67 protein-coding genes and 1 tRNA gene (2 of these 68 running past the window's edge) are annotated in these 51,862 nt (G+C 66.9%); 46 read left to right on the top strand and 22 right to left on the bottom strand.

Going from position 1 to position 51,862, the window contains the following annotated elements; all coding sequences use genetic code 11:
* A protein-coding gene (locus H3309_RS06140) for an A/G-specific adenine glycosylase (protein WP_243453861.1) crosses the window boundary here: on the bottom strand, window positions 1-649 show its 5' portion. Its footprint begins 392 nt before the window's first position; only the first 649 of its 1,041 coding nucleotides appear in the window; the start codon lies at window positions 647-649; its stop codon lies beyond the left edge, outside the window.
* A 26-nt stretch (window positions 650-675) separates the two neighbouring features.
* Here H3309_RS06140 and H3309_RS06145 point away from each other — a divergent pair, with 26 nt between their 5' ends.
* From H3309_RS06145 to H3309_RS06165, 5 genes are all read left to right on the top strand, one after another.
* Window positions 676-1,176, top strand: a complete 501-nt coding sequence (locus tag H3309_RS06145) for a DUF721 domain-containing protein (RefSeq protein WP_243453862.1) — start codon at window positions 676-678, stop codon at window positions 1,174-1,176.
* Between the two features lie 99 nt (window positions 1,177-1,275).
* Window positions 1,276-1,596: a DUF1476 domain-containing protein gene (locus tag H3309_RS06150; RefSeq protein WP_182297865.1), complete on the top strand. Its 321-nt coding sequence runs from the start codon at window positions 1,276-1,278 to the stop codon at window positions 1,594-1,596.
* Entirely contained in the window at window positions 1,596-1,844 is a 249-nt protein-coding gene (locus H3309_RS06155; protein ID WP_182297866.1) for a BolA family protein, read from the top strand. The genes H3309_RS06150 and H3309_RS06155 overlap by 1 nt, the downstream gene beginning before the upstream one ends.
* Before the next feature lie 11 nt (window positions 1,845-1,855).
* Window positions 1,856-2,176, top strand: a complete 321-nt coding sequence (gene grxD, locus H3309_RS06160) for a Grx4 family monothiol glutaredoxin (protein ID WP_182297867.1) — start codon at window positions 1,856-1,858, stop codon at window positions 2,174-2,176.
* On the top strand, window positions 2,169-3,041 hold the full coding sequence (locus H3309_RS06165) for a glycerophosphoryl diester phosphodiesterase membrane domain-containing protein (protein ID WP_182297868.1): 873 nt from the start codon (window positions 2,169-2,171) through the stop codon (window positions 3,039-3,041). The genes grxD and H3309_RS06165 overlap by 8 nt, the downstream gene beginning before the upstream one ends.
* Before the next feature lie 93 nt (window positions 3,042-3,134).
* Here the strand turns inward: H3309_RS06165 and hemF are convergent, their stop codons facing one another.
* The gene (hemF, locus tag H3309_RS06170) at window positions 3,135-4,028 is read right to left on the bottom strand and encodes an oxygen-dependent coproporphyrinogen oxidase (protein ID WP_182297869.1); all 894 of its coding nucleotides are present in this window, start codon (window positions 4,026-4,028) and stop codon (window positions 3,135-3,137) included.
* Window positions 4,021-4,470, bottom strand: a complete 450-nt coding sequence (locus H3309_RS06175; protein ID WP_182297870.1) for a tRNA (cytidine(34)-2'-O)-methyltransferase — start codon at window positions 4,468-4,470, stop codon at window positions 4,021-4,023. Before H3309_RS06175 ends, hemF begins: the two co-directional genes overlap by 8 nt.
* Window positions 4,471-4,527: 57 nt before the next feature.
* Between H3309_RS06175 and H3309_RS06180 the strand changes: the two genes are divergently transcribed.
* The 3 genes from H3309_RS06180 (at window position 4,528) to H3309_RS06190 (ending at window position 5,980) form a co-directional block, all read left to right on the top strand.
* Window positions 4,528-5,430 carry a haloalkane dehalogenase gene (locus tag H3309_RS06180; RefSeq protein ID WP_182297871.1) on the top strand — a complete coding sequence of 301 codons (903 nt, stop codon included), beginning with the start codon at window positions 4,528-4,530 and terminating at the stop codon, window positions 5,428-5,430.
* A 59-nt stretch (window positions 5,431-5,489) separates the two neighbouring features.
* The gene (locus H3309_RS06185) at window positions 5,490-5,861 is read left to right on the top strand and encodes a VOC family protein (protein ID WP_182297872.1); all 372 of its coding nucleotides are present in this window, start codon (window positions 5,490-5,492) and stop codon (window positions 5,859-5,861) included.
* A 42-nt stretch (window positions 5,862-5,903) separates the two neighbouring features.
* Window positions 5,904-5,980, top strand: a tRNA-Asp gene (locus tag H3309_RS06190).
* On the opposite strand, the gene H3309_RS06195 is transcribed toward H3309_RS06190, so the two are convergent.
* The gene (locus H3309_RS06195) at window positions 5,959-7,377 is read right to left on the bottom strand and encodes a UdgX family uracil-DNA binding protein (protein ID WP_182297873.1); all 1,419 of its coding nucleotides are present in this window, start codon (window positions 7,375-7,377) and stop codon (window positions 5,959-5,961) included. The two genes, H3309_RS06190 and H3309_RS06195, sit on opposite strands and share 22 nt — an antisense overlap.
* A gap of 62 nt (window positions 7,378-7,439) precedes the next feature.
* Between H3309_RS06195 and H3309_RS06200 the strand changes: the two genes are divergently transcribed.
* Complete coding sequence (locus H3309_RS06200) at window positions 7,440-8,123, top strand: lysozyme family protein (protein ID WP_182297874.1); 684 nt, start codon at window positions 7,440-7,442, stop codon at window positions 8,121-8,123.
* Window positions 8,120-8,626, top strand: coding sequence for a hypothetical protein (locus tag H3309_RS06205; RefSeq protein ID WP_182297875.1), 507 nt, complete (start codon window positions 8,120-8,122; stop codon window positions 8,624-8,626). The genes H3309_RS06200 and H3309_RS06205 overlap by 4 nt, the downstream gene beginning before the upstream one ends.
* Window positions 8,627-8,719: 93 nt before the next feature.
* Here the strand turns inward: H3309_RS06205 and H3309_RS06210 are convergent, their stop codons facing one another.
* Together H3309_RS06210 and H3309_RS06215 are read right to left on the bottom strand one after the other, a co-directional pair.
* Entirely contained in the window at window positions 8,720-9,949 is a 1,230-nt protein-coding gene (locus H3309_RS06210; RefSeq protein ID WP_182297876.1) for a putative DNA modification/repair radical SAM protein, read from the bottom strand.
* Window positions 9,950-9,972: 23 nt separating this feature from the next.
* Window positions 9,973-10,473: a DUF2306 domain-containing protein gene (locus H3309_RS06215; RefSeq protein WP_182297877.1), complete on the bottom strand. Its 501-nt coding sequence runs from the start codon at window positions 10,471-10,473 to the stop codon at window positions 9,973-9,975.
* 57 nt (window positions 10,474-10,530) lie between these two features.
* Between H3309_RS06215 and H3309_RS06220 the strand changes: the two genes are divergently transcribed.
* From H3309_RS06220 to H3309_RS17210, 3 genes are all read left to right on the top strand, one after another.
* Window positions 10,531-12,267: a DUF885 domain-containing protein gene (locus H3309_RS06220; protein WP_182297878.1), complete on the top strand. Its 1,737-nt coding sequence runs from the start codon at window positions 10,531-10,533 to the stop codon at window positions 12,265-12,267.
* A 208-nt stretch (window positions 12,268-12,475) separates the two neighbouring features.
* The gene (locus tag H3309_RS06225; protein ID WP_182297879.1) at window positions 12,476-13,141 is read left to right on the top strand and encodes a TrmH family RNA methyltransferase; all 666 of its coding nucleotides are present in this window, start codon (window positions 12,476-12,478) and stop codon (window positions 13,139-13,141) included.
* Between the two features lie 134 nt (window positions 13,142-13,275).
* Window positions 13,276-13,365: a hypothetical protein gene (locus H3309_RS17210; RefSeq protein ID WP_243453863.1), complete on the top strand. Its 90-nt coding sequence runs from the start codon at window positions 13,276-13,278 to the stop codon at window positions 13,363-13,365.
* A 363-nt stretch (window positions 13,366-13,728) separates the two neighbouring features.
* Here H3309_RS17210 and H3309_RS06235 read toward each other — a convergent pair whose 3' ends face one another.
* Entirely contained in the window at window positions 13,729-14,610 is an 882-nt protein-coding gene (locus H3309_RS06235; protein WP_182297880.1) for an OmpA family protein, read from the bottom strand.
* A gap of 235 nt (window positions 14,611-14,845) precedes the next feature.
* Here H3309_RS06235 and H3309_RS06240 point away from each other — a divergent pair, with 235 nt between their 5' ends.
* From H3309_RS06240 to fghA, 4 genes are all read left to right on the top strand, one after another.
* The gene (locus H3309_RS06240) at window positions 14,846-15,511 is read left to right on the top strand and encodes a hypothetical protein (RefSeq protein WP_182297881.1); all 666 of its coding nucleotides are present in this window, start codon (window positions 14,846-14,848) and stop codon (window positions 15,509-15,511) included.
* Window positions 15,512-15,663: 152 nt separating this feature from the next.
* Window positions 15,664-16,773 (top strand): S-(hydroxymethyl)glutathione dehydrogenase/class III alcohol dehydrogenase, encoded by a 1,110-nt coding sequence (locus tag H3309_RS06245; protein ID WP_182297882.1) that lies wholly within the window; start codon window positions 15,664-15,666, stop codon window positions 16,771-16,773.
* Window positions 16,774-16,997: 224 nt separating this feature from the next.
* Window positions 16,998-17,372: a VOC family protein gene (locus H3309_RS06250; RefSeq protein WP_182297883.1), complete on the top strand. Its 375-nt coding sequence runs from the start codon at window positions 16,998-17,000 to the stop codon at window positions 17,370-17,372.
* Window positions 17,373-17,377: 5 nt separating this feature from the next.
* Window positions 17,378-18,223: an S-formylglutathione hydrolase gene (gene fghA / locus H3309_RS06255; protein WP_182298537.1), complete on the top strand. Its 846-nt coding sequence runs from the start codon at window positions 17,378-17,380 to the stop codon at window positions 18,221-18,223.
* Here the strand turns inward: fghA and H3309_RS06260 are convergent.
* A complete protein-coding gene (locus tag H3309_RS06260) occupies window positions 18,201-19,538 on the bottom strand; it encodes an amidohydrolase (protein WP_182297884.1) in 1,338 nt (445 codons plus the stop codon). The two genes, fghA and H3309_RS06260, sit on opposite strands and share 23 nt — an antisense overlap.
* Before the next feature lie 138 nt (window positions 19,539-19,676).
* Here H3309_RS06260 and leuD point away from each other — a divergent pair, with 138 nt between their 5' ends.
* The 10 genes from leuD to H3309_RS06310 all read left to right on the top strand — a co-directional run bounded on the left by leuD (window position 19,677) and on the right by H3309_RS06310 (window position 27,927).
* Entirely contained in the window at window positions 19,677-20,279 is a 603-nt protein-coding gene (leuD, locus tag H3309_RS06265; RefSeq protein ID WP_182297885.1) for a 3-isopropylmalate dehydratase small subunit, read from the top strand.
* Window positions 20,276-21,328: a 3-isopropylmalate dehydrogenase gene (gene leuB / locus H3309_RS06270; RefSeq protein ID WP_182297886.1), complete on the top strand. Its 1,053-nt coding sequence runs from the start codon at window positions 20,276-20,278 to the stop codon at window positions 21,326-21,328. Before leuD ends, leuB begins: the two co-directional genes overlap by 4 nt.
* On the top strand, window positions 21,325-21,990 hold the full coding sequence (locus H3309_RS06275) for a DUF502 domain-containing protein (RefSeq protein WP_182297887.1): 666 nt from the start codon (window positions 21,325-21,327) through the stop codon (window positions 21,988-21,990). Before leuB ends, H3309_RS06275 begins: the two co-directional genes overlap by 4 nt.
* 64 nt (window positions 21,991-22,054) lie before the next feature.
* On the top strand, window positions 22,055-23,098 hold the full coding sequence (locus H3309_RS06280; protein ID WP_182297888.1) for an aspartate-semialdehyde dehydrogenase: 1,044 nt from the start codon (window positions 22,055-22,057) through the stop codon (window positions 23,096-23,098).
* 67 nt (window positions 23,099-23,165) lie between these two features.
* Entirely contained in the window at window positions 23,166-23,420 is a 255-nt protein-coding gene (locus tag H3309_RS06285; protein WP_182297889.1) for a hypothetical protein, read from the top strand.
* On the top strand, window positions 23,410-23,814 hold the full coding sequence (locus H3309_RS06290; protein ID WP_182297890.1) for a type II toxin-antitoxin system VapC family toxin: 405 nt from the start codon (window positions 23,410-23,412) through the stop codon (window positions 23,812-23,814). Before H3309_RS06285 ends, H3309_RS06290 begins: the two co-directional genes overlap by 11 nt.
* On the top strand, window positions 23,811-24,242 hold the full coding sequence (locus H3309_RS06295; RefSeq protein ID WP_182297891.1) for a GFA family protein: 432 nt from the start codon (window positions 23,811-23,813) through the stop codon (window positions 24,240-24,242). Before H3309_RS06290 ends, H3309_RS06295 begins: the two co-directional genes overlap by 4 nt.
* Window positions 24,239-24,979 carry an alpha/beta fold hydrolase gene (locus H3309_RS06300; protein WP_182297892.1) on the top strand — a complete coding sequence of 247 codons (741 nt, stop codon included), beginning with the start codon at window positions 24,239-24,241 and terminating at the stop codon, window positions 24,977-24,979. The genes H3309_RS06295 and H3309_RS06300 overlap by 4 nt, the downstream gene beginning before the upstream one ends.
* Window positions 24,980-25,033: 54 nt before the next feature.
* Complete coding sequence (locus tag H3309_RS06305; protein WP_182297893.1) at window positions 25,034-26,836, top strand: M2 family metallopeptidase; 1,803 nt, start codon at window positions 25,034-25,036, stop codon at window positions 26,834-26,836.
* A 62-nt stretch (window positions 26,837-26,898) separates the two neighbouring features.
* Complete coding sequence (locus H3309_RS06310) at window positions 26,899-27,927, top strand: LacI family DNA-binding transcriptional regulator (RefSeq protein ID WP_182297894.1); 1,029 nt, start codon at window positions 26,899-26,901, stop codon at window positions 27,925-27,927.
* 6 nt (window positions 27,928-27,933) lie between these two features.
* Here the strand turns inward: H3309_RS06310 and H3309_RS06315 are convergent, their stop codons facing one another.
* The 3 genes from H3309_RS06315 to ychF form a co-directional block, all read right to left on the bottom strand.
* The gene (locus H3309_RS06315) at window positions 27,934-28,797 is read right to left on the bottom strand and encodes a dienelactone hydrolase family protein (RefSeq protein WP_182297895.1); all 864 of its coding nucleotides are present in this window, start codon (window positions 28,795-28,797) and stop codon (window positions 27,934-27,936) included.
* A gap of 79 nt (window positions 28,798-28,876) precedes the next feature.
* Window positions 28,877-29,296 carry a hypothetical protein gene (locus H3309_RS06320; RefSeq protein ID WP_182297896.1) on the bottom strand — a complete coding sequence of 140 codons (420 nt, stop codon included), beginning with the start codon at window positions 29,294-29,296 and terminating at the stop codon, window positions 28,877-28,879.
* A gap of 315 nt (window positions 29,297-29,611) precedes the next feature.
* Window positions 29,612-30,712, bottom strand: coding sequence for a redox-regulated ATPase YchF (ychF, locus tag H3309_RS06325; protein ID WP_182297897.1), 1,101 nt, complete (start codon window positions 30,710-30,712; stop codon window positions 29,612-29,614).
* Window positions 30,713-30,980: 268 nt separating this feature from the next.
* Between ychF and H3309_RS06330 the strand changes: the two genes are divergently transcribed.
* Window positions 30,981-31,232, top strand: a complete 252-nt coding sequence (locus H3309_RS06330) for a hypothetical protein (RefSeq protein WP_182297898.1) — start codon at window positions 30,981-30,983, stop codon at window positions 31,230-31,232.
* 9 nt (window positions 31,233-31,241) lie between these two features.
* Here the strand turns inward: H3309_RS06330 and H3309_RS06335 are convergent, their stop codons facing one another.
* The 8 genes from H3309_RS06335 to H3309_RS06370 form a co-directional block, all read right to left on the bottom strand.
* Window positions 31,242-31,772 carry a GNAT family N-acetyltransferase gene (locus tag H3309_RS06335; RefSeq protein ID WP_182297899.1) on the bottom strand — a complete coding sequence of 177 codons (531 nt, stop codon included), beginning with the start codon at window positions 31,770-31,772 and terminating at the stop codon, window positions 31,242-31,244.
* Window positions 31,772-32,344 (bottom strand): aminoacyl-tRNA hydrolase, encoded by a 573-nt coding sequence (gene pth / locus H3309_RS06340; protein WP_182297900.1) that lies wholly within the window; start codon window positions 32,342-32,344, stop codon window positions 31,772-31,774. The genes H3309_RS06335 and pth overlap by 1 nt, the downstream gene beginning before the upstream one ends.
* Before the next feature lie 2 nt (window positions 32,345-32,346).
* Window positions 32,347-32,949: a 50S ribosomal protein L25/general stress protein Ctc gene (locus H3309_RS06345; RefSeq protein WP_182297901.1), complete on the bottom strand. Its 603-nt coding sequence runs from the start codon at window positions 32,947-32,949 to the stop codon at window positions 32,347-32,349.
* Window positions 32,950-33,024: 75 nt separating this feature from the next.
* Entirely contained in the window at window positions 33,025-33,240 is a 216-nt protein-coding gene (locus tag H3309_RS06350) for a DUF4170 domain-containing protein (protein WP_182297902.1), read from the bottom strand.
* A gap of 91 nt (window positions 33,241-33,331) precedes the next feature.
* Window positions 33,332-33,916 (bottom strand): gamma carbonic anhydrase family protein, encoded by a 585-nt coding sequence (locus H3309_RS06355; RefSeq protein ID WP_182297903.1) that lies wholly within the window; start codon window positions 33,914-33,916, stop codon window positions 33,332-33,334.
* 10 nt (window positions 33,917-33,926) lie between these two features.
* Window positions 33,927-34,535, bottom strand: a complete 609-nt coding sequence (locus tag H3309_RS06360; RefSeq protein WP_182297904.1) for an MlaC/ttg2D family ABC transporter substrate-binding protein — start codon at window positions 34,533-34,535, stop codon at window positions 33,927-33,929.
* Between the two features lie 223 nt (window positions 34,536-34,758).
* Window positions 34,759-35,127: a dihydroneopterin aldolase gene (locus tag H3309_RS06365; protein ID WP_182297905.1), complete on the bottom strand. Its 369-nt coding sequence runs from the start codon at window positions 35,125-35,127 to the stop codon at window positions 34,759-34,761.
* Entirely contained in the window at window positions 35,127-35,888 is a 762-nt protein-coding gene (locus tag H3309_RS06370; RefSeq protein ID WP_182297906.1) for an SDR family oxidoreductase, read from the bottom strand. The genes H3309_RS06365 and H3309_RS06370 overlap by 1 nt, the downstream gene beginning before the upstream one ends.
* A gap of 84 nt (window positions 35,889-35,972) precedes the next feature.
* On the opposite strand from H3309_RS06370, the gene H3309_RS06375 reads away from it, so the two are divergent.
* Window positions 35,973-37,082, top strand: coding sequence for a mechanosensitive ion channel family protein (locus tag H3309_RS06375; RefSeq protein WP_182297907.1), 1,110 nt, complete (start codon window positions 35,973-35,975; stop codon window positions 37,080-37,082).
* Here the strand turns inward: H3309_RS06375 and H3309_RS06380 are convergent.
* Window positions 37,045-37,989: an NAD(P)H-binding protein gene (locus H3309_RS06380; protein WP_182297908.1), complete on the bottom strand. Its 945-nt coding sequence runs from the start codon at window positions 37,987-37,989 to the stop codon at window positions 37,045-37,047. The two genes, H3309_RS06375 and H3309_RS06380, sit on opposite strands and share 38 nt — an antisense overlap.
* Window positions 37,990-38,120: 131 nt before the next feature.
* Here H3309_RS06380 and H3309_RS06385 point away from each other — a divergent pair, with 131 nt between their 5' ends.
* The 6 genes from H3309_RS06385 to H3309_RS06410 all read left to right on the top strand — a co-directional run bounded on the left by H3309_RS06385 (window position 38,121) and on the right by H3309_RS06410 (window position 42,097).
* Complete coding sequence (locus H3309_RS06385) at window positions 38,121-38,579, top strand: MaoC family dehydratase (protein WP_182297909.1); 459 nt, start codon at window positions 38,121-38,123, stop codon at window positions 38,577-38,579.
* A gap of 11 nt (window positions 38,580-38,590) precedes the next feature.
* Window positions 38,591-39,160 carry a GNAT family N-acetyltransferase gene (locus tag H3309_RS06390; protein ID WP_317983340.1) on the top strand — a complete coding sequence of 190 codons (570 nt, stop codon included), beginning with the start codon at window positions 38,591-38,593 and terminating at the stop codon, window positions 39,158-39,160.
* Between the two features lie 37 nt (window positions 39,161-39,197).
* Window positions 39,198-40,376, top strand: coding sequence for an acetyl-CoA C-acyltransferase (locus H3309_RS06395; protein ID WP_182297910.1), 1,179 nt, complete (start codon window positions 39,198-39,200; stop codon window positions 40,374-40,376).
* A gap of 95 nt (window positions 40,377-40,471) precedes the next feature.
* The gene (locus tag H3309_RS06400) at window positions 40,472-40,930 is read left to right on the top strand and encodes a hypothetical protein (RefSeq protein WP_182297911.1); all 459 of its coding nucleotides are present in this window, start codon (window positions 40,472-40,474) and stop codon (window positions 40,928-40,930) included.
* The gene (locus tag H3309_RS06405) at window positions 40,923-41,327 is read left to right on the top strand and encodes a phage holin family protein (protein WP_182297912.1); all 405 of its coding nucleotides are present in this window, start codon (window positions 40,923-40,925) and stop codon (window positions 41,325-41,327) included. The genes H3309_RS06400 and H3309_RS06405 overlap by 8 nt, the downstream gene beginning before the upstream one ends.
* Window positions 41,324-42,097, top strand: coding sequence for a DUF3618 domain-containing protein (locus H3309_RS06410; protein ID WP_182297913.1), 774 nt, complete (start codon window positions 41,324-41,326; stop codon window positions 42,095-42,097). Before H3309_RS06405 ends, H3309_RS06410 begins: the two co-directional genes overlap by 4 nt.
* Before the next feature lie 4 nt (window positions 42,098-42,101).
* Here H3309_RS06410 and H3309_RS06415 read toward each other — a convergent pair whose 3' ends face one another.
* Window positions 42,102-42,923, bottom strand: a complete 822-nt coding sequence (locus H3309_RS06415) for a hypothetical protein (RefSeq protein WP_182297914.1) — start codon at window positions 42,921-42,923, stop codon at window positions 42,102-42,104.
* A gap of 212 nt (window positions 42,924-43,135) precedes the next feature.
* On the opposite strand from H3309_RS06415, the gene H3309_RS06420 reads away from it, so the two are divergent.
* The 5 genes from H3309_RS06420 to H3309_RS06440 all read left to right on the top strand — a co-directional run bounded on the left by H3309_RS06420 (window position 43,136) and on the right by H3309_RS06440 (window position 46,051).
* On the top strand, window positions 43,136-43,789 hold the full coding sequence (locus H3309_RS06420) for an energy transducer TonB (RefSeq protein ID WP_182297915.1): 654 nt from the start codon (window positions 43,136-43,138) through the stop codon (window positions 43,787-43,789).
* Between the two features lie 51 nt (window positions 43,790-43,840).
* Window positions 43,841-44,563, top strand: a complete 723-nt coding sequence (locus H3309_RS06425) for a MotA/TolQ/ExbB proton channel family protein (RefSeq protein ID WP_182297916.1) — start codon at window positions 43,841-43,843, stop codon at window positions 44,561-44,563.
* A 27-nt stretch (window positions 44,564-44,590) separates the two neighbouring features.
* Complete coding sequence (locus H3309_RS06430) at window positions 44,591-45,061, top strand: ExbD/TolR family protein (RefSeq protein ID WP_182297917.1); 471 nt, start codon at window positions 44,591-44,593, stop codon at window positions 45,059-45,061.
* A gap of 62 nt (window positions 45,062-45,123) precedes the next feature.
* Window positions 45,124-45,540 (top strand): ExbD/TolR family protein, encoded by a 417-nt coding sequence (locus H3309_RS06435; protein ID WP_398400255.1) that lies wholly within the window; start codon window positions 45,124-45,126, stop codon window positions 45,538-45,540.
* Between the two features lie 97 nt (window positions 45,541-45,637).
* Complete coding sequence (locus tag H3309_RS06440) at window positions 45,638-46,051, top strand: ExbD/TolR family protein (RefSeq protein ID WP_182297919.1); 414 nt, start codon at window positions 45,638-45,640, stop codon at window positions 46,049-46,051.
* 49 nt (window positions 46,052-46,100) lie between these two features.
* Here the strand turns inward: H3309_RS06440 and H3309_RS06445 are convergent, their stop codons facing one another.
* A complete protein-coding gene (locus tag H3309_RS06445; protein WP_243453864.1) occupies window positions 46,101-47,195 on the bottom strand; it encodes an NAD(P)-dependent alcohol dehydrogenase in 1,095 nt (364 codons plus the stop codon).
* A gap of 69 nt (window positions 47,196-47,264) precedes the next feature.
* Between H3309_RS06445 and H3309_RS17215 the strand changes: the two genes are divergently transcribed.
* The 6 genes from H3309_RS17215 to H3309_RS06475 form a co-directional block, all read left to right on the top strand.
* Window positions 47,265-47,501 carry an exodeoxyribonuclease VII small subunit gene (locus H3309_RS17215; RefSeq protein WP_243453865.1) on the top strand — a complete coding sequence of 79 codons (237 nt, stop codon included), beginning with the start codon at window positions 47,265-47,267 and terminating at the stop codon, window positions 47,499-47,501.
* Complete coding sequence (locus H3309_RS06455) at window positions 47,501-48,397, top strand: polyprenyl synthetase family protein (RefSeq protein ID WP_182297922.1); 897 nt, start codon at window positions 47,501-47,503, stop codon at window positions 48,395-48,397. The genes H3309_RS17215 and H3309_RS06455 overlap by 1 nt, the downstream gene beginning before the upstream one ends.
* Before the next feature lie 22 nt (window positions 48,398-48,419).
* Window positions 48,420-48,956: a hypothetical protein gene (locus tag H3309_RS06460; RefSeq protein ID WP_182297923.1), complete on the top strand. Its 537-nt coding sequence runs from the start codon at window positions 48,420-48,422 to the stop codon at window positions 48,954-48,956.
* Window positions 48,953-49,447, top strand: a complete 495-nt coding sequence (gene coaD / locus H3309_RS06465; RefSeq protein ID WP_182297924.1) for a pantetheine-phosphate adenylyltransferase — start codon at window positions 48,953-48,955, stop codon at window positions 49,445-49,447. Before H3309_RS06460 ends, coaD begins: the two co-directional genes overlap by 4 nt.
* Entirely contained in the window at window positions 49,444-50,184 is a 741-nt protein-coding gene (locus H3309_RS06470; RefSeq protein WP_243453866.1) for a peptidylprolyl isomerase, read from the top strand. The genes coaD and H3309_RS06470 overlap by 4 nt, the downstream gene beginning before the upstream one ends.
* Before the next feature lie 131 nt (window positions 50,185-50,315).
* Window positions 50,316-51,862, top strand: the 5' portion of a protein-coding gene (locus H3309_RS06475) for an alpha/beta hydrolase family protein (protein ID WP_243453867.1). Its footprint extends 349 nt past the window's final position; the window shows 1,547 of its 1,896 coding nt (coding positions 1-1,547); the start codon lies at window positions 50,316-50,318; the stop codon falls past the right edge of the window.

The following is a 51,862-nucleotide window of genomic DNA, read 5'->3' on the forward strand; positions in this document are numbered from 1 at the left end:
AATCCGTCTCCCGTCCCAATGCATGCGCCACGCACCCCTGCGCCAGCGGGCAGAGATCGCAGCGTGGGGCACGCGGCGTGCAGACGGTCGCGCCCAGGTCCATCATCGCCTGCGCGAAATCCCCCGGCCGATCCGCCGGCGTCTGCGGGTCGAGCGCCGCGCGCAACCGCGTCCTCGCCGCCGGCAGGGGCGCATCCACCGCGGCCAGCCGCGCCACCACCCGCTCCACATTGCCGTCCAGCACCAGCGCCCGTTCCCCGAACGCGATCGCCGCCACCGCCGCCGCGGTATAGTCGCCCACGCCCGGCAGCGCCCGCAACCCCGCCGCCTCGCGCGGAAACCCGCCCGCCGCCACCACCGCCCGCGCCGCCGCCAGCATGTTGCGGGCGCGCGCATAATAACCCAGCCCCGCCCATTCCCGCATCACATCGGCATCGTCGGCCGCCGCCAGCGCCTCCACCGTCGGCCAGCGCGCCAGGAAGGCGGCAAAGCGCGGCGCCACCGTCGCCACCGTCGTCTGCTGCAACATCACCTCGCTCAGCCAGACGCGATAGGGTTCGGGCGGCGGCGTCCCCGGCGGACTGCGCCAGGGCAGCACGCGCGCATGGACGTCGTACCAGGCGAGCAATGTGGCGGCATGGACAGTCACGCGCCCGCCATGGCATGACGCCGGCGATGGCAAAACCCCCGAAACCCGCCGAGCCCCGCGCCAACCGCGCCCGCGCCGTGGGCGAGATGGTGGGCGCCGTCGGCGGCGTCGCGTTCCGGCGCTTCGGTTTCGCCCAGGCGCAGCTGATCGGCCGCTGGCGGGAGGTGGTCGGCCCGGTCTATGCCCGCTGGACCCTGCCGGAGGGGCTGCGCTTCCCGACCGGCCAGAAGAGCGGCGGGACGCTGACCATCCGTGTCGATGGCCCCTTTGCGCCGCAGTTGCAGCATGTCGCCCCCGCGATCATCGAACGCTGCAACCGCATCTTCGGCTATGCCGCGGTGGCACGGTTGCGCCTGGTGCAGGGCAGCGTCGCGCAGCCCGAAATCCCCCCGGCGCCCGTGGCGCAGACGCCCCCCGTCGCCATGCCCGGCGGCCTGCGGCCGATCCGCAACGAGGGGCTGCGCGCCTCGCTGGAAGCGCTCGCCGCCGAAGTCGCCACCAAGTCCGGGCCGCCGGTGATCAAATAGCGGCGCTGTCCCGCGCTTTGCCCCGGCAACGCCGACAGGCGCGGTTGAAAGCCCCGCCCGCCCGGCCTATGTCCGGACCACAGAATCGAAGGGGCCGTGATGACCGACCTGCATGACCGTGAGACGGCATTCGAAAACAAGTTCGCGCATGATGCCGAGGTGGAGTTCCGCGTCACCGCGCGCCGCAACCGGCTGCTGGGTCAGTGGGCCGCCGGCCTGCTCGGCCTGACACCGGCTGAAACCGACAGCTACGCCAAGTCCGTCGTGCAGGCCGATTTCGAGGAAGCCGGCGACGAGGATGTCATCCGCAAGCTGCTGGGCGACCTGGTGCGCGGTGGCCACAACATCTCCGACCTGGAGGTGCGCAACATGCTCGCCGTCAAGACCGCCGAAGCCCGCGCCCAGATCGAGGCCGCCTGATGCCGATGGCGGGCGCAGACATCGCCGCGATGATCCGCGCCGGCGTGCCCGACGCCGAGGTGACGATGACCGACCTTGCCGGCGACAATGATCACTGGGCCGCCCGTGTCGTGTCCCCCGCCTTCGCCGGCCTGCCGCGCGTCAAGCAGCACCAGATGGTCTACAACGCGCTTGGCGGCCGCATGGGCGGCGTGCTCCACGCCCTGCAACTCACCACCGCGGTTCCCGATACCGCTGCCCAGAATTGAAGGAAACGCCCATGAGCGACGTGCAAGCCCGCATCACCGCCCTCCTCAACGAACATCCTGTGGTGCTGTTCATGAAGGGCACCGCGCTGTTCCCGCAGTGCGGCTTCAGCAGCCGCGCCATCGCCATCCTGGAACATGTCGGCGTGGAACCCTTCACCGTCGACGTCCTGCAGGATCCGGAAATCCGCAGCGGCATCAAGGAATATAGCGACTGGCCGACCGTGCCGCAGCTCTACATCAAGGGCGAGTTCGTCGGCGGCAGCGACATCATGATGGAGATGTACGAGGCCGGCGAGCTCCAGGCGCTGGTGGCGGACGCCGGCCTTGCCTGAGGGTCGGCTCAGCCTCTCGGCGCTCTGGCTGGAAACGCTGGAAAGTTTCAACGCCCACCGCACCATCTTCATCACGCTGGCGGCCGCGTTCATCTTCCTGCCGCAGATGGCGCTGGCGCTGCTCATGCCGTCGCTCGGCGACACCGCGTCGGTGCAGAAGATGATGACGGAGGGCGCCCCCCCCTGGCTGTTCCCGATGATCGCGGTCATCCTCCTCATCAACCTGCTGGCCATCGTGCCCATCACCCGTGTCGTCCTCGGCCTCGTCGCGCCGCAGGAGACGGTCGGCGCGATGCTGCTGGACACGCTTTCCCGCCTGCCGCGCATGATCCTCGCCGGGCTCTGGCTGGTCCTGCTCTACCTCGGCGTCACGCTGCTGCTGTCGATCCCCTTCGCCATCATCCTCACCGTCGTCGCGATGGCCGCGCCGAAGGCCGTCACCACCACCGGCGGGCCGGTCACGGTGGTGCTGATCGCCGCCATGCTTGCCGTCCTCCTCTACCTCGGCGCCCGCGTCGCGGTCTGGTTCCCGGTCCTGATCGCGGAAAACCTCGGCGCCCGCGCCACCGTCCGCCGCGCCTGGTCGCTCACGCGCGGTCAGGCCTCGCGCATCCTGCTCATCCTGCTGGCGCTGACATTCGCCGCGATACTGGTGTCGGCGCTGTTCTTCGCGCTCGGTTCGGCGGTCGGCGTCGTGGGGCAGACGGCGGGCGGCGCCAGCATCGGGCTCCTGTTGTTCCAGCTCGTCAACTCGGGCTTCAGCGCGCTGTTCGGCCTCTTCTTCTACATCCTGTTCGCCCTGATGTACCGCCGCCTCGCGCAGCTCGACGGCTCACTCCCGCGCCACAACCCGCAGCTGCGCTAGAGTGCATCGCGGAAAAGTGGAAACCGGTTTTTCGCAAAAGATGCACGACAACAAAAGATTAGACCGCCATTTTGATCCGATCAAAATGGCGGTCTAAGCCCACCTTGCCTCGGGCGGCAGGCTCATCAGGATCGCGTCGATGTTGCCCCCGGTCTTCAGCCCGAACAGCGTCCCCCGGTCGTGCACCAGGTTGAACTCGGCATAGACCCCGCGATAGCGCAACAGCACATCGCGTTCGTCCTCGCTCCACGGCATCCCCATCCGTGCCCGCACAATCGCCGGAAACGCCCGCAGGAACGCCTCCCCCACGTCCCGTGTGAAGGCGAAATTGGAGTCGAAATCGCCCTCCAGATGGTCATAGAAAATGCCGCCCACCCCGCGATGCCGGTTGCGGTGCGGCACCCAGAAATACTCGTCGCACCATTTGCTGAACCGCTCCCAATGCTCCGGGTCATGCGCGTCGCAGGCCACCTTCAGCTCGGCCTTGAACGCCGCGGTGTCGTCGTCGCGGGGAAGGGCGGGGTTCAGGTCCGCGCCGCCCCCGAACCAGCGCCGCGTGGTGTTCAGGAACCGCGTGTTCATGTGCACCGCCGGCACATGCGGGTTCGCCATGTGCGCCACCAGGCTGATGCCGGTCGCGAAAAAGCGCGGATCCTCCTCCGCGCCATTCATGTTCTTCGCGAATTCCGGCGAGAACTCGCCATGCACGGTCGAGATGTTCACGCCCACCTTCTCGAACACCCGCCCCTTCATCACCCCCATCACGCCGCCGCCGCCCGGCGAGCCATCGGGGTTCGCCCGGTCCCACGCCGTCCGCACGAACCGCCCGGGCGCCGCCGGCGCGTTCGGCAGCAGCGGCACGGCATGCGCTTCATCCTCGCCCGCGTCATCCTCGATCGCCTCGAACGCGGCGCAGATGCGGTCCCGCAGGCTCCGGAACCAGGCCTCCGCTGCCGCCTGCTGCTCATCCAGCACAAAATCAGTCATGAAATCCGCCCGTTGCCCGCAAAGCCTCGCCCAGCACCATCGCCGCTGCCACCGCAACATTCACCGAGCGCGCCGGCGGCACAAGCGGAATTCGCACCGACGCAGCGGCCGCTTCATGCACGAACGCCGGTGCCCCCGCCGATTCCCGCCCCAGCAGCAGCACGTCGTCCGCCCGCCAGCTGAAATCCACATGGCGCCCCGCGCCGCGCGTGCTCAGCAGCACCAGCCGGCCCGGCGTCGCCGCCACGAACGCCGCCCAGTCCGCATGCCGCGTCACGTCCGCCAGCCCGGCATAATCCATCGCCGACCGCCGCACCGCGTGCAGGCTGAACGGAAAGCCGCACGGCTCGATCACGTCCAGCGCCACCCCCAGCGCCGCGCACAGCCGGATGATCGTCCCCACATTGCCCGCTTGGTCCGGCTGAAACAGCGCCATCCGCATAATGCGTATTGAAACTCCGTGAAATTCGCGCGAACCTCGCCGCAAGGGAGATTCGTGATGACCGTCCTTCGCACAGCAGATGCCGCTTTCGAAGCCCTCGAAGCCTGGCCCTACACCCCGCACTACACCATGATCGACGGCGGCGCCCTCGGCCCCCTGCGCCTCGCCCACCATGCGGACGGCCCCGCCGGCGGCCAGCCCATTCTCTGCCTGCACGGCGAACCCAGCTGGAGCTACCTCTACCGCAAGATGCTCCCCCGCTTTGCTGCCGCCGGCCACTTCGCGCTGGCGCCCGACCTGATCGGCTTCGGCCGCAGCGACAAGCCCGCCGACCAGGCGGCCTACAGCTACAACGGCCATGTCGGCTGGATGCTGGACTGGCTCGACCGGCAGCAGCTCAGCAACATCACGCTGTTCTGCCAGGATTGGGGCGGCCTCATCGGCCTGCGCCTCGTCGCCGCCCGGCCGCATCTTTTCGCCCGCGTCGCCGTCAGCAACAGCTTCCTGCCGACCGGCGAGGGCAAGCCGAGCGAGGCCTTCCTCGCCTGGCAGGCCTACAGCCAGCGGGTCGAGGATTTCGACTGCGGCTGGATCCTGAACGGCGGTACCGCGCGCGGCATCAGCGATGGCGCAAAGGCCGCCTACCGCGCCCCCTTCCCGACGGACGCGCACAAGGCCGGCGCCCGCCGTTTCCCCCTGCTGGTCCCCACCGCGCCCGACACGCCCGGCGCCGCGGAAAACCGCGAGGCCTGGAAGACCCTCGAGACCTTCGACAAACCTTTCCTCACCCTGTTCGGCGATTCCGATCCCGTCACCGCCGGCGCCGACCGGGTGCTGCAATCCCGCATCCCCGGCGCGAAGGGCCAGCCCCACCGCACCATCGCCCGCGCCGGCCATTTCAGCCAGGAAGACGCCGGCGAGGAACTGGCCGACGCAGTGATCGCCTGGATTGCGGTCTAGGATCAGACCCCGTTGACGCCCGCCGTCGATGCTGCGACGCTTCGGTACAGGAGGCCTCCATGCTCACCAATGCCCAGGCCATGACCTTCGTCCTCACCCGCGACCGCGCGCTGTCGCTGCCCTTCTACCGCGACGTCCTCGGCCTGACGCTGGTGGGGGAGGACCCGTTCGCCGCCACCTTCGATCTGGCCGGCACGATCCTGCGGCTCACCAGCCTGCCCGATCACACGCCGTCGCCGCATACCGTGTTGGGGTGGGAAGTCCCCGACATCCGCGCCGCCGTGGCGCAACTGCGGGCAAAAGGCGTGGAACCGATCATCTACGAGGGCTTCGGCCAGGATGCCGACGGCGTGTGGAGCGACGGCCGGGCGAAAATCATCTGGTTCGCCGATCCGGAGGGCAACAACCTCTCGCTGAAAGAGGCTTCTTGACACCCGCGCCCGCGCCCCATAAACGCGCCGCCTACCCAGTGCGCGGGTGTAGCTCAGTTGGTTAGAGTATCGGCCTGTCACGCCGAGGGTCGCGGGTTCAAGTCCCGTCACTCGCGCCATTTTCCCCCTCCACAAACGCCGCCGCCGCGCGCAGGTCGCTGACCAGCGCCGCCAACGCCGCATCCCGCGCCGCCGCATCCGGCACCCGCAGCACCGCGCTCGGGTGCGCCGTGATCAGCCCCGCGGTCCCGTCCGGCAGCGCGAACACCCGCCCGCGTTCCTTCCCGATCGCCACCGCACGGCCGGTCAGGCTGCGCGCCGCCACCGCGCCCAGCATCACCGTCAGCGTCGGCGCCACCGCCTTGCGTTCCGCATTCAGCCACCAGCGGCACGCCTCGATCTCGCTCACATCCGCCTTGTCGTGGATGCGCCGCGGGCCGCGCTGCTCGAATTTGAAATGCTTGACGGCATTGGTCACATAAAGCCGCGCCCGATCCACCCCGGCCGCCGCCAGCGCCTGGTCCAGCAACTGCCCCGCCGGCCCCACGAACACCCGGCCCGCCACATCCTCCTGGTCGCCCGGCTGTTCCCCCACCAGCATCAGCCGGGCATCCGCCGGCCCCTCGCCGAACACCGTCTGCGTCGCCGGGCCGAACAAGGGGCAGCGCTTGCACCGCGCCGCCTCCGCCCGCAACCCGGTCAGGGCGGCGGCCGCGCCCTCCTCCTGATCGCCTTCCGGCATTGCCCGTTCCAGCATCGCCACCGTCCGCGCCTGCGCGCCGGCGATCATCCCGGGGATCAGCGCCGCCTCCGGCATGTTCTTCCAATATTTCTTCGGCATCTCGCTGGTCATCGCCTTCACCTTCAACCGCGCCGGATTGAAGATGCTGCTGAAATAGGTCTGCCAGATCGCCTCCACCGGGTCTTCCGCCGGCGCATCCCCCCGCGCCGCGCCCGGCAGGAAGGACAGCCCGGCCCCGTCCCAGTGCGCGCTGGCGTCGGGTGTCAGGATGGTCCAGCGCTGGTTGGCGAAGCGCCGAACGAAGAACCCGGCATTGAACCGCAGGATGTGATGCTCCGGCTCGAACCAGGCGATGAAATGCCCGCCCGCGTCATCCGCCACCTCGCGGAACCGCACGAACGCCCGCATCTTGTGCACGTCCCGCCCCACTCTTTTGGCCATCGCCTCCAGCCGGTCCACCAGCGGATCGGCCCGGTCCTGCAACAGCTTCGGCGCCGCCTGCAACCGCACCAGCGCCTGGTGCAGCAGCCGGAACCGCTCGCCGTCGCGGTGGCAGACCACGCGCTGCGCCAGCTCGATGAACCCGCGCGGCACCCGCAACGCCGCCGCTGGCGCCGCGTCCCGCTCCGGCTCGGTTCCGAACAGGTCGGGCGTCGTCACCCCCGCCACCTGCCAGTCGACATCGCCGGGCGGAACGCTCTCGCCCGTCAACCGCCGCGCCGCGGCGCGCCAGCCGTCGAAATCGGCCGGATGGTTCAGCAGGACCGTGGGCATCGGCGCGCCACACTGGATTTGCCGGCAACAGGCGCTACCATGCGCCGCGAAGGGAAACGTCCATGGCCTCGATCCCGCCCGCCGTCCTCGCCGCCCGCAACGCCGTCCGCCAGCGCGCCCGCGACATGATCCGCAGCCACGAGGATTTCATCAACTACATGTACCTCGATTCCGTCAGCAAGGTGACGGTTGGCGTCGGCACCATGCTGCCCAGCGCGGCCGAGGCCGCGACGGTCAACATGGCGGACAAGACCGGCAAGCCCGCCACCGATGCCCAGGTGCGCGCCGAATGGAAACGCGTGCAGGACATCTCGCCCGCCGGCACCCCGCGCAACTTCAAGGCCAGCAGCTACCGCGACGCCGCCACGCTGTTCATCTCCGAAACCGAAGGCAACCGCCTGCTCGACCTGAAACTCGATGGCTTCATGACCATGATCCTCGGCTGGTTTCCGAAATTCCATGATTTTCCCGCCGACGGGCAGGTCGCGATCATCGACATGACCTACAACCTCGGCAACCTGAAAAAGAAATTCCCGTCGCTGGTGAAAGCCGTGCAGAAATCCCCGCCGGACTGGGCGGAAGCCGCGAAACAGTCGAACCGCCCGCAGCTCAGCGCCGAACGCAACAAGGAAACCCGCAACCTGTTCCTCGCCGCCGATAAGGCCGCCCGCGCCGCCGCCAAAAGCCCCACCGGCCAGTCGCTGCGGCCCCCTCCCGCCACCAGCACGCCGCCCCGCCTGCCATGACGGCCGCCAGAACGCACGCGCTGATCGCGCTGGCGCTGCTGCTCGCCGCCTGCAAGCCCGACACGCCGGCCCAACCGGTGTCACCGGCCGAACCGGCCAAAGCCACCACCCCGCCGACCGCCCCCGTCGCCCCCGCCCCCTCACAGGCGCCCGCCGCGATCGATCCGGCGCTGCTCGGCGCATGGCAACCCTATTCCCCCGGCAGCCAGGCGATGGGCGAACTCACCGTCACCCCCACCGGCCTCCGCTTCGCCAACGGCTTCAGCTTCCCCGTCACGCCCACCCCCACGCACCTCCTCCTGGGCACCGCCGGCGGCAAGGCGGCCATCGCCGATTTCTGCGGCAAGGCACCCCCCCGCGCCGCCACCCTGCGCCTCGACCCGCGCACCGATCGCGCCGTCCTGGCGCTCAGCCTGTACGACAGCGCCACCGGTCCCGGCCCCAACCCGGATTTCGACCCCGGCCTGTGCATGCGGGTCACCTTCGTCCGCGCCACGCCCTGACCATGCATTTTGGCGGGCCCAAAATGCATGGTCAGGTTTTTGTCGTCGTGCATCTCTATGCGGAAAACCGGTTCCCCCATTTCCGCGATGCACTTAAAATAACTCCAACTGCGGCCCGGCCGGCCGCACCGCCAGCCCCGCGCCGTCCAGCAAACCCCCCGGCTGCCACCCCTCCGCCACGATCCATGGCCGTACCTTCGATATGCTCGCCACCAGCCGGCCGACATCCTCCAGCCGCAACCGCCGCCAGCGGCGCGCGCTCAGGATGCGCCCCACCACCTTCGGCCCCAACCCCGGCACACGCAGCAGCTCCGCCTTCGCGGCACGATTGACATCCAGCGGGAACCGCCCCCGGTTCGCCAGCGCCCAGGCCAGCTTCGGGTCCATGTCCAGCGGCAGGAAGCCCGCCGGCGCCGCCGCCTGCACCTCCCCCACGGCAAAGCCATAGAAGCGCATCATCCAGTCCGCTTGGTACAGCCGATGCTCGCGCAGCAGCGGCGGCGATTTCAGCGGCAACACGGTGCTGGCATCCGGGATCGGGCTGAACGCCGAATAATAGACGCGCCGCATCCCGTATGCGTCATACAGCCCCTTCGCCCGGCCGATGATCGCCCGGTCGTCTGCCGCGTCCGCCCCCACGATCATCTGCGTCGATTGCCCCGCCGGCGCATAGCCGGGCGCGTGCCGGTATCGCCGCGTTGCGTCACGGGCGTCCAGGATCGCCGTCTTCAGCGTCCCCATCGCCCCCTCGATCCGTCGCGGCGCCTTCTCCGGCGCCAGCGCCGCCAGCCCCGCATCGGTCGGCAGCTCGATGTTGATCGACAATCGGTCGGCCCAGCGCCCCGCCTCTTCCACCAGCGCCGGATCGGCATCGGGAATGGTCTTCAGATGGATGTAGCCGCGAAAATCATGCTCCTCGCGCAATGTCCGCGCCACCCGGATCAGGCTCTCCATCGTATAGTTGGACGAGCGGATGATCCCCGAGGACAGGAACAACCCCTCGATATAGTTGCGCGCATAAAAGCCCAGTGTCAGCCGCACCACCTCCTCCACCGTGAAGCGCGCGCGCCGCACATTCGATGACCGCCGGTTGATGCAATAGGCGCAATCGAACACGCAGACATTGGTCAGCAGGATCTTCAGCAGGCTGATGCAGCGCCCGTCCGGCGCATAGGCATGGCAGATCCCCATCCCCTCGGTGGATCCCATCCCCTTCCCGCCCACGCTATTCCGCTTCGAGGTGCCACTGGACGCGCACGAAGCATCATATTTCGCCGCATCCGCCAGGATCGCCAGCTTTTCCTTCAAGTCCAATCGCGCCATTCGTTCCTTATATGTTCTCTTCTTCACCCCGTCAACCACGTCCCCAGCAGCCGCCCGAAGGGCAGGGTGAAGAACCCCGCCAGCAGCAGCGCGCCGATCACCAGCGCCTGCACCGCGCGCTGATGGCCCGCCGCATCGTGCCGCCGCGCCGCCAGCACCAGCCGCGGCACCTGCACCAGCACCAGCAGGCTCAGCGCATGGATCACCGAAAAATCCCCGCTGAACACCCCGTACCCGCTGCTCCCCACCTTGAAGAACAGGCTCACCCCCGCCGTCACCAGCATCAGCGCCACCCACAGCCAGCCCAGCCGCCGGTGCCCGCGTGTGCCCTTCGCCCGCAGCAGCATCGCCGGCGTCAGCGCCAGCGCCCCCAGCATCGTCAGCAGGTGCACCCACACCAGCGGCGGCAACCGCCCCCATTGCGCCTGGCCCCGCGCCACCGCCAGCAGCACCAGCGCCAGCAGCAGCGCCGAAAAGCCCGCCAGCACCGCGTTCATCCCCCGCCGCTCAACCGCAATTGCCATCGTCGTGCCTCCCGCCCTATCCTCGCCCGACAATGCCCAGCAGGGGAAGGCCCGACCATGAAATTTCTCACCGCAATCGCGCTCGCGCTCGCCACCCCCGCCGCCGCCGACGATTTGAAAACCATCCTCGCCGACCATTGGGCCTGGTATCTCTCGGAAAACCCCGTCATGGCCACCGCGCTCGGGGAACGCAGATATGACAGCGAGCTCGGCGACCTGACGCTCGCCGCCATGGACCGCAGCGCCGCGAAGGCCGCCGCCTTCCGCGCCCGCCTCGCCGCCCTTCCCAAAGCCTCGCTCACCCCGGCCGACGCCGTCACCGCGGACATCCTCACCCGCCTGCTCACCCAGCAGATCGACAGCAACGCCTTCCCCGCCCGCGCCATGCTCTTCACCAACCGCGAAGGCTTCCACACCGGCATCGCCGGCATGGCGCTGAACCTGCCGTTCGACACCGCCGCCGACTACAACAGCTACCTCGCCCGCCTCGCCCTCGTCTCCACCCTCTTCACCCAGGCGACCGAGACCACCCGCGCCGCGATTCAAGCCGGCTATGTCCTCCCCTGCACCGTGCTCGCCGGCTTCGACCAGTCGATCCGCGCCGTCGCCGTCACGCCCGAAAAATCGCGGCTTTACAGCCCCTTCGCCAAACGCCCCGCGACCATTGCGGAGGGTGACTGGACCGCCATGCAGGCCCGCGCCCGCACCCTCATCAGCGGCGGCGTCAACCCCGCCTACACCCGCTTCGCGGACTTCATCGCCCGCGAATACCTGCCCCGCTGCACGAAGACCGTCGGCGTCTCGGCGCTGCCGGACGGCGCCCGCTACTATGCGCTCCGCATCGCCCAGGAAACCACCACCGCCATGACCGCGGACGAGATCCACAAGCTCGGCCTGTCCGAAGTCGCCCGCATCCGCGCCGAGATGGAGGCCGTCGCCAGGAAAGCCGGCTTCCCCACCCGCGAGGCCTTCATCGCCGACCTGCGCACCAACCCCATCCATTATGCGAAAACCCCTGAGGAGCTGATGGCCGCCGCCAGCCGCCAGGCCAAGATCGCCGACGGCTGGATGCCCCGCCTGTTCGGCAAGCTGCCGCGCCTGCCCTACGGCCTGCGTGAAATCCCCGCCGAAACCGCCGCCGGCACCACGACGGCCTATTATGTCCCCGGCTCGCCGCCGTCCGGCATCGCCGGCACCTATTATGTCAACACCTCCAAACTGAACGAGCGGCCGCTCTACGAACTCCCCGCCCTCACCATCCACGAGGCGGTGCCCGGCCACCACCACCAGATCGCGCTGACCCAGGAGCTCGACCTGCCGCCCTTCCGCCAGCACGCCGCCTTCTTCACCGCCTTCGTCGAAGGCTGGGGGCTCTATTCGGAGCGCCTCGGCATCGAGATGGGCATGTACGACACGCCGGCCAAGGACATGGGCCGCCTCAGCTACGAGATGTGGCGCGCCTGCCGCCTGGTGGTGGACACCGGCCTCCACGCCAAGGGCTGGAGCAAGGAACAGGCGGTCAAGTTCATGACCGACAACACCGCGCTCAGCGCCGCCAACATCGACGCCGAAGTCAACCGCTACATCAGCTGGCCGGCGCAGGCGCTGGCCTACAAGGTCGGCGAACTGAAAATCCGCGAACTCCGCACCGAAGCCGAAACCACCCTCGGCCCCCGCTTCAACCTCCGCGCCTTCCACGACGCCCTCCTGGAAAACGGCAGCATCCCGCTCGACGTGCTGGAGGCGCACATGAAGGCGTGGATCGCGTCGCAGAAGGCCGCGCCGGTGGGCTGACTGCTCTGTCGGGGAGAGCCGAACGTCCGGTTTCGGCTGGGAAAGTCTAGGAACCGGACACCCCATGCAGAAGGCTGGAACCTGAGGCTTTCGACACAGAGCTGGTCGTTCGTCAGTGGGCTTGCGGATGACTGCTTAGTCGTGGAACGCGATCCTTGCGCAACTCATAGCGCGATCACGCAAGGGACGTTATCCTACGGCGATGGATATGAACTTTGAAAATCCGGCGGGCGAGCCGAATACCAAGAGCGCGGCGCGCAAGCGAGCCGATGCAATCCGGGATTTTCGCTGCAAGAATTTGATCGTGGTCATTGAGGACCCGGAAAATCCCCGCAACATCGGCACTGTCATTCGCAACGTGAATGCCCTTGGTGCGGAAAAAGTCTATGTGGTCGATTCACGAGGCATACTTCCGGACAGCTGGGACGAGATGCGTGAGGAACGGAAACTATCAAAGTTATCGGTTTCCGCAGTAAAATGGACGTTCGTGAAACGTTTCACTAGCACCGAAGAGTGCCTCGCTCATCTCGAAACTAATCGCTTTGTGTCGATTGTAACCTCACCCCACGTGAGGGGCAGGATCAACACGCTTCTGCACGAAGGCGATTATACCATACATGCCAAACTGGCTGTCTGGTTCGGAAACGAGGCGCGCGGTATCAGCGACCTCGCGGTCGAGCGCAGTGAAAGATGCATTTCCATTCCGATGTTTGGGATGATCGAAAGTCTTAACCTTGGGACAAGTTCGGGCATCGTTCTTTACGAAATTGCCAAGCAGCGACGTCAGTATCAGAGCCAATATCGAATGCGTCATAAACGCGGGAAACGTGACGATCCGCTACCTACGGTCATTCTCCGTGCCGACCCCGCCTAAGAGCCGCCATATTGGCGGAAATTGACATCTGAACCAGCGAACCGACCCAAAGTCGCAGCCGATGTCCAACCCAACTCTTTATGCACAAACCCACATTTGTGCTGCCCACATTCCGCAGCCGCACGAGAACCCCTATGAGCCGCCTGATCATCGACATTACCGACCAGCAGCATCAAAGCCTGAAAGCCCTCGCTGCCCTGCAGGGCAAGTCGATCCGGCAATAGACGGTTGAACGCCTGGTCCCCGCCCAACCCCAAGATGACGAAGCCTGGGACGAACTCAGGGCTTGCTCGGTCGCCGAATCGCCGATGGCTTGGCGGGCAAGCAGTCCCCCAAAAGCTTTGACGAAATCGTTGACGAGGAGATGGCGCGGGATGACATGGTTGACGATCCCTCGCCACGCATTCCCACCGGCCGAGAGACTGCTTGAGAAATCGTTCAGGCCGTCGGCGTGCCGAAGACGACCGAAGGGCAAAATGGTGATTTGCGTGTCCCCGAAGCGCAGCGACCTTGATGGTCGTGAGCATCGGAGCACAGCAAATCGCCATTTGCAGCCCGGCATGGGCGATTTATCGAGCAGTCTCCCCCTACATCCCGTCCACGCTCTTGCTCACCAGCACATTCACCGACACCCGCCGATTCTGCGCCTTGCCCTCCGGCGTGTCGTTGCTCGCCAGCGGGTCCGCCTCCGCCATCCCGGTCGGCGTCAGCATCCGATACGGCTTCCACCGGCACACCTGCTGCAGATAATTGATCACGCTCGCCGCCCGCTTCTCGCTCAGCCGCTGGTTATACGCCTCGTCACCGACCGAATCGGTATAGCCCACCACCAGCATCAGCGCATTGTCCACGCTCTCCGCCTGGCTCGCCGCCGCGCACAGGCTGGCGCGCGCCTCTTCGGACAGCACCGCCTTGCCCGTGTCGAAATTCACGTTGGTCGTGCTCTTGATATTATATTTGTCGATATCGCCCATCCGTCCGCGCAGCGCTTCCGTCGCCGCCGCCTGCTCGGCAAAACGCTCGGCCGTTCCCGTCCGGATCATGGTCGCGGTCTTCAGGTCGTTGTTCCGGAACGTCACCTGCGAAGCCAGCAGCACTGAACCCGCCTGCATCGTTTTCACCGACACTGGCAGGCCGCTCAGCAGCGCTGCGGTGCCCTGCTTGTTGCGGCTGGCGAACAGCCCGCCGGTCTTCACCTCGGTCGCCTCGTTGATGAACACCACGGTCGATTGGCCGTCCGGCGTCACCACCTTGATCCGGTCGGCCTGGCGCGCGCTGATGATGCCCTTGATCTCCGGCCCCTTGGTCATCGCACTGGTGTCGGGCAGCGCCTCGCCCTGCACCACAATGGCGGGGCTGCCCGTCTGCTGCGGCGGTTCCTGCTGCGGCGCGGCCAGGCTCGCGGAAAAGGGCACCGCCATCAGGGCGATCAACGCGCACGCGGCGCGAGGGGTGGAAATCATCGGCATCAAGAGGCTCCTCCGTCACAATGCCCCCTGCGCCCCCGGGAAAAAGCTGTTCATCCCCACCTTTCCGCCAGATGAACGAGCCGTCCGGTCCCCCGTGCCACGCCGACGACGGGTGCGCCTGCTGCGGCGAGTTGAGGCGACCGCCCCGCAGCCACCATGCACGTCCGAACCCTCAGCAAATACCATATGCGATGCCATCTTGACAAAAACAAACCATTATGGCATATGTGCGCCCATGACCCAATCCGATCCCACCCCGCCGCCCGCGCCCTCGCGCGATCTCGTCCTCCAGTCGCCGGACTTCCCGGTGCCGCTGGCCACCACGCAGGAAGAGGCACGCGATGCCCTCGACACCTACGAACTGACGCAGGACACGCGCAGTTGGGCCGGTGTCCTCGATTTCGAACCCCGCTTCCATCCAAACGGTTGGGACCGGGCAACGCAGCTTGCCTTCCTTGCCGCCGTCTATGAAACCGGCAGCATCGTCAGCGCCTGTCGCAAACTGGGACGCAGTGTCAGCAGTGCTTATGCCTTGCGCAGCGACCCTCGCGCCCGTATTTTCGCGACCGCTTGGGATGCTGCCATCGCGCTCTCCCGTCGCCACCTTTTGGAAACCGCATTTGAACGCGCCGTGCAGGGCACGCCCAAGCCGATTACGCGCCACGGCAAGGTGATCGGGCACTTCCGTCGGCCGGACAACGCGCTTTTGATGAAGCTGATCGTCCATCTCGACAAGGCACCCGATGCGCGTGCCTTCCGCCTGACCACGGAAGGCTACAGCATGACCAATCAGGGCGACACCTACGGTCGCACGCTCGATCCCGGCCTGCTCTGGGCCTGGGCCACCAACATGCTGGCCAGTGAAAACCCAGCCGGCTTCCCCGAAGCCGACGCGGAATAACCGCAAAATAGCTGCAAAACGGCTAAGTCATTGAATCAGGGTGTCACTTTTTTCGCGCAACCTTCCAGAATTCACCGCTGAAACATTTGACAGCCCTTTTCCCCCACAATTTCCCCGGCTAGACCCTGCGCATCATCCGCAGAAAGCCGCCCATGAAAACCCGCGCCGCCGTCGCCTTTGCCGCCAAACAGCCGCTCGAAATCGTCGAACTCGACCTCGAAGGGCCAAAGGCCGGCGAGGTCCTTGTCGAGATCATGGCCACCGGCATCTGCCACACCGACGCCTACACGCTGGACGGCCTCGACAGCGAAGGCCTCTTCCCCAGCGTGCTCGGCCACGAAGGCGCCGGCATCGTCCGGGAGGTCGGCCCCGGCGTCACCAGCGTGAAGCCCGGCGACCATGTCATCCCGCTCTACACGCCGGAATGCCGGCAGTGCAAAAGCTGCCTCTCCGGCAAGACCAACCTCTGCACCGCCATCCGCGCCACGCAGGGGAAGGGCCTGATGCCCGACGGCACCAGCCGCTTCAGCCACCGCGGCCAGACCGTCTTCCATTACATGGGCTGCTCCACCTTCAGCAATTTTACCGTCCTGCCCGAAATCGCGGTCGCCAAGGTCCGCACCGACGCGCCGTTCGACAAGGCCTGCTACATCGGCTGCGGTGTCACCACCGGCGTCGGCGCCGTCGTCAACACGGCGAAGGTCGAACCCGGCGCCAACGCCGTCGTCTTCGGTTTGGGCGGCATCGGCCTCAACGTCATCCAGGGCCTCCGGATGGTCGGCGCCGACATCATCGTCGGCGTCGACATCAACGACAGCAAGGAACCCTGGGGCCGCCAGTTCGGCATGACCCATTTCGTCAATCCCACCCGTGTGGAGGGCGACCTCGTCGCCCACCTCGTCGAGCTGACCGGCGGCGGCGCGGACTACAGCTTCGATTGCACCGGCAACACCAATGTGATGCGCCAGGCGCTCGAATGCTGCCACCGCGGCTGGGGCGAATCGATCATCATCGGCGTCGCGGAGTCGGGCAAGGAAATCGCCACCCGCCCGTTCCAGCTCGTCACCGGCCGCGTCTGGAAAGGCACCGCCTTCGGCGGCGCGAAGGGCCGCACGGACGTGCCCAAGATCGTCGACTGGTACATGAACGGCAAGATCGCCATCGACCCGATGATCACACACACCCTCCCGCTGGACCGCATCAACGAAGCCTTCGACCTGATGCACGAAGGCAAAAGCATCCGCAGCGTCGTCATCTTCTAACCCAACCCATTCCGTCACCCCGGACTTGATCCGGGGCCCATTCCGCACCCAACGGCTCGCAACGCCCCAACCCCGATCACCCCCAGCCTGTCGAAGCGCAAAACGCGCCAAGGCCCCTCCCCCGCCTGCGGGGGAGGTGTCAGGCGAAGCCTGACGGAGGGGGCCAGTACGCCCCCTTGCAGCCTCCCACCCATCCCCGTAACGCAAACTCGAAAGGAACCCCCATGTTCAGCCACGTCATGCTCGGCGCCAAGGACCTCGAAGCATCGCGCGCCTTCTACGATGGCGTCCTCGCCGTTCTCGGCGCGTCCCCCGGCTCCCGCCACCTCGACCGCTATTTCTGGCGCCACAACGGCGCCACCTTCGGCGTCTCCATCCCCATCGATGGCGAGCCCGCGACCCACGGCAACGGCAGCACGCTGGGCTTCGCCTGCGCCGACCCCGCCACGGTCGATGCCTTCCACGCCGCCGGCCTCGCCCATGGCGGCACCGCGTGCGAAAATCCGCCGGGCGTCCGCGACGGCAGCGCCGGCAAGCTCTACCTCGCCTACCTCCGCGATCCCGCCGGCAACAAGATCTGCGCGCTGCACCGCCTGTGACCGACATCGAAACGCTCAGCCAGTGGCGCTGCCACGGCGGCACCCAGGGCGTCTATCGCCACCATTCCACCAGCACCGGCACGCCGATGACCTTCGCCGTCTTCGTGCCCCCGCAGCATGAGGCCGGCTTCGTTCCCGTGCTCTGGTTCCTCTCCGGCCTCACCTGCACCCACGCCAACGTCATGGAGAAAGGCGGCTACCAGGCCCTCGCCGCCGAACTCGGCCTGATGATCGTCTGCCCCGACACCTCACCCCGTGGGGAGGGCGTCGCTGACGACCCGGCCTATGACCTGGGGCAGGGCGCCGGCTTCTACGTCGATGCCACACAGGCCCCCTGGTCCCCGCATTTCCGCATGCGCTCCTATGTGGAACGCGAACTGCCGGCGCTGATCGCGGCGAAGTTTCCGGCGGACGTCAGGCAGCAGGGCATCACCGGCCACAGCATGGGCGGCCATGGCGCGCTCACGCTGGCGCTGCGCAACCCCAAACGCTTCCGCAGCGTCAGCGCCTTCGCCCCCATCGTGGCGCCCGCCGCGGTGCCCTGGGGAGAGAAAGCCTTCACCGCCTACCTCGGGCACGACACCTCGCACTGGGCGCTGCACGACGCCTGCGCCCTGATCCACGCCGGCGCCCGCGTGCCGGACATCCTCGTCGACCAGGGCGGGGCCGACAGCTTCCTCGAAAGCCAGCTGCAACCCCACCGCCTGGCCGACGCCTGCGCCGCCGCCGGCATCCCGCTCACGCTGCGCCTCCACCCCGGCTACGACCACAGCTACTACTTCATCCAGACCTTCATGCCCGACCATCTGCACTGGCATGCCGAACGCCTCATGGCTTCGCCAGCAGGCTGAGCGCCGCCACCGTATTGATCTTCGCCCCCAGCGGCACGGCGGCCAGATCGACGAAAAAATCGGGATTGTGGTTGGAATAGGGGAAGGGCCGCCCGGCCTTCTGCGCCGCCACCACCCGGTCCATCGGCGCCACCCCGATCAGCAGGAAGACATAGGGCACTTTCGCCGCGTTCATCACCTCCTGGAAATCCTCCGACCCCATCACGGCGGGAAAGTTGCCGATGACCTTGCCGTCCCCCAGCAGCGACGTCAGCCCGGGATTGACGATGTCCACCAGCGCCGCGTCATTCTTCAGCGGCCCGGCATTGCCCTTCATCACCCGCTTGGGCATCTTCGCCTCGTCGGTAATGCCGGCGCCGATCGCCACGCCCTTGCTCACCTCGTCGATGCGCTTGATCAAGGTGTTGCGCGTCGCGTCGTCGAACCAGCGCAGGTTCAGCTTCAGCGTCGCGCTTGCCGGGATGACGTTGTTGTCCCGCCCGGCCTCGACCGCGCCCACGGTCAGCACCGCCGAGGTCTGCGGATCGACGGTGCGGCTGATGATCGTCTGATACCCCATGATCGCCTGCGCCGCCATGACGACCGGATCGATGGTCATCTGCGGGGTGGAGCCATGCCCGCCCAGCCCGGTGAAGGTCACGTCGAGCTGATCGGTGCCGGCCATCCGCACGCCGGCGGTGTTGGAGACATAGCCGACCGGGCCCGGCGCGGTGTGACTGCCCATGCCGAAATCGGGTTTGGGAAAACCGCGCTCCAGCAGCCCGTCCTGCACCATCGCCTGCGCGCCGGTGCCGACCTCCTCCGCCGGCTGGCCATAGACCACCAGCGTCCCGGACCATGCATCCTTCAGCGCCACCATCGCCTTGGCCGTGCCCAGCAACCAGGTGACATGGGCGTCATGGCCGCAGGCATGCATCGCCCATTGCTCCGATCCATCCGCCAGCTTCTGCGGCTTGGTCGCGGCATAGGGTAGGCCGGTTGCCTCCTTCACGCCATTGGCGTCCATGTCGGCGCGATACCACAGCGTCTTGCCGGGGCCGTTCCTCAACACCCCGACCACGCCGGTCTTGCCGATCCCGGTGGTGACGGTGAAGCCCAGCGCCTTCAGCTCCTTCGCCACGATGGCCGCGGTGCGGGTCTCGGTGAAGGCGATTTCCGGGTTGGCGTGCAGGTCCTTGAAGATCGCGGTCAGACGCGCGCTGTCGGCATCGACCGCGGCATTCACCTTCGCCAGCAGCGGCGCCGGCAGCTCGGCCTTCGCCGGCAAGGACAGGGTCGCCAGCATGGCGGTGGCGGCAAGCAGCAGGTTGCGCATCTTTCTCTCCCCTCGACTTTATTTGCCCTCGACCCGCCACCAGAATGTGCACCCTTGACCGTCCCCGGCAAGAGCCAATCGCGCCGCCTTCCAAAAACCGCTTCCCCTTGCCGCGGGTGACATCTATCGGCTTCGCCCATGCAAGCCTTCGAAACCCTCAGCGGGCGGGCCGTGCCGTTCGGCCAGGCCAATGTCGATACCGATGTCATCATTCCGGCGCGCTTCCTCAAAGCCGTGACCCGCAGCGGCCTGGGGAAGGGCGCCTTCGCGGCGCTGCGCGAAGACCCCGACAATTTGTTCGACCGGCCGGAAAATGCGGGCGCCCCGATCCTGATCGCCGGCGACAATTTCGGCTGCGGCTCCAGCCGCGAACATGCGCCCTGGGCACTCGCCGACCTGGGCTTCCGCGTCGTGATCGCCCCCAGCTTCGCCGACATCTTCAGCGGCAACGCCTTCAAGAACGGCATGCTGCTGGTGAAGCTGTCGCAGCAGGCGGTGGACCGGCTGATGGCGGTGGCAGACGAGGGCCAGCCCGTGACCGTCGACCTGGAAAACCAGGTGGTGACCACGCCCTTTCAGGACCGATTCCCCTTCGACATCGACCCGTTCCGCAAGCATTGCCTGCTGAACGGCCTCGACGAGATCGGGCTGACGACGGCGATGGACGCCGACATCGCCCGGCACGAAAGGCGGATCGCTGCCGACCGTCCTTGGATCGCGGGTGCGGCGGTGGCGGCATGAAGAAGCTGCTGTTGCTGCCGGGCGACGGCATCGGGCCGGAGGTGACCGCGGTGTCGCGCCGGCTGCTGGCGGCGCTGGCGCTGGACATCGAGGTGTCGGAGGGCCTGTTCGGCGGGGCCAGCATCGACGCGCACGGCGTGCCGCTGGCCGATGCGGTGAAGGCGCAGGCGCTCGCCAGCGATGCAGTGCTGATGGGCGCGGTCGGCGGGCCGCAATGGGCGGCGCAAGATTATGACAAGCGGCCCGAGGCCGGGCTGCTGCAATTGCGGGCGGCGATGGATGTGTTCGCCAACCTGCGGCCGGCGCGCTGCTTCGCGGCGCTGGCGGACGCCTCCAGCCTGAAGCCGGAACTGGTCGCCGGGCTGGACATCCTGTTCGTCCGCGAACTGGTGGGCGGCGTCTATTTCGGCCAGCCGCGGGGGATCGAAACCCTGCCCAACGGCGAACGGCGCGGCTTCAACACGCAAAGCTATACCAGTTCCGAAATCCGGCGCGTGGCACGCGTCGCCTTCGAGCTGGCGCGCGGTCGCGGCGGTCGGGTCTGTTCGGTCGAGAAAGCAAACGTCATGGAATCCGGCCTGCTGTGGCGGGAAGAGGTGAGCGCGCTGCACGCGGCGGACTATCCCGACGTCGCGCTGTCGCACATGTATGCCGACAATTGCGCCATGCAGCTGGCGAAATGGCCGGCGCAGTTCGATGTCATCCTCACCGACAACCTGTTCGGGGACATCCTCTCTGACCTCGCCGGCATGCTGACCGGATCGCTCGGCATGCTGCCCTCGGCGGCGCTGGGGGCGGCGGACGCGCCCGGCCTCTACGAACCGATCCACGGCAGCGCACCGGACATCGCCGGGTTGGGGCTGGCCAACCCCTGCGCCAGCGTGCTCAGCCTGGCGATGGCGCTGCGGCATTCGCTCGGCGAACCCGGGGCGGCAGCACGGGTGGAGGCGGCGGTCGAAGCCGCACTGGACGCCGGTGCCCGGACCCGCGATCTCGGCGGGACGCTCTCGACCGAAGCGATGGGGGATGCCATCCTCGCGGGCGTATGAACGACGCGCCGAAATCCACCCTCGTCACCCGGCTGCTGGCGCCGTTCCTTACCGGCGTGCTGTTCCTGTCGCCGCTGATCCTGACCTTCCTGCTGCTCGGCTGGCTCGGCGGCTATGTCGCGGCGGCCTTTGGCCCGGAAAGTTTCATGGGCCGGGCGATCGCCGGCGGTGGCCGGATTTTCACTGGTGCGGATGCCGACGAGGCGCTGGCTTTCTGGATCGGCGTCGCGCTGGTGCTGGCGGCGATCACGGCCATCGGTGTGGTGGTGCAGACCAAGGCGAAGGACGCGCTGGAGGGTGCCGTCGACGGCCTGCTCGGCCGGATTCCGGTGCTGGGCGGCCTGTACAAACCCGTGGCGCAGTTCGTCCGCATGATGGGGGGCGACGGCAAGGGGGAGCTGAAGGGCATGTCGCCGGTCAGCGTGCGCTTCGGCGACACCACCGAAGTGCTGGCGCTGCTGGCAACGCCGCAGATCTATGACTTGGGGCAGGGGCCGCGGCATCTGATCCTGATCCCGACCGCGCCGGTGCCGGTCGGTGGCGCGCTGCTGTTCGTGGCGGTGGACGCGGTGCGTCCGGTACCAGGCATGAAGGTGGAGGATCTGGCAAAGCTGTATGTGACCATGGGCACGGTGATGCCCGAAGGACTGAGCCAGCGCTGAACATTTGCAATCGGGGTCCGATGCTTTATGCCGCAGCGCACCAAGTTCAGGACGGAATGAAGAAATGGCCTATCGCGTTGTCGTTGTCGGAGCCACGGGGAATGTCGGGCGGGAAATGCTCAACATCCTGGGCGAACGGCAGTTCCCGGTCAGCGAAGTGGCGGCGGTCGCCAGCCCGCGCTCGACCGGCGACATCATCGATTTCGGCGACACCGGCCAGGAACTGAAGGTCCGCAACATCGAGCATTTCGACTGGGCCGGCTGGGACATCGCGCTGTTCGCCGCCGGCAGCGGCCCGGCGAAAATCTACGCGCCGATGGCGGCAGCCGCGGGCTGCACGGTGATCGACAACAGCAGCCTGTTCCGCATGGATCCGGACGTGCCGCTGATCGTGCCGGAGGTGAACCCGCACGCCATTGATGCTTACAGGAAGCGCAACATCATCGCCAACCCCAACTGCTCGACGGCGCAGATGGTGGTGGCGCTGAAGCCGCTGCACGATGCCGCCACGATCAGGCGCGTTGTCGTCAGCACCTACCAATCGGTCAGTGGTGCCGGCAAGCAGGGCATGGACGAGCTGTTCGAGCAGAGCCGCGCGGTGTTCGTGGGCGATCCCAAGGAGCCGCGGAAGTTCACCAAGCAGATCGCCTTCAACGTCATCCCGCACATCGACAGTTTCATGGGGCCGGACAGCGACTATGACGGCTATACCAAGGAAGAATGGAAGATGGCGGTCGAGACCAACAAGATCCTCGATCCCAACATCCTGGTCAGTGCGACGTGCGTCCGCGTGCCGGTGTTCGTCGGCCACAGCGAGGCGGTGAGCGTGGAGTTCGAGGAGCCGCTGAGCGTGGCGAAGGCCATGAGCCTGCTGCGCGAGGCGCCGGGCATCATGCTGGTCGACAAGCGCGAGGACGGCGGTTACGTCACGCCGGTCGAGTGCGTCGGTGACTATGCCACCTTCGTCAGCCGGGTGCGCCGCGATCCGACCGTGCCGAACGGCCTCACCTTCTGGTGCGTCAGCGACAATCTGCGCAAGGGCGCGGCCTTGAACGCGGTGCAGATCGCCGAGCTGCTCGGTCGGCGGCATCTGAAAAAGGCGGCTTGAGAGGGGCGCTTTTCACGCCGGCCGACCGGACCTTGTGTCAGTGATAGCGGCGTGATATCAATTGCGAATGGGTCAGATCCTCATTCGCCAGATCGATGATGCCGACCTCGACCGGCTGCGGACGAGGGCGAAGGCGCAGCGGACATCGGTCGAGGCGCTGGCGCGTGAGGCGATCCGGCGGGAGGCCCGGCTGACGGCAACGGAAAAGCGCGCGCTGGTATCGGAGATGTGGGCGGCAACAGATGCGCTCAAGATCGAAGGCGTGCGGCAGACGCCGGCGTGGGAACTGATCCGCGAGGGACGGGACGCCGATGATCGTTGATGCAAGCGTTGCCCTGCAATGGCTTGTGCAGGAGGATGGGAGTGACGCGGCGCTGGCGCTGCTGGACGAAGGCCCGCTGACGGCACCTGACCTCATCTTTCCCGAAGTTGCCAATGGCTTGTGGAAGAAGGTGCAACGTGGCGAGTTGCAGCGCCTGCCCGACACGCTGGGCCGTCTCGGGTCCATCCTCGACCGGATCGAGCCGACGGCGCCATGCCTTGAGCGCGCAACGGCCATTGCCGTCGAATTGCGGCATTCGGCTTACGACTGCTTTTACCTCGCGCTGGCGGAGGTGATGGATGATGTCGTGGTGACATCGGACCGGAAACTCCTTCGCCGATGTGCGGACACGGCCTTTGCAGCGCGGCTGCGAACACTGGGGGCGACAGCATGAGCATGGAAGGCGGCTGCCAGTGCGGCGCGGTGCGCTACGTCCTGTCGGGGGCGGTGCGGGAGGCTTACTGGTGCCATTGCCGCATGTGCCAGCGGGCCACGGGCAATGTCGCAGCCGCCTTCGCCAATGTGGCGAAGGCGGAGCTGAGCGTCACGGGCACGATTACGCATTTCATGTCCTCGCCGTTCGGGCGACGGGGGTTTTGCGCGGCGTGCGGCACGCCGCTGACCTTCGACTATTTGGACAGCGCGCGCATCGACCTCACTGTCGGGTCGCTCGATGATCCGGCGGCACTGAGGCCCAACGCGCCGCATTTCGGCGTCGAGAGCCGGGTGCCGGGGTGGATCCCGCCCGATGGCCTGCCGGAGATGCGCTCGACCGACTATGCGCCCCTGTGCGAGCGCTGGGCGAAGGTCTCGACGGAATGAACCGCTTCGTCAGCTTCGATGGCGTGTCGCTGGCCTGGCAGGAAATGGGCACAGGGCGCCCGCTGCTGCTGCTGCATGGGCTGTTTTCCAGCGGCGCGACCAATTGGGTGCGCTATGGCACGGCGGGCGTACTGGCGGAGGCCGGCTACCGCGTGATCCTGCCGGATTTCCGTGGCCACGGCGGCAGCGATGCGCCCACCGACCCGGCCGCCTGGCCCGACGATGTGCTGGCGATGGATATCGAGGCATTCGTTTCGCATCTGGGGCTGGGGGACTTCGACCTAGGTGGCTATTCGATGGGCGCGCGGACGGTGGCGCGGCTGCTGCTGCGCGGGATGACCCCGCGCCGCGCCATCCTGTCGGGCATGGGACTGGGCGGGCTGACCGGCGCCACGGCGCGCATCGCCTGGTTCCTGCGCATGATCGAGGGGCGCGGGAGCTGGCCCAAGGGCACGGCGGAATGGGCGGCGGAAGCTTTCATGACGCAGAATGGCCTGAACCCGGATGCCATGCGGCTGCTGCTGCCGGTGCAGTTGAACACGCCGGCGGACGCCCTGGCGCGATTCACCCTGCCGGTCGGCGTGGTGTGCGGCGCGGACGACCGGGACAATGGCTCGGCACCCGAGCTGGCGGCGGCGCTGCCCGACGCCCGCTATGTCGAAATCCCCGGCAACCACATGAGCGCGGTGGCCCGGCCCGAGCTGGCGACCGCCATGCTGGAATGCCTGCGGGGTTGACGCGCGGCGCCTTCCGGCGTTCAACCATCGTGAAATCATAAAGGGAGGTTGTTGATGCGTATCATGCTGTCCGCCATGGCTCTGTTGCTGGCGGGTGCGTCGCCATCATGGGCGCAAGCCGCGCCGACCGCGGCGGAGGCCGATGCCTTCGTGGCGAAGGCGGAGCAGCAGCTGCTCGACTTCTCCATTTATGGCAGCCGGGTCGCCTGGGTGAACCAGACCTACATCACCGATGATACCGACGCGCTGATCGCCAAAGTGGGTGCCGAGGGCACGGAAATGTCGGTGGCGCTGGCGAAGGCGGCGGCGAAATATGATGCGGTGCCCGGCCTGTCCTATGACACGCGGCGCAAGCTCAACCTGCTGAAGCTGGGGCTGGTGCTGCCGGCGCCGGACCGGCCGGGCGCGGCGGACGAGCTGAGCACCATCGCCACGCGGCTGAACAGCGCCTATGCCAAGGGCAAGGGAACGTTTCAGGGCAAGCCGACCGTCGGCAACGACCTGGAAGCGCTGATGCGCACCACCCGTGACCCGGCGCTGACCAAGGAGATGTGGGAAAGCTGGCACGCCATCGGCGCGCCGATGAAGGCGGATTACGCCCGCATGGTGGCGATCGCCAACGAAGGGGCGAAGGAGCTGGGTTTTGCCGACACCGGCGCCCTGTGGCGCGGCGGTTACGACATGGATCCGAAAGCATTCTCGGCGATGCTCGACCGCACCTGGCTGCAGGTGAAGCCGCTGTACAATGCGCTGCACTGCTACACCCGCGGCAAGCTGAACGAGAAATATGGCGACGCCGTGCAGCCGAAGACCGGCCCCATTCGCGCCGACCTGCTGGGAAACATGTGGGCGCAGGACTGGAGCGGCATCTATGACGTGGTGGCGCCGAAGGGGGCGGGTGACATCGGCTATGATGTCGGCGACCTGCTGAAGGCCAAGGGCTATGACGCGGTAAAAATGGTGAAGGCGGGGGAGGGCTTCTATTCCTCGCTGGGCTTCGCACCGCTGCCGGAGACGTTCTGGACCCGCTCGATGTTCGTGAAGCCAGCGGACCGCGACGTGCTGTGCCATGCCAGCGCCTGGAACATCGACCAGAAGGATGACGTGCGCATCAAGATGTGCATCAAGGTGAACGGCACGGATTTCGTGACCATCCACCACGAGCTGGGCCATAATTATTACCAGCGCGCCTACAACAAGCAGCCCTACCTTTACCTCGGTTCGGCGAACGATGGCTTCCACGAGGCGATCGGCGATTTCGTGGCGCTGTCGGTGACGCCGGACTATCTGGTAAAGATCGGGCTGCTGGACACGGCGAAGGTGCCGAGCGCCGACAAGGATATCGGGCTGCTGCTGCGGCAGGCGATGGAGAAGGTGCCGGGCCTGCCCTGGACGCTGCTGGTGGACAAGTGGCGCTGGGGTGTGTTCGACGGCTCGACGCCGCCGGCGGACTACAACAGGACGTGGACCGATTTGCGGCGCGATTACATGGGGGTGGTGCCGCCGGGGCCGCGCGGGGCCGATGCCTTCGATCCCGGCGCCAAGGCGCACATCCCGGGCAATACGCCCTACGCGCGCTATTATCTGGCGCGCATCCTGCAGTTCCAATTCTATGAGGCGGCGTGCCGGCAGGCCGGGTGGAAGGGGCCGCTGCACCGCTGCTCCTTCTATGGCAACAAGGATGTGGGCGCAAAGCTGAACGCCATGCTGGAAATGGGCGCGTCAAAGCCGTGGCCGGATGCGTTGCAGGCCTTCACCGGCACCCGGGAGATGGACGGTCGTGCGGTGCTCGCCTATTTCGCGCCGTTGCAGGCTTGGCTCGACAAGGAAAACAAGGGGCAGCAATGTCGCTGGTGATCGGCCCGGGGTGGACCGATGGGCATGGTCCCGCCTGATCCGGCGGGGGCACGGGGGCTGACATGACCGATGCATCCGATCCGTCGCCGCGGCGGCTGCGCAACATCGCCGAGCTGGCGCGGATCGCCGGGGTCTCAGCGGGAACGGTGTCGCGCGCGCTGAGCGGCACCGGCCTGATCAGCCCGGTAACGCGCGACCGCATCCGGGCGCTGGCGGCGGCGCATGATTTCACGCCGAATGCACTCGCCCGGAACCTGCGCATCCGGCGCACCGGCGCCATCGCGGTGGTGATCCCACTGGGCCACGAGGTGGGACAGCATCTGTCCGACCCCTTCTTCATGACCATGCTGGGCGGGCTGGCCGATGCGCTGACCGAGCGCGGCTATGACCTGCTGCTCTCTCGCGTGATCCCGAAGGATGATGGCTGGCTGGACCGCATCGTCGATTCCGGTCGCGTCGATGGCGTGCTGGTGATCGGCCAGTCGGACCAGGCGGAGGCCCTCGACCGGGTGGCGGCGCGCTATCGGCCGCTGGTGGCCTGGGGCGGCCATCGGCCCGGCCAGCGGCACTGTTCGGTGGGATCGGACAACCGGCATGGCGGGGCGCTGGCGGCGACGCACCTGATCGAACGTGGTTGCCGGCGGATCGCTTTCTTCGGCGACCCGCGCGCGCTGGAATTCAGGCAGCGGCTGGAGGGATGCCGGGCGGCGCTGGCGGCAGCCGGCATGGCGCAGGATGTCATCGTCTTTCCGGCACACCTGATGGCTGAGGAGGCGCATGCGGATGTGAGCGCCTTCCTGCACCGCGAATCCGCGCGGCCGGACGGCATCGTGGCGGCGTCCGACGTGGTGGCGCTGGCGACGCTGCGGGCGCTCGCGCTGGCGGGCGTGGCGGTGCCGGAAGATGTGCGGGTGGTGGGCCATGACGACCTGCCGCTGGCACGGCAGGCGCTGCCGCCGCTGACCACGGTGCGGCAGGATTTCGCCACGGGTGCCGCGCAGCTGGTCAGCCTGCTGCTGCGGCGCATCGCCGGGGAGGAGACGGAGTCGGTGGTGATGACGCCGGAGCTGGTGGTGCGCCGGTCGAGCTGAAAGCCGTTATTTCAGATGCGTGGCGAACCAGGCAAGGGCGGCGGCCCAGGCCTCCCGGCTGGCGGGTTCGCTGTAGCTGGGGCGGTAGTCGGCCAGGAAGCCGTGGTCGGCCTCGAACAGCCGGATGCTGGAGGGTTTGCCCGCGGTTTTCAGCGCCGTGTTCATCGCCTCCACGTCCGCCACGGGGATGCCGCGATCCCTGGTGCCATAGAGGCCCAGCACGGGAACATCGATCCGGGCGACGAGGTCGATGGCGTTCGCGGGTTGCAGCGGATTGGCCTGGCCGGTGAGGCGGCCGTACCAGGCAACGCCGGCGCGCAGCTTTGGATTGTGGGCGGCGTAGAGCCAGGTGATGCGGCCGCCCCAGCAGAAGCCGGTGATGGCAAGGCGGCGGTCGCTGCCGCCGTCCCTGGCGGCGAAGGCGGCGGCGGCGTCGAGGTCGGCCATGACCTGGGCATCGGGCACCTGGCTGACGATGGTGGTGAACAGGGTCTTCATGTCCGGCGCCTTGGTGGCGTCACCCTGGCGCTGGTAGAGGTCCGGGGCGATGGCGTAATAGCCGGCGCGGGCGAGGCGGCGGCAGATGTCCTGGATCCAGGCGTGGAGGCCGAACACCTCCTGCACGACGAGGATGGTGCCGAGATTGCGCTTGCCGGCGGGGCGGGCGCGGTAGGCGTTCATCAACAGCCCGGCGCTGGCGGGAAAGCGGATCATGCCGGCGTCGAGGCCGTCCGATGGGGTCGTGATGGCGGTGGAAGCGACGGGCTGCGCGGCGGCGGCATAGGCGCTGGCGGCGAGCGCGCCGGCGAGCGCGGCGCGACGGGACAGGCCGTGGGTGGCGATCCAGTTTTCACTTTCGGGAAGGGTCATGGCGCTGCCTTTTCACGCGGACGATGGCGCGGTTATCGGCGGCGCGGCCGGCGGAGGCAAGGGCCGTCAGCGGTGGTGGTCAGCGTTGCAGGGCGCGGCTGCGCAGGATGGGGAGGAGGTAGGCGACCAGCAGGACGGTGTTGGAAACAGCGTTCAGCGGAACGCCGAGGGCGACCGAGAGTGCGCTGTCGATGACATACCAGGCGAGAATGGCGAAGGTGATGCGGCGCCAGGTGGCGGCGGCATCGGTGCGAAGGGCAAAGGCGGCCTGGAAAGCGGCGTGGATGGTGAGCGCCCAGCCGAGCGTGACGGCGCCGAGGAGGGCGAGGGTGAAGCGCAGCTCCGCGCCGAGCGGGGAGGGAAGGGGCGCGCCGACGAGGGCGTAGAACAGGCGCACCGGTGCCTCGGTGGCCGGCAGCGCGGCGCCGGCGAGAATGAGCCCGAAGCCGATGACGAGGAGGAGCCAGAGGTTGAGCCAGGTGCGGTGGAAGGCGGTCATGCGGGGTCTCCTGCGGGGTGGCGCGGGGAGATAAGCATGGATTTGTAGCGAGTGCTACAGGAATTTACGATGGATGGTGGATGGCGGTGACCACACGCTGGTTTCCTGCGCGGCAAAGCCGCGCGAAAAGCTGTGCCCTGTTGTCGACAACAAATTCGAAGAAAGAAAAGAAAGAAGAAAGAAAAGAAAATTGTCGGCAAAGCCGACTCGTCGGACGGGTTCGCCGGCGTTCGCCGACGCCCCGCCGGCCGGCGCTGCGGCGAGTCGGCATTTTTCGGACGATTGCCGTGCAATCCTCCTCCAAAATGCCGCCGCCTACGCGCTATGCAGAAAATGCATCACGTCGCCGTCCTGAACGATGTAGGTCTTGCCCTCGGCGCGGAGTTTGCCTTTTTCGCGGGCGGCGGCTTCGCCGCCGAGCGTGACGAAATCATCGTAGGCGATGGTTTCGGCGCGGATGAAGCCTTTCTCGAAATCGCTGTGGATGACGCCGGCGGCGTTGGGGGCGGTGGCGCCTTTCGTGATGGTCCAGGCGCGGGCTTCCTTGGGGCCGACGGTGAAGAAGGTGAGGAGGTGCAGGAGGTCGTAGCCGGCGCGGATGATGCGGGCGAGGCCGGTCTCGTGCAGCCCGAGTTCGGCCAGGAAGTCGGCGCGGTCGGCCTCGTCCATCTGGGCGATCTCGGCCTCGATCGCGGCGGAGACGACGACGCTGACGGCGCCTTCGGCCTTGGCGCGCGCGGCGACGCGGGCGGACTGGGCGTTGCCGCTGGCGGCGGAGGCTTCCTCCACGTTGCATATGTAAAGTATCGGTTTACTGGTGAGGAGCTGCGCCTGTTTCAGGTGGCGGGCTTCGTCCTCGTCCTTGGGCTCGGTCAGGCGCGCCGGCCTGCCGTCGCGCAGCAGGGCAAGGGCCGCGCCGAGGACGGCGGCGGCGGATTTGGCGTCCTTGTCGCCGGCCTGGGCTTTCTTGGCCAGGGCGGGCACGCGCTTTTCCAGGCTTTCGAGGTCGGCGAGCATGAGTTCGGTCTCGACGGTCTCTGCGTCGGCAATGGGGTCGATGCGGCCCTCGACATGGGTGATGTCGTCATCCTCGAAACAGCGCAGCACATGGACGATGGCGTCGCATTCGCGGATGTTGGCGAGGAACTGGTTGCCGAGGCCTTCGCCCTTGCTGGCACCGCGGACGAGGCCCGCGATATCGACGAAGGCGAGTTGCGTTTCGATGATCTTTGCCGACTGGCCGATCTTCGCGATGGTTTGCAGGCGCGGGTCGGGGACGGCGACATTGCCGATGTTGGGCTCGATCGTGCAGAAGGGATAGTTGGCGGCCTGGGCGGCGGCGGTTTGGGTGAGGGCGTTGAAAAGGGTGGACTTGCCGACGTTGGGAAGTCCGACGATGCCGCATTTGAAACCCATTATTTCAACCTCAATTGCTTTGGTTTGCTATTTGCGACCTCGTAGAGCAACTCATCGTGATATTGCCGGAGCCCTACACTACGCTTCCAAGGCCCACGACGGTAAAGCATCCATCGAAGCTCCTCAATGTTTATGGTTAAAGTTTTGCAGCTTCCAATCTTCTCGGCTTCCATGTCCTGTCTCCTTGTTCGGCGCCACGAGGCCTGATATAACCTTCATGTGAGAAAAAATCAACACATTTATGCAAAAAAATGTTTAGGAAAAATATATGCCTCCTGAGCGCAAGGCGATCAACAACGCCATAGTTGAAATTACAAATGCTTTAGATAAATTGCAGCAATCTAGTGATATTTTGGAGTCATTCAGAGAACTGGCCAAAACAGAATCAGGTTCCAGATTAAGTGAATTTGGAAGAAATTTTATAACAATAGCAAAGCTTGCCGGAATGAAGCAGTCGGTAGTGGCCAAAATGTTAGATATAACGCCCGGGGCGGTTTCTCAATATTTTTCAAAAAGGTAGATTTTAGAGTCAGTTGTCGAAAGTCTTTTTCATCAAAATCACGGGCAACTTCATGCCGCCCGGTAGTACGTGATCATAGCGTTGTTCGACCTGCCAGCCGTGGCGGGCGTAGAGGCGCTCGCCGGCCGGGGTGGCGACGAGAAGCCCGCGGGTGAAGCCGGCCGCGGCGGCGGCGGCCTCGCAGGCGGTGAGGATGCGGCTGCCGTGGCCCTGGCGGGCATGGTCGGGGTGGACGAAGAAGGCGCGGATGCGGGCGGGATCGGTGGCGGGATCGATGATGTCGTGCGCGTCCGGGCGGTGACCGTCGCCGCCGTGGCTGCGACCGCGGAAGCTCCAGCCGCCGCAGGCGACAGGGTGGCCCTCCTGCTCGATCAGGAAATAGGTGCCATCGGCGATCAGCTGCGGATCGAGGGCGAAGACGGTGCCGATGGCAAGCGCGAGCGCCTCTGCGCCATAGTCGGCAAGCTGGAGGTCGTGCGCGGAGCGGGCGATGAGGGCGGTGAGCGCGGGCGCGTCGGCGGGCGTGGCGAGGCGCAGCATCAGGCGGCCTGCTGGTCGAGCGCGACGTCGCTCATGAAGCGTTCGGGGTCGTTGCCGGCGAGAAGCGGTGCGCGGCGGGCGATGGCGGCGAGCAGGGTTTCGAGCGCGGGGAGTTCGGATTTGGCATAGTTGCCAAGGACATGGCCGGTGACCCGGTCCTTGTGGCCGGGGTGGCCGATGCCGATGCGAACGCGCCGGAAGTCCGGGCCAAGGTGGGCGATGAGGCTGCGCATGCCGTTGTGGCCGGCGGCGCCGCCGCCGGTGCGGACACGGACCTTCATCGGCGCGAGGTCGAGTTCGTCATAGAAGGCGGTGACGTTTTCAGGGGTGAGCTTGAAGAAGCGCAGGGCTTCGCCGACGCTGCGACCGCACTCGTTCATGAAGGTCATGGGTTTCAGCAGCAGGACCTTGTGGCCGTCGAGGCTGCCTTCGGACGCCAGGCCCTGAAAGCGCACACGCCAGGGGGCGAAGCCGTGGACGCTGTGGATCGCGTCCAGCGCCATGAAGCCGACATTATGCCGGTGAAGCGCATAAGTGGGGCCAGGATTCCCCAGCCCCACAAAGAGTTGCATATTTATGCAGTCGCTTCGGCTTCGGCGTCGTCGCTCTTCATGCCGCTCGGCGCGACGATGGTGGCGAGGGTGAAGTCGCGGTCGATGACCGTCTTGACGCCGTCGGGCAGTTTCACCGCGCTGATGTGGATCGAGGCACCGACGTCATAGCCGGTAAGGTCGACGACCAAATCATCGGGGATGGCATCCGCGGGGCAGCGGATTTCCACTTCGTGGCGGACGATGTTGAGCACCGCGCCGCGTTTTATCCCTGGGGACGCCGTTTCATTGATGAACTGCACCGGCACTTCGACCGTGACCAGCGAGTTGGCGGCGACGCGGAGGAAATCGACATGGATCGGCCGGTCGCTGACCGGATGGAACTGCACGTCGCGCGGCAGGGTGCGGTGCTTCGCGCCGTCGAGCTCGAGCTCGACCATGCTGTTCATGAAATGGCCCGAGGACAGCAGCTTCACCAGCGCCTTTTCCTCGACATGGATGGTGACCGGCACTTCCTTGTTGCCATAGATCACCGCCGGAACCCGGCCTTCCCGACGCACCGCCCGCGAGGCTCCCTTGCCAGCGCGGTCACGTGCCTCGGCGCTCAGGGTGAGCACGTCAGACATCGTCATTCTCCTTTGAACCCCGCCGCCTCCAGGGTGCGACGGGAGGCGCGCGCATAGCGGCAAGGGGGTGGAGGGTCAAGTGTGGTTGGGGTCGAGCAGGCGGTGCAGGTGGACGACGACATATTTCATCTGGGCGTCGTCCACCGTGCGCTGGGCGGCGCTGCGCCAGGCGGCCTCCGCGCTGGCGTAATCCGGGAAGATGCCGACGATGTCGAGCGCAGCCGGATCCTCGAACTCCGTGCCGCGCGGGTCGACCACGCGGCCGCCGAAGACGAGGTGCAATAGACTCATTTTTTTTGGCCGGCTGCGCCGGAGAGGGCGGCGCATTGGCACCGGCGCGCGGTCGCGCTTGCGGCCTGCGGCCGGGGGTCTTTATCCGGAATCATTGTGTAATCTCCAGGGCTGCGAATTCGGCGCTGATGCGCTTCACCGTGTCGGCCATCCAGCTTTCGAAATCGGCGCCGTCCCAGGCGCGGTGGTCGCCGGCGGCGTAGGCCAGCGCGTTGCGGTGGTAAAAGGCGGCGTTGACGCGGTTGGCGATCCAGCTGTTGGCTTGGCGGATGACCTTCGCCGGCGAGCCGACGACGATGCTGTTCGGCGGCACGATGGTGCCATCCTTCACATAGGCGTGCTGGCCGACGATCGAATTGTCGCCGATGTGGCTGCCGCCATAAATGGTGGCGTTGATGCCGACGAGGACATTGTGGCCGATGGTGCTGCCGTGGATGGTGGCGTGGTGGGTGATCGAGCAATGGTCGCCGATCACGACCGGCCGGCCGGGATCGGTGTGGATCATCACGAAATCCTGGATGTTGGTGAAGGCGCCGATCTCGACATGCGCCGCCTCGCTGCGGATGACCGCGTTCACCCAGATGCTGCTGCCTTCGCCCGCCCGCACCCTGCCATAAATGGCGGCGCTGGGATGGACGAAGGCGGCGGCGGAGAGGTCGACGAGGGGGCCGGTCATGCGCCGGCTTTTATTTGGCCTTTTTCATGAAGTCCACCAGCGCATCGAAGCCGTTCTTCTGGATGTAGGCGCTGAAATCCGCCTCCTGCGTCAGGGCGACGTTGACGCCGTTGACGGTCAGGTTGGTGATCTGGGACGGGTTGCCGGGGCGGACGGCCCACACCGCCTCGATCGGGTTGCCCGCGTTGGGTCGGGTGATGCGGGTGAACACATCGACATCGCCGCGGCTGCCGCGCGGCGCCGTGCGGACCAGCGTGACCCTGGCATCGGCGAAATCATAGAGCCGGTCGGCATAGGTATTGACGATGAAGACGGGAAGCGCGGCCTGGTAGGCGCTGAGCTGGGCCGGGGTGATCTGCGCGCGGTAGCGGCGGATCAGGCGGTTGCCGATGTCGGGGATGGCGAAGTTGGCGCGCAGCAGGTTGCGGAACTTGGCGCGCGCGGCGTCCTTGCTCAGGCTCTTGTCGCGCAGGACGGCGAAGGTCTCGTTGGACAGCGCGATGACGAAAGCGCCGGCGGCGGCCTGGGTGGCGGGGCTGGCCTGGCCGGCGGGCGCGGGGGTTTGCGCGAAGGCGGGAATGGCGAGCGTGAGGGCAGCGGCGAGAAGCAGAGGGCGCATGAGGGTTCCTGTTGGCTTGGTGCGCGCCGATTGGCGGTTAATGTGTGAACGGATCATGAGCGGGGTGAGTTCCGGCGGGGGCTGTGGCGGGGCTGGCCCCCTCCGCTCGCTTCGCGAGTCGCTCCCCCGTGCCGGGGGAGGCCCCCCCTCCGCCGCGGCTGCGCCGCGAGTCGCTCCCCCCGCTTCGCAGGGGGGAGAGCTTGGGGTGCGTGGACGGGCGGTGTCAGTCGCTCGACAGGATGACGCCGACGGCGGCGCAGTCGGGGTAGACGTCGGGTTTGCGGGTGACGATCTTCAGGCGGGTGACGCCGGGTTTGGCGGCGATCATGGCGTAGATTTCGCGGGCCAGCGTTTCCTGGAGGTTGTAGCGGCGGGCCTTGACCAGGGCGAGGATGCCCTGGCGCAGGAAATCATAGTCCCAGGCGTGCTCGCGGTGATCGCTGGCGGGGAAATGGGCGAAATCCAGCTCGACATCGATGGTAACGAGCAGGCGCTGCGGCGTGCCGATCTCGAAATCATGGAAGCCGATGTCGGCGTCGAAGGCGAAATCCTCCAGCAGGATACGGTGGCGGCGGGGTTCGGCGTGCAGCATTATTCATCAATCATGTAGGCGACATCGCGGGGCAGGCCAAGGAAGCGCTGGCCGCTGTCGAGCGTGAGGGTCTGCCCGGTGAGGGTGGGCGTGGCGAGGATGAAGCGGAGTGCGGCGACGAGGTGATCGACGGTGACGCCGCGCTGGAGCGGGTTGAGGATGTGCGCCGCGGCGAAATTCTCGCGGGTCTGCGGGCCGCTGACGAGCGTGACCGCGGGGGCGATGGCGTTGACGCGGATGCGCGGCGCGAGCGCGCGGGCGGCGAGTTCGGTGAAGCCGGCGAGGCCGAGCTTGCTGACGGTGTAGCTGAGGAAGTCCGGGTTGAGCGCGGCGAGCTTGGCGTCGGTCAAGTTGATGACGGCGCCGTTGCCGCTGCCAAGGTGGGCGGCGAAGGCCTGGGTGAGGAGGGCAGGCGCGCGCAGGTTGACGGCCATGTGGCGGTCCCACTGCTCGGCCGTGAAATCGTCGAGATGGTCGAGGTCGAAACGGCTGGCGTTGTTGACGAGCAGGCGCACGGGGGGCGCGCCGGCGAGCTGCGCGAACAGGTCGGTGCCGATGCGGGGATGCGCGAGGTCGCCCTGCACGACGCTGCCGCCGAGCTCGGCGGCGAGGCTGTCGGCGTCGGCCCGGCTCTGGTGGCAGTGGATGGCGACGTGCCAGCCGTCCGCGGCGAGCGCGCGGGCGAGCGCGGCGCCGATGCGTTTGGCGCCGCCGGTGACGAGCGCGGTGGCGGGGAAGGGAAATTCGGGCGGGGACAACATCTGGCCGCCGCATAGAGGCAGGTGATGGACAGATAAAGCGAAACGGCGTCGCATGTTCAGGAAAGGCTGGCTATGGGCCGGGCCATGACCGCGAATCCCAATCATTTGACGCTCGACCAGATGAATGCCGACCTGCTGGCGCTGCCCGAGCAGGCGCGGACGCTGTCCGAACAGCTGGTGCAGTGGCTGCGGACGGATTCGTTGCAGGCGCTGATCGGGGTGGCAGTGGGCACCGCGCTCTATTTCGCGCTGGTGGGCGTGCGCGAGCTGCTGAAGCGCTGGCTGGGGCGCGATGCGCCGCGTGGCAGCTGGCGCTGGGTGGCGCTGCGCGTCACCAGCCGGACGCGGAGCTTCTTCTTGGCGACGGGCAGCGCGCAGGCGGTCAGCGCGCTCGCCGCGCCGCCGGGGGCCTGGCTGGCGATCATCACCTTCCTGTTCACGGTGGCCGGCGCGGTGCAGGCGGCGTTTTGGCTGCGCGAGCTGCTGGTGTGCCTGGTGGAACGGCGCGCCATGGAGGCGGACGAGCAGGACAGCGGCCTGTTCAGCGCGCTGGGGGTGATCCGGGTGCTGATCACGATCGCGGTGTGGGTGGTGGCCTTCATCCTGCTGCTGGACAATCTGGGGGTGAATGTCACCGCGCTGGTGGCGGGGCTGGGGATCGGCGGCATCGCCATCGGCCTGGCGGCGCAGGGGATTTTCGCCGACCTGTTTGCGGCGCTGTCGATCCTGCTCGACCGGCCGTTCAAGCGCGGCGACACGATCAGTTTCGGCGCGCCGAACGCGACAACGACGGGGACGGTGGAAAGCATCGGGTTGAAGACGACGCGGCTGCGCGGCGCGGCGGGTGAGGAGGTGGTGGTTTCGAACACGAAACTGCTGGCCGATCAGATCCGCAACGTGGCGCGGATCGAGGCGCGGACGGTGACGATGGCGCTGGTGCTGGACAGCGACAGCAGCGTCGCGGCGCTGACGGCGGTGCGGGACGAGCTGAAGGCGGCGGTGGAGGCGGTGGACGGCGCCGAGTTCGTGCGGGCGAACATCCACAATGCCACCCTCAATGGCCTGGAGGTTGAGCTGACCTTCACGCTCTCCGACCCCGGCTATGCCAACATGATGGCGGCGCGGCAGAGCATCCTGCTGGCGGCGCTGGCGGCGTTCAGCGCGGCGGGGCTGCATCTCGCAAGGCCGCGATGACCGCAAGCTGATGGTCGAGCAGGCGCTCGGTGCCGGTTTCGGGCGTGGCGTCGGCATCGTACCGGCCGGTGGCCGGGTTCCAGTGGAGCATGGATTCGGTCGCATAATAGCGGCCGATGCGGGCATAGTCGGCGGCGGCGGCCATTCTGGATGAGAAGGGGGCGCCGATGGCGAGCAGCGTGACGATCGCGTCCATCACGCCCACGGGAACGCGCCGGAAGCGTGGTGGGCGGCCGAGCCGCTGGAACAGGTCCTCCCATTGCTGGCGCGGCGTTTGGGCGGGGCCGGGGCCACCGATCGGCAGCGTGCGGTTTGCGGCCGCGGGATCATCGATGCAGCCGGCGATGAAGCGGGCGAGGTCTCCGTCCGAAATGGGCTTGCAGGCTGTGAGGTCGCCATTGCCGAACAGGAGGATGCGTTTCCCCTGTGTGACGCGCCGCAATTGACCGGACAGCGATTTGAAGAAGGCGGTCGGTCGGACGATGGTGTAGGGCATGCCACTGGCGATGAGTTCGGCTTCGAACGCCAGCTTGGCATGCTGGAAGGGCAGGCGCGGCTTCTGCACGCAGATCGCCGACAGCAGGATGAACTGGCCGACACCGGCGCCGGGGGCCGCGGCGAGGGCGAGGCTGTTGGCGCGATGGTCGATGTCGGCGGACTCCGCCGCCGAGCCGCTGCGGGAGGCGAGGCAGGAGATGAGGATGTCGAAGCGTTCGCCCCCGAGCGTGGCGGCAAGCGCGCCGGGGATGGTGACGTCGGCGATGCGGCGGGCGACGGCGGGCGGAAGCGCGGCGGCGGGGTCGCGCAGCACGGCGGTGACGGTGTGACCGCGCGCGGCAAGCTCTGCCGCGACGGCGCGGCCGATGGTGCCGGTCGCGCCGAGGAGGAGGATGTGGCGCGGGGTCATGGGCGAAGGGCTATCGCGCACGGGGGGAAGGCGCAATGGCGGCGGCGGATTCGCGGCTGGGGGTTGGGGGTTGGCAAGGGCGGCGGGGCGCGGCAAAGGGTGGGGAACATGCAAGGACGGGGAGGTTGGTGATGAGCAAGCTGCTGGATCTGGATGCCTACAAGTCGCTCGCCGGGAGCGATCTGGGGGTGTCGGACTGGATCGAGGTGGACCAGGCGCGGATCGATGCCTTTGCCGAGACGACCGGCGACCATCAGTTCATCCACGTCAACCCGGAGCTGGCGAAGCAGACGCCGTTCGGGACCACGATCGCGCATGGCTATCTGACGCTGAGCCTGCTCTCCCGCATGGCCTATGACGTGATGCCGGGGATCAAGGGCACGAAGATGGGCGTGAACTATGGCCTGAACAGCGTGCGTTTCCTGGCGCCGGTGAAGAGCGGGAAGAAGGTGCGCGGGCGGTTCAGCATGGTGGAGGTGAACGAGCGCAATCCGGGCGTGATCCAGTCCATCGTGAAGGTGAGCGTGGAGATCGAGGGCGAGGACAAGCCGGCGCTGGCGGCGGAGTGGGTGACGCTGGCGTATATCTAGGGCTTGCGGCCATGATGATGCCGCCGATGCAGCCGGTTCTGGAGGACGAGCGGTTGCTGCTGCGGCCGCTGGCGGCGGCGGATTTCGCGCCGCTGTTCGCGGTGGCGCGCGATCCCGAGATCTGGGCGCTGCATCCCGCGCATGACCGCTGGCGGGAGCCGGTGTTCCGCGCCTTTTTCGATGAGGGGCTGGCATCGAACGGCGCACTGGCGGTGATCGACCGGGCCAGCGGGACGATCATCGGCAGCTCCCGCTATGACATAAGGGTGTGCCGGCCGGGCGAGGTGGAGGTGGGCTGGACCTTTCTGGCGCGCGCGCATTGGGGCGGCGGGGTCAACCGTCGGCTGAAGCGGCTGATGCTGGCGCATGCGTTCGAGGCGGGCTTCGACACGGTGATCTTCCTGGTGGGTGACGGCAACCTGCGTTCCTGCCGCGCGCTGGAGAAGGTGGGCGCGGTGCTGACCGACCGGCGGCAGCGGTGGGAGATGGCCGGGGTGATGGTGGACCATCGCATCTATGCCATCGGCGCGGCGGATTTTCTTGCCGGGCCGCTGATGGCGGGCGCTTCCCCGGCGGATTGATTGCGCCTAACAGGCAACAAAGCACAGGAGACCAGACATGCGCAGTGCCGTGATCGTTTCGACCGCCCGGACCCCCATCGGCAAGGCCTTTCGCGGGGCGTTCAACGCGACGCCGAGCCCGACGCTCGCCGGGCACGCCATTGCCGCGGCGGTGGCACGCGCCGGGGTCGATCCGGCGGAGGTGGATGATGTGGTGCTGGGCTGCGCCCTGCAGCAGGGTGTGCAGGCGCCGAACATCGCCCGGCTGGCGGCGCTGCGCGGCGGCCTGCCGGTGACGGTGGCGGGCCAGAGCATCGACCGGCAGTGCGCGTCGGGCCTGATGGCGATCGCCACCGCGGCGAAGCAGATCATTGTGGATGGCATGGCGGTGACGGTGGGCGGCGGCGTCGACAGCATCAGCATGGTGCAGAACGAGAAGTTCCGGGTGGAGCCGGACATGAGCCTGGTGGCGATGCATCAGGGGGTTTACATGCCGATGATCGACACGGCGGAGATCGTCGCCAAACGCTATGGCGTGAGCCGTGACCGGCAGGACGAATACAGCTTTCAATCGCAGCAGCGGACGGCGGCGGCGCAGCGGGCCGGCGCCTTCGATGACGAGATCGTGCCGCTGGCGTCAAAGATGGCGATGGTGAACAAGGAGACGAAGGAAGTCTCCTTCCACGAGGTGACGCTGGGCAAGGATGAGGGCAACCGGCCGGAGACGACGCTGGAGGGGTTGAAGGGCCTGACGCCGGTGCGCGGGCCGGGGATGAACATCACCGCGGGCAACGCCAGCCAGCTGAGCGACGGCGCCAGCGCCAGCGTGTTGATGGAGGAGGCCGAGGCGGCGCGGCGCGGATTGGCGCCGCTGGGGCGTTATGTCGGGATGGCGGTGGCCGGGCTGGAGCCGGACGAGATGGGAATCGGGCCGATCCATGCGGTGCCGAAGCTGTTGAAGGCCAATGGGCTGGGCATGGACGATATCGGGCTGTGGGAGCTGAACGAGGCGTTCGCGGTGCAGGTGCTGCATTCGGCGGACGTGCTGGGCATTCCCATGGACCGGCTGAACGTGAATGGCGGGGCGATCTCCATCGGTCACCCCTATGGCATGAGTGGCGCGCGGCTGGTGGGGCATGCGCTGATCGAGGGCAGGCGGCGCGGCGTGAAGCATGTGGTGATCACCATGTGCGTGGGCGGCGGCATGGGCGCGGCGGGCCTGTTCGAGGTGCTGTAGGCCCGGTTCGGCGGTTTTTGGCCGGTCGGGGGTTGGAACAAGCGCCCGGCTTCCTAGTTTCGGTGTCAGACCTGCCATTTTGTGGAGATATCGACATGACCGACACCCCGACCAGCAGCCTGACCCCCGGTGGCACCCTGGGTGCGCACACATCGGATGTGGCGAATGATGTGGCGAGCAAGGCACGCTCGACCGTGGATGATCTGCGCAGCGAGGCGTCCAACCTGGCCTCGAAGGCGGGCGAAAAGGCACGCGACTGGGCCGACAGCGGCAAGGGCAAGGCGGCGGACGCGCTGGGCAGTGCCGCCGAGGCAACGCGCGGCGTGGCCGACAAGCTGGCGGAAACCCGCGCGGCGCCGGTGGCCGATTTCGCCCGCAAGGCGGCGGCCGGCCTGGAGGACGTGTCGGCGACGCTGAAGGAAAAGTCGGTGGATGACCTGGCCGGCGACGTGCGCAGTTTCGTGAAGGAAAAGCCGGCGATCGCCATCGGTGTGGCGGCGGTTGTGGGCTTCGTGCTGGCGCGCTTCCTGAAATCGGGCGGCACGCGTGACTGAACCTGAACCGCCTGTCGGTTTGGCCGGACTGGGAGCGGAGGTCGGCGCCCTGGCGGCCGATGTCGCGCTGCTGGTCCGGTCCGAAGCGCGGATGGCGGTTCAGGAAGTATCGGACAATGTGACGAAGTTTCGGGGCGGCGCCGTACGGATGCTGGTGGGCGGAAGCCTGTTGGCGTTCGGCGGCGTGCTGCTGATGGTGGCGGCGATCCTGTTGCTGGCGCAGTTCATCGGGCTGTTGCCAGCGCTGGTGGCAGTGGCCGTCTTGCTGTTCCTGATCGGTGGCGCGCTGCTGTCGAGCGGGCGGGCGCGGCTGGCCGGTGCCCGGCTGGTGCCGGGCGTGAGCATCGCGCGGGCGCGACAGGATGTGGCGCGGATTGCCGAAAGGGTGGGCGCGTGAGCGAGCGGGATGAATTGCAGGCCGATATTGACGCCGTTCGGGAGCGCATCGTGGCGCGTGTGGACAGTTTGCAGGTGCGGTTGGCGCCGAAGCGGCTGGTGGCGGATAGCCTGAGCGAGGCGCGGGCGGTGGCGAAACGCGAGGTTGCGGAAGCGGCCGACAATGCCCTCGACTGGGTGAAGGACAATGCCGTGCTGTTGACGGTGGCAGCGGCGGCGGGAGGTGCGGTGATGGCATGGAACGGCTTTGGGCGGGCTGGGCGTGGCGATCGGCCCGTGAACATCTATGATGCCTATTCGATGGAGGATCCGGCGATGCATGAAGCGGACGAATCGGCGCGCACCTGGGACCGGGTGCGCGAGGAAGCCGAGGCGCTGGGCGCCCGCGCGGGCGAGGCGACACGGGAGGCGCGCGCCGCCATCGGCGACGCGGCGCGGCGTGCCGGCGACTGGGGCCGGCGGGTGCCGGAGGAGAATCCGATGACCGCGGTGATCCTGGGCTTCGCGCTGGGCGCGGTGGCGGGCGCGCTGTTGCCGCGCACCGCCGGTGAGACGCGGGCGCTGGGCGCGACGCGGGACCGGCTGGCGGAAGGCGCGCGGCGGCAGGCAATGGCGGTGATCGACGCCGGCAAGGCGCGGCTGGAAGAGGCCGGGGTGACGCCGGAAGCGGCGCGGGCCAAGCTGGACGCGCTGGCGACCAAGGCCAAGGATGTCGCCCATGACGTGGGTGCCGCCGCGGGTGAGCGGTTAAAGGCGGCCGTGAAGGGCTGAGAGTTCAGCGAACGGAGGTTCGTCCGCAAGGCCCCAGGCTGTCGCGGATGGCGGACCAGTCCGCGACGAGCGCCGGTTCGCTCGCCAGCCTGGCCGGCAGCGACGTTGGCAGCCCGCAGGCGAGCGCGCGCCAGAGCAGGGTGCGCGGACGGACGGGTGCGGCGCTGTCATCGACCAGTTCGCCGGTGGCGACGCGCAGCGCGGGCTGGGCGCCGGCGCGGCGCAGCAGCACCAGGGTCAGCGGCGCGGCGCCGGTGGTGATGAAGAACTGGCTTTCCGACTCGCCATTGACGGTGCCGGCGGCGTGGAAGGCATCGCTGATGCCGGTGACGCGCAGGCCGGCGACGGCGGGATCGCGCGCTTCGGCGAGCACGGCGCGGATGGCGGCATCGCTTTCCGGGGTCCAGGGAAGTTGCGCATTCGGGGCCACCAGCCGGAGTTGCTCGGCACGGCCGGGGACGGGGGCAGCGAAGATCAGGACGCTGCTGTTCCTTGCGATGGCGGGCCGGCCGCGCGGGTCGGGCGCGGCCTGCCACAACCACTCGATGCGGGCGGGCAGCACGGCAGGGGCGGCGATGACGGCCTGGACATCCGCCTGGAGCAAGGCGCGCACCTGGTCCTGGGGCACGTCGGGCGCCTGCTTGCGGCCGAGGCGCGTGACGTCCGTGACGGTGGCGCGCAGGATGACGGGGCTGCTGAGGGTGAGGTCGGCAAGGTCGGTCCAGCTGGGCCCCGCGGGCGTTGGCGGGATCGATTGCGGGGGGGCGGCGGCGAGCAGCAGCGGTGCCAGCAGCAGCATGTGACAGCGTTGAAACAGAATATTCATGACTTTTATGTCGGTAGCGAAAAATGGTTGCGGCAGAAAGGGGTGCACGGTAGAGGCGGAGATGGAGGGGCGCAGTTTGCGGGTGATACCGTGACTGCGGCCGGGCAAATGCCCGCGTTGCGCGCGGAGGGCTGGACGGACGATCGTGTCCGCAGGTTCGATGGGTGTGGTGAGGGCAGGTTGCCGCTGTGAGAGGGAGTGACAGCCGACCTATGTCTTATCTCGGCCAGAAGCGTAGCAAGAACAATACGGTCGCCATCGGCATCGTTGTGCTTCTGCATATTTTCCTGGGTTATGCGCTGATCAGCGGCCTGGCGGTCGATGTGACGAAGAAGATCCTGGAGAATATCGAAACCAAGAATGTGGTGGAAGAGGTGAAGCCGCCCGAGGAGCCGCCGCCGCCGCCGCCGAAGCTGGAAGAGATTCCGCCTTATGTGCCGCCGCCGGATGTGGTGATCCAGCAGGATGCGCCGCCGGCACCCACCATCACCGTGCAGCAGGCCGTGCCGCAGCCGAACGTCGCGCCGACGCCGGCGCCGGTCGTGCAGGCGCCGCCCGCCGTGCCGGGGACGCCGGCCGTGCCGATCGCCCGCAGTTTCGAGGTGACCGACGATGACTATCCGCCGGCCTCCCAACGGGCGGGTGAGGAAGGCGTGACCGGCGTGCAGGTGACGATCGGGACCGATGGCCGCGTGGCCGCCGGCACCTGCAAGATCGTGACCTCCAGCGGGTTCGAGCGGCTGGATGCCCGGGCGTGCCAGATCGCCGAGCGGCGCTGGCGGTTCAAGCCGGCGACCGAGAACGGCCAGCCGGTGACGACGACGATACGCCGCAATTATCGCTGGCAGATCAAGGAAGTGCGCTGATCCCCGGATTCAGCTGTTTCGACAAACACAGTTAAAAAAGGACGATTTCAAATGGCAACTGGTGAGAATCCGTATGGCTTGGTCGCCGCGCTGGAGCAGGGCGGGCTGATCGCGCAATTCATCTTCGGTGTGATGGTGCTGATGTCGGCGGTAAGCTGGTACATCATGCTGACCAAGTGGTGGGAACAGCGCAAGCTGCTGGCGGAAGCCGATGCAGCCGAGGCGAAGGTGTGGACCAGCCCCAGCCTGAAGGATGGCGCGGCGAAGCTGGACAAGAACAGCGCCTTCCGCCAGATCGCCGATGACGGCCTGCGCGCCTTCGACCATCATGACGGCCGGCTGACCGACAAGATCGACCGCCACGAGTGGGTGACGATGTCGCTCAACCGTTCGGCGAACGCGATCTCCTCCAAGCTGCAATCGGGCCTGTCCTTCCTCGCCTCGGTGGGTTCGACGGCGCCGTTCATCGGTCTCCTTGGCACCGTCATCGGGATCTATCGCGCGCTGATCAACATCGGCCTTGCCGGCCAGGCCTCGATCGACAAGGTCGCCGGCCCGGTGGGTGAAGCGCTGATCATGACCGCCATCGGTCTGGCGGTCGCGGTGCCGGCGGTGCTGGGCTACAACTGGCTGACCCGCCGCAACAAGGCGATCCAGGAGCGGCTGAACGGCTTTGCCGCCGACGTGCACGGCTATCTGATGTCGGGCGCGCGCATGGCACCGCCGGTGGTGGTTGCTGCGGCGCCGGCTGCGACGAAGCCCGCCACCAAGTAACGTCGGCGACCGGAAGGGGTAAGCCTGATGGCCATGAGTGTAGGCAGTGATGGCGACAGCGATGGCGCCATCATGTCGGAAATCAATACGACGCCGCTGGTCGACGTCATGCTGGTGTTGCTGATCATCTTTCTGATCACGGTGCCGGTCGTCATCCAGACGGTGCCGCTGAAGCTGCCGGTGGTGACCAACATCCCGACGACCACCAAGCCCGAGAATGTGCCGCTTTCGGTGGACAAGAATTGCGACGTGTTCTGGGGCCTGGGCAAGATGGAGAGCAACGACGCGCTGCGGGAGAAGGGCTCGGCTTACCTGTTGAAGGAGGTCGACCGGCTGAAGGCCGCGGGCGCGAAGATCGAACTGCCCGAGGTGCATATCCGGGCGGATTCGGACACCGAGTATCGCTGCGTCGGCGGGGTGATATTTGCCATGCAGCGGGCGGGATACCAGAAGATCGGCTTCATTTCCGAGCCGCCGATCGGCACGGTGACCCGTTAAGCACGTTCCCCGCTGCCCGGTGGGCGGCGGGGACATGAAAGTTTGGAGTTTGCAAGATGGCAATGGCCGTTGGAAATGCAGCAGAAGACGCCCCGATCGGGGACATGAATACCACGCCGCTGATCGACGTGATGCTGGTGCTGCTGATCATGTTCATCATCACCATTCCGGTGCAGACGCACGCGGTGAAGCTGGACCTGCCGCCGCCGACCAACCTGCCCAATACGATCAAGCCGGATTTCAACCAGGTGAACATCGATTTCCTGAACGCCATTTACTGGAACAACCAGGAAGTGACGCTGGAGCAGTTGCGCGGCTACCTCGACACGATCGGCCGGATGCCGCTGGACGACCAGCCGGAGCTGCGGTTGAAACCCGAGGCGATGTCGAAATATGACGTGACCGTGAAGGTGATGGCGCAGGCGCAGCAGGCAGGCATTACCAAAATGGGGTTCGTCGGCAACGAAGCTTACGCGTAGTTGTGGACCATCCGGCCACTAAGCAGCTGGATGGGCCTCTATTGTAAGTGTATTGACGTGAAGAAGGGCTGAATCGGAACTGGTGGGAAAGCGCGTGATGGCGATGGCATTGGGCAACAGGGTCGATGACTCTCCGATTGGTGACATGAACACCACGCCGCTCATCGATGTGATGCTGGTGCTGCTGATCATGTTCATCATCACCATTCCCGTGCAGACGCATTCGGTGAAGTTGGATCTGCCATCGGACGGGAATACCATCAGGTCGGATTTCAACCAGGTGAACATCGATTTTCTGAACGCGATCTACTGGAACAACCAGGAAGTGACGCTGGAGCAGCTTCGCAGCTATCTCGACACCATCAGCCGGATGCCCCTGGACGATCAGCCGGAACTGCGGCTGAAGCCCGAGCCAATGTCCAAATATGACGTTGCGGTCAAGGTGATGGCGCAGGCGCAGCAGGCGGGCATCACCAAGATGGGCTTTGTGGGCAACGAAGCCTATTTGTGATCGATAAGAAGTGATGAAGATGGCGGAGGGGCAACCTTCCGCCCTTTTTTCATGGCATCAGCAGGACGGGTTTGACCACCTCGCCCTGGTGCATGGCGTCAACGGCATCGTTGATGCGGTCGAAGGGGAAGGTGGTGACCAGGCGGTCGTGCGGGAAGCGGCCTGCGAGATGCTGTTTGGCGAGCCAGGGGACGAAGATCTGCGGGTCAGCGTCGCCCTCGATCACGCCGATGATTTTTTTGCCCATCAGGAAGCCGGCGGGGCTGAAGCTGGCCAGCGTGCCGGGGGGCGTGATGCCGACGAGGGCACAGGTGCCTCGGGTGCCGAGGCAGTCGATGGCGAGCTGGATGACGCCGGGGACGCCGGTGGTGTCGAAGCTGCCATCGAAGCCGGGGGAGATGGCGGCGAGGCTTACCAGGCTGGCTTCGTCCGCGGTCAGGCCGTGGGTCGCGCCGAGGGCGCGGGCGAGGGCGAGGCGGCTTTGGACGCGATCAACGGCGACGATGGGGGCCATGCCGAGCGCGGCGGCCGCCATGATGGCGGCGAGGCCGACCGAGCCGGTGCCGAACACTACGAGCGACTTGCCGGGCGCGCCGGCGAGCGAGTTCACCACGGTGCCGGCCCCGGTCTGCATGCCGCAGCCGAGCGGCGCGGCGAGGTGGAAGGGCAGGGCGTCGGGGATTTTCACGGTGTTGCGAACGGTGGAGAGCGCGTGGGTGGCGAAGCTGGACTGGCCGAAGAAATTGCCGAACAGCGGCGTGCCATCGGGGAAGGCCATCGGTGGGGCCATGGCGGGCGTGACGCCGGCGAAGTTGCGCAGGCCGAGTTCGTCGCAATATTGCGGGGCGTGGCCAGTGCAGGCGCCGCAGTGCCCGCAGCTGTCGTAGGAAAGGCAGACGCGGTCGCCGACGGCGAAGCCGGTGACGCCGGGGCCGAGCGCGGCGACGGTGCCGGCGCCTTCGTGCCCCAGGACGATGGGCATGGCATTGGGCATGTCGAGGTCGCGGAAGCCGAGGTCGGTATGGCAGATGCCGGCGGCGTGGATGGTGACGAGCAGTTGGCCCGGGCCGGGGGCGGGGAGGTCCGCCGCCATCAGCGTGAAGGGTTTGCGGCGTTCGGTGGCGACGGCGGCGGTGATGCGCATGTGTCGGTTCTCCTGTTGCGTTCACCCTACCGGCTTGACCGCGTTTGCGCCCTTGGCCAAAGGACGAGGGTGAGTGAGGCCGCCGACATTGCCGCCATGAGTTTCGAGGCCGCGCTGGCGCGGCTGGAGACGATTGTCGCGGCGCTGGAATCGGGGGACGCCCCGCTGGAATCGGCGATCGATCTTTATGCCGAGGGGCAGGCGCTGCGCGCGCATTGCGAGGCGAAGCTGTCGACCGCGGAGGCGCGCATCCAGCAGTTGCAGATCGGCGCCGACGGCAAGCCGACCGGGGCCGCGCCCTTCTGATGCAGGCCAGCTTGAGCCTGAAACCGGCGCTGGATGCCATCGGGCAGGCGATCGATGCGCGCTTCGACCGGCTGCTGGCGGTGCCGGAGGATGCGCGGGCGCCGCTCTACAAGGCGATGCGGCATGCGGTGATCGGCGGCGGCAAGCGGATGCGGCCGCTGCTGGTGGTGGCGGCGTGCGACCTGTTCCATGTCGACCGCGAACGGGCGCTGCGGGTGGCGCTCGCGATCGAGGCGGTGCATGTTTATAGCCTGGTGCACGACGATTTGCCGTGCATGGACGATGACGATCTGCGGCGCGGCAAGCCGACGGTGCATGTGGCGTTCGATGAGGCGATCGCGGTGCTGACGGGCGACAGCCTGTTCGCGCTGGCGTTCGAATGGCTGGCGGACGAGGCAACGCATGAGGACCCGTTCGTGCGGGCGGAACTGGTGCGGGAGCTGGCGCGCGCGTCCGGACCCTGCGGCATGGCGGGCGGACAGATGATGGACCTGGCGGCGGAGGCGGGCGGGTTCGACCTGCCGGCCACCACGCGCCTGCAGCAGCTGAAGACCGGGGCGCTGATCGGCTTTTCCGTGGAAGCCGGGGCGATCATGGGGAAGGTGGGGGATTCGACGCGGCTGAAGCTGCGCGGCTATGCCCGCGACCTGGGGCTGGCGTTCCAGATCGCCGATGACCTGCTGGATGTGGAAGGCGACAGCAGCCGCACGGGGAAGGCGGTGCAGAAGGATGCGGAGGCCGGGAAATCGACCTTCGTCAGCCTGCTGGGGGTGGAGCGGGCGCGGCAGCAGGCCGCGATGCTGATCGACCAGGCGATCCACCATCTGAGCGGTTTCGGACCGGAGGCGGATTTGCTGCGGGCGATCGCGCGTTTTGCCATCGAGCGCGACCGGTGAGCCGTGGCTGGGGAGAGGTCTGATGGGGTTCAAGATCGGCTGGTTGGCTCTTCGCGACGTCTCGGTTGATGAAGGGCTCGACCTTGTGGGTATGCGCGATACTGGCGTCACGAGTGAAATCGTCGAAGATGGTTATGGGCTGACGGCGCTTTCGAATGGTTGGGTAGTCGTCTGGTTCAATGAGTTTGGCGCCATTGATGCAGCCGAGGTTTCAAAGATATGCTCGAGCCACGAAGGTCTGTGGGTCAATCTGCATGAAGGCGTCATGTATTCGGAAGTCGGATACGTCGAAAACGGCGTGGTGCATTGGTTCGTTGCGCATGATTGCGCACAAGGCTATTTTCACCTCGATTGCCAAGGTTCGCCACCATATTATGCCGAAATCGTCAGTAAACTGCGATCCGAACAGGACGCGGATGGCGGAGAGAATAGCGACGTAGATTATGCGTTCGATGTTCCTGTCGAGCTTGCCTTTGCAATGACAGGTTTTCGGCACGACCTTTTCGAGCTGCCCGGGCATGGCGAATTGGTCTGGTCAATTCTGGAGCGGCGAAAGTGAACCGCATCGGCGTCTATCCTGGCACGTTCGACCCCGTCACGCTGGGGCATCTGGACATCATCGCGCGTGGTGCGAAGCTGGTGGACCGGTTGATCATCGGGGTGGCGACCAATCCGTCGAAATCGCCGCTGTTCACGCTGGAGGAGCGGGTGGCGCATGTGCGGCGGGAGACGGCGGGGCTGAGCAATGTGGAGGTGGTGAGTTTCGACGCGCTGCTGATGCATTTCGCCGAGGCGCAGGGGGCGAGCGTGATCATTCGCGGGCTGCGCGCGGTGGCGGATTTCGAGTATGAGTTCCAGATGGCCGGGATGAACCAGCAACTGAACGATGATATCGAGACCGTCTTCCTGATGGCGGCGGTCTCCCTGCAGCCGATCGCCAGCAAGCTGGTGAAGGAAATCGCGATCTATGGCGGGGAGATCGGCAAGTTCGTCAGCCCGACGATCGCCGCGGAAGTGAAGGCGCGGGTCGCCGAAGGGAAGCTGAATTGAAAAAGCTGTTGTGGATGGTGATGCTGCTGCTGGCCGTGCCGGCCTGGGCACAGGCGGCGCAGGCACCGCAGGCCGTGCCGGCGAAGGATGCGGGCCCGAAGGACATGGTCACCACGGCCCGCGATGCCGGGATGCAGGTGCTGTCCGGCGATGCGAAGTTCAATCCCTCCGACCCGGAGAATCTGTTGTACATCGACCTGTCAACCGGGGGACGGGTGACGATCCTGATGCGGCCGGATTTCGCGCCGAAGCATGTGGAGCGCATCAAGCTGCTGGCGCGGCGGGGATTTTATGATGGGCTGCTGTTCCACCGGGTGATCGATGGGTTCATGGCGCAGACCGGTGATCCGAAGGGCACCGGGCAGGGCGGCAGCGAGCTGCCGGACCTGAAGGCGGAGTTCAACGAGCTGCCGCACGTGCGCGGCGCGGTGAGCATGGCGCGGACGGACAAGCCCGATACCGCGAACAGCCAGTTCTTCATCGTGTTCGATCCGGTGCTGAAGCTGGACCGCAGCTATACGGTGTGGGGCCGGGTGATCGACGGCATGCAGTGGGTGGACGCCATCGCGCGCGGCGAGCCGCCGGCGAACCCCAGCCGCATGTTGCAGGTGAGCGTGGCGGCCGACCGCAAGCCGCCGCCGGATTTCGCGGCCGCGGCGGCGAAGGATGATGCGGCGGCCAGGGATGCGCTGGCGGCGGAAGCGGCGAAGCTGGGGGCGGCGCCTCCGAAACAATAAGCCGGAACGGTTGTTGCCGCGGCTGCCTATTCATTCCCCAAATATGTCGCTGCCCGCCGTCATGATGGACAGTCGGGGGCTTTTTTTCTTGCGGAACTGTTGCTTATAGTGTCCCCACCGGGGGTGGGGCGATGCGACGGGGGGTGTTTTTCTGGCTGATGCTGTTGCTGGCGGCACCGCTGGTGGCGGCGCCACGGCCGGTTCTGGACTTTGCCGCGCTGCCGTTCATGGAGCGGCCGTTGTTGTCGCCCGATGGCAAGCGGGTGGCTGCGAAGATTGCCGTTCAGGGTGAACAGTATCTGGCCGTTGTTGAACTGGGCGGCAAGAATATCGCCAAGGCACGCATCAATGATTACAGTGTCGATTGGTGGCGATGGGTCAACAATGAGTGGCTGGCTCTTGGCGCGTCCGACATGATCAAGGTGATGGGAGAGGATTTTGGCGTCTCGCGCGCGATGCGGGTGAGCGCCGATATGAAGACCATCGCCTGGCTGAATGGGCGTTCGGGCGGGCAGAACGGGGCCGACCTGGTATGGCGCGCAGGGGATGGGTCCGCGCGGGTGATGATCGCGATGCAGACCAGTATCTGGTCGAGCGATGCGGGATTCTATCCGGAAGTACGGGAGTATGACCTGACGACCGGGCGCAGCACGTTGAGGCAGCGGTCGCGCGAGGGGATTTGGGAATGGGGGGCTGATGCCGCCGGGGTTTTGCGCATCGGCATCGGGGCAACGCTGGACGGGCGGGTGCAGCGGATGATGTATCGCGCAACCGCGGATGAGACCCTGCGGACAGTGGATCGGGCGCGATCGCGGGAGAGGGAGACTCTGACCGTGCCTTTATTGTTCCTGCCGGATGAGCAGGCGGTGACGATCGCTGACGACGACAAGGGCTTTTCGACCGTTTTCGAGATGAATCTGAAAGACTTGACGCTGGGGAAGGCGCTCGACCGGTCGCCCGGTTACGATGTGGCAGGGCTGTGGGTGGACGATCGCGCCAGCAAGCTGCTGGGGGTGCGGCTGGAGGAAACGCATGGCTGGACGCGCTGGGTCGATCCGGCGCTGGCCGAAACGCAGGCGGCGATCGACAAGGCGGTGGCGCCACGCCGGGCGCGGGTGATTTCGATGAGCGACGACCGCCGGTTGCTGCTGGTGCATTTGGGCCTGCCGTCGGAACCGGGGCGATACATGCTGTTCGATGCAGCATCGGGCACCTTGAAGCAGTTCGCCTGGGTGAATGAGGCCATCCGCAAGGGGCTGCATCCGGTGAGCAGCATCCGTTACAAGGCACGCGACGGGCTGGAGATCGAGGCGATCCTGACGCTGCCGGCGGGGCGGGAGGCGAAAGCGCTGCCGCTGATCGTGATGCCGCATGGTGGGCCGTTCGCGCGCGATCTGGAGGAATGGGACTGGATCGCCCAGTTCCTGGCGGATCGTGGCTATGCCGTGGTGCAGCCGAACTATCGCGGATCGTCGGGCTATGGCACCGCGTTCGCGCGGAAGGGCGAGGGCCAGTGGGGGCTGGCGATGCAGGATGACCTGAACGATGCGATGCGGCATCTGGTGGCGACGGGCGTTGCCGATGCCAGGCGGGTGTGCATGGTCGGGGCCTCTTATGGCGGCTATGCGGCGATGCGGGCGGCGCAGCGGGACGGGGCGCTGTATCGCTGCGCGGCCAG

The sequence above is a fragment of the Sandaracinobacteroides saxicola genome, assembly GCF_014117445.1.
Classification (GTDB): domain Bacteria; phylum Pseudomonadota; class Alphaproteobacteria; order Sphingomonadales; family Sphingomonadaceae; genus Sandaracinobacteroides_A; species Sandaracinobacteroides_A saxicola.

What these genes read in the sequence shown, in the direction of transcription:
- H3309_RS06395 (WP_182297910.1), top strand. Translation starts at nt 39,198, where the DNA reads ATGCGCAGTGCCGTGATCGTTTCGACCGCCCGGACCCCCATCGGCAAG.
- H3309_RS06235 (WP_182297880.1), bottom strand. Translation starts at nt 14,610, where the DNA reads ATGCCGATGATTTCCACCCCTCGCGCCGCGTGCGCGTTGATCGCCCTG.
- H3309_RS06350 (WP_182297902.1), bottom strand. Translation starts at nt 33,240, where the DNA reads ATGAGTCTATTGCACCTCGTCTTCGGCGGCCGCGTGGTCGACCCGCGC.
- H3309_RS06200 (WP_182297874.1), top strand. Translation starts at nt 7,440, where the DNA reads ATGGCCTCGATCCCGCCCGCCGTCCTCGCCGCCCGCAACGCCGTCCGC.
- H3309_RS17210 (WP_243453863.1), top strand. Translation starts at nt 13,276, where the DNA reads ATGAGCCGCCTGATCATCGACATTACCGACCAGCAGCATCAAAGCCTG.
- H3309_RS06285 (WP_182297889.1), top strand. Translation starts at nt 23,166, where the DNA reads ATGGGTCAGATCCTCATTCGCCAGATCGATGATGCCGACCTCGACCGG.
- H3309_RS06320 (WP_182297896.1), bottom strand. Translation starts at nt 29,296, where the DNA reads ATGACCGCCTTCCACCGCACCTGGCTCAACCTCTGGCTCCTCCTCGTC.
- H3309_RS06415 (WP_182297914.1), bottom strand. Translation starts at nt 42,923, where the DNA reads ATGAATATTCTGTTTCAACGCTGTCACATGCTGCTGCTGGCACCGCTG.
- H3309_RS06155 (WP_182297866.1), top strand. Translation starts at nt 1,596, where the DNA reads ATGCCGATGGCGGGCGCAGACATCGCCGCGATGATCCGCGCCGGCGTG.
- H3309_RS06150 (WP_182297865.1), top strand. Translation starts at nt 1,276, where the DNA reads ATGACCGACCTGCATGACCGTGAGACGGCATTCGAAAACAAGTTCGCG.
- H3309_RS06460 (WP_182297923.1), top strand. Translation starts at nt 48,420, where the DNA reads ATGGGGTTCAAGATCGGCTGGTTGGCTCTTCGCGACGTCTCGGTTGAT.
- H3309_RS06435 (WP_398400255.1), top strand. Translation starts at nt 45,124, where the DNA reads ATGGCCGTTGGAAATGCAGCAGAAGACGCCCCGATCGGGGACATGAAT.
- H3309_RS06385 (WP_182297909.1), top strand. Translation starts at nt 38,121, where the DNA reads ATGAGCAAGCTGCTGGATCTGGATGCCTACAAGTCGCTCGCCGGGAGC.
- H3309_RS06175 (WP_182297870.1), bottom strand. Translation starts at nt 4,470, where the DNA reads ATGCGGATGGCGCTGTTTCAGCCGGACCAAGCGGGCAATGTGGGGACG.
- ychF (WP_182297897.1), bottom strand. Translation starts at nt 30,712, where the DNA reads ATGGGTTTCAAATGCGGCATCGTCGGACTTCCCAACGTCGGCAAGTCC.
- grxD (WP_182297867.1), top strand. Translation starts at nt 1,856, where the DNA reads ATGAGCGACGTGCAAGCCCGCATCACCGCCCTCCTCAACGAACATCCT.
- H3309_RS06390 (WP_317983340.1), top strand. Translation starts at nt 38,591, where the DNA reads ATGATGATGCCGCCGATGCAGCCGGTTCTGGAGGACGAGCGGTTGCTG.
- H3309_RS06365 (WP_182297905.1), bottom strand. Translation starts at nt 35,127, where the DNA reads ATGCTGCACGCCGAACCCCGCCGCCACCGTATCCTGCTGGAGGATTTC.
- hemF (WP_182297869.1), bottom strand. Translation starts at nt 4,028, where the DNA reads ATGACTGATTTTGTGCTGGATGAGCAGCAGGCGGCAGCGGAGGCCTGG.
- leuD (WP_182297885.1), top strand. Translation starts at nt 19,677, where the DNA reads ATGCAAGCCTTCGAAACCCTCAGCGGGCGGGCCGTGCCGTTCGGCCAG.
- H3309_RS06195 (WP_182297873.1), bottom strand. Translation starts at nt 7,377, where the DNA reads ATGCCCACGGTCCTGCTGAACCATCCGGCCGATTTCGACGGCTGGCGC.
- H3309_RS06240 (WP_182297881.1), top strand. Translation starts at nt 14,846, where the DNA reads ATGACCCAATCCGATCCCACCCCGCCGCCCGCGCCCTCGCGCGATCTC.
- H3309_RS06215 (WP_182297877.1), bottom strand. Translation starts at nt 10,473, where the DNA reads ATGGCAATTGCGGTTGAGCGGCGGGGGATGAACGCGGTGCTGGCGGGC.
- H3309_RS06260 (WP_182297884.1), bottom strand. Translation starts at nt 19,538, where the DNA reads ATGCGCAACCTGCTGCTTGCCGCCACCGCCATGCTGGCGACCCTGTCC.
- H3309_RS06225 (WP_182297879.1), top strand. Translation starts at nt 12,476, where the DNA reads ATGAACTTTGAAAATCCGGCGGGCGAGCCGAATACCAAGAGCGCGGCG.
- H3309_RS06185 (WP_182297872.1), top strand. Translation starts at nt 5,490, where the DNA reads ATGCTCACCAATGCCCAGGCCATGACCTTCGTCCTCACCCGCGACCGC.
- H3309_RS06250 (WP_182297883.1), top strand. Translation starts at nt 16,998, where the DNA reads ATGTTCAGCCACGTCATGCTCGGCGCCAAGGACCTCGAAGCATCGCGC.
- H3309_RS06210 (WP_182297876.1), bottom strand. Translation starts at nt 9,949, where the DNA reads ATGGCGCGATTGGACTTGAAGGAAAAGCTGGCGATCCTGGCGGATGCG.
- H3309_RS06455 (WP_182297922.1), top strand. Translation starts at nt 47,501, where the DNA reads ATGCAGGCCAGCTTGAGCCTGAAACCGGCGCTGGATGCCATCGGGCAG.
- H3309_RS06420 (WP_182297915.1), top strand. Translation starts at nt 43,136, where the DNA reads ATGTCTTATCTCGGCCAGAAGCGTAGCAAGAACAATACGGTCGCCATC.
- H3309_RS06380 (WP_182297908.1), bottom strand. Translation starts at nt 37,989, where the DNA reads ATGACCCCGCGCCACATCCTCCTCCTCGGCGCGACCGGCACCATCGGC.
- H3309_RS06295 (WP_182297891.1), top strand. Translation starts at nt 23,811, where the DNA reads ATGAGCATGGAAGGCGGCTGCCAGTGCGGCGCGGTGCGCTACGTCCTG.
- H3309_RS06305 (WP_182297893.1), top strand. Translation starts at nt 25,034, where the DNA reads ATGCGTATCATGCTGTCCGCCATGGCTCTGTTGCTGGCGGGTGCGTCG.
- H3309_RS06245 (WP_182297882.1), top strand. Translation starts at nt 15,664, where the DNA reads ATGAAAACCCGCGCCGCCGTCGCCTTTGCCGCCAAACAGCCGCTCGAA.
- H3309_RS06205 (WP_182297875.1), top strand. Translation starts at nt 8,120, where the DNA reads ATGACGGCCGCCAGAACGCACGCGCTGATCGCGCTGGCGCTGCTGCTC.
- leuB (WP_182297886.1), top strand. Translation starts at nt 20,276, where the DNA reads ATGAAGAAGCTGCTGTTGCTGCCGGGCGACGGCATCGGGCCGGAGGTG.
- H3309_RS06280 (WP_182297888.1), top strand. Translation starts at nt 22,055, where the DNA reads ATGGCCTATCGCGTTGTCGTTGTCGGAGCCACGGGGAATGTCGGGCGG.
- H3309_RS06145 (WP_243453862.1), top strand. Translation starts at nt 676, where the DNA reads ATGGCAAAACCCCCGAAACCCGCCGAGCCCCGCGCCAACCGCGCCCGC.
- H3309_RS06300 (WP_182297892.1), top strand. Translation starts at nt 24,239, where the DNA reads ATGAACCGCTTCGTCAGCTTCGATGGCGTGTCGCTGGCCTGGCAGGAA.
- H3309_RS06220 (WP_182297878.1), top strand. Translation starts at nt 10,531, where the DNA reads ATGAAATTTCTCACCGCAATCGCGCTCGCGCTCGCCACCCCCGCCGCC.
- H3309_RS06445 (WP_243453864.1), bottom strand. Translation starts at nt 47,195, where the DNA reads ATGCGCATCACCGCCGCCGTCGCCACCGAACGCCGCAAACCCTTCACG.
- H3309_RS06345 (WP_182297901.1), bottom strand. Translation starts at nt 32,949, where the DNA reads ATGTCTGACGTGCTCACCCTGAGCGCCGAGGCACGTGACCGCGCTGGC.
- H3309_RS06335 (WP_182297899.1), bottom strand. Translation starts at nt 31,772, where the DNA reads ATGCTGCGCCTCGCCACGCCCGCCGACGCGCCCGCGCTCACCGCCCTC.
- H3309_RS06180 (WP_182297871.1), top strand. Translation starts at nt 4,528, where the DNA reads ATGACCGTCCTTCGCACAGCAGATGCCGCTTTCGAAGCCCTCGAAGCC.
- H3309_RS06440 (WP_182297919.1), top strand. Translation starts at nt 45,638, where the DNA reads ATGGCGATGGCATTGGGCAACAGGGTCGATGACTCTCCGATTGGTGAC.
- H3309_RS06315 (WP_182297895.1), bottom strand. Translation starts at nt 28,797, where the DNA reads ATGACCCTTCCCGAAAGTGAAAACTGGATCGCCACCCACGGCCTGTCC.
- H3309_RS06330 (WP_182297898.1), top strand. Translation starts at nt 30,981, where the DNA reads ATGCCTCCTGAGCGCAAGGCGATCAACAACGCCATAGTTGAAATTACA.
- H3309_RS06425 (WP_182297916.1), top strand. Translation starts at nt 43,841, where the DNA reads ATGGCAACTGGTGAGAATCCGTATGGCTTGGTCGCCGCGCTGGAGCAG.
- H3309_RS06355 (WP_182297903.1), bottom strand. Translation starts at nt 33,916, where the DNA reads ATGACCGGCCCCCTCGTCGACCTCTCCGCCGCCGCCTTCGTCCATCCC.
- H3309_RS06370 (WP_182297906.1), bottom strand. Translation starts at nt 35,888, where the DNA reads ATGTTGTCCCCGCCCGAATTTCCCTTCCCCGCCACCGCGCTCGTCACC.
- pth (WP_182297900.1), bottom strand. Translation starts at nt 32,344, where the DNA reads ATGCAACTCTTTGTGGGGCTGGGGAATCCTGGCCCCACTTATGCGCTT.
- H3309_RS06400 (WP_182297911.1), top strand. Translation starts at nt 40,472, where the DNA reads ATGACCGACACCCCGACCAGCAGCCTGACCCCCGGTGGCACCCTGGGT.
- H3309_RS06275 (WP_182297887.1), top strand. Translation starts at nt 21,325, where the DNA reads ATGAACGACGCGCCGAAATCCACCCTCGTCACCCGGCTGCTGGCGCCG.
- H3309_RS06310 (WP_182297894.1), top strand. Translation starts at nt 26,899, where the DNA reads ATGACCGATGCATCCGATCCGTCGCCGCGGCGGCTGCGCAACATCGCC.
- H3309_RS06430 (WP_182297917.1), top strand. Translation starts at nt 44,591, where the DNA reads ATGGCCATGAGTGTAGGCAGTGATGGCGACAGCGATGGCGCCATCATG.
- H3309_RS06375 (WP_182297907.1), top strand. Translation starts at nt 35,973, where the DNA reads ATGACCGCGAATCCCAATCATTTGACGCTCGACCAGATGAATGCCGAC.
- H3309_RS06290 (WP_182297890.1), top strand. Translation starts at nt 23,410, where the DNA reads ATGATCGTTGATGCAAGCGTTGCCCTGCAATGGCTTGTGCAGGAGGAT.
- H3309_RS06360 (WP_182297904.1), bottom strand. Translation starts at nt 34,535, where the DNA reads ATGCGCCCTCTGCTTCTCGCCGCTGCCCTCACGCTCGCCATTCCCGCC.